This is a genomic window from Paenibacillus sp. FSL H8-0548 (assembly GCF_038630985.1).
Classification (GTDB): Bacteria; Bacillota; Bacilli; order Paenibacillales; family Paenibacillaceae; genus Pristimantibacillus.
The window spans coordinates 2,889,714-2,947,384 of the sequence record NZ_CP152049.1 but is presented as its reverse complement, the minus strand read 5'-3'; the positions used below and the strand labels follow the sequence as shown (position 1 = coordinate 2,947,384).

Here is a 57,671-nt window from a genome sequence, read left to right as displayed (position 1 = left end):
TCTCCTTCGACATCTATCGTACCCTTGAACGTTTTTTTGCCTGTAAGACTCCTCTTTAGCGTCCCATCCATGTGTATAGCAACTGGATTTAACGAAGCTGCGTTGTCAGCTCCCAGCTGATACTTAACACCTTCCAGTGTAACCATATACGACTTGGGTAGAAGCTGTATCATTCCGAAAATAACGATCACAACAACAGCAACCCCAATTGATAATAATAGCGTCCTCTTATTGCTTGGCATAGCCACTATCCTCACCTCCTATCGTATTTCTTTTATTCTAAACGTATGAAAACATGAATAAGTTACCAATTTTGATTAGCAGCTAATATTTTACTATCCGCACAGTGCCCAACATACACAAACAACAGGCGCTCCTCATTCGATTAAAATGAAGGAGCGCCTGCTGTTATGTTTTCAGAGCTATAAAGGATTACATATCATTACGCTTTATGCCAAAGCGGAATGCTGTGTACGAGCGATCAACGTCGCTTCCACCATGTTGCGCAAGGATTCCACCGTCTCATCGTAGCCGCGAGTTTTTAGTCCGCAATCCGGATTAATCCAGAACAGCTTCGGATCAAGCACACGCAGCGCGCGATCGATCATACTCGTCATTTCCTCTACCCGAGGAATACGCGGGCTATGGATATCATAGACACCAAGACCGATACCCAGCTTGTAGGTATTCAGCTCAAAGCTATGAATAAGCTCGCCATGGCTGCGCGATGTTTCGATGGAAATAACATCCGCATCCATATCTTCAATGGAACCGATCATGTCATGGAACTCGCAATAACACATATGCGTATGAATTTGCGTCGTTTCCTGTACCGTGCAGGTAGTCATGCGGAATGCTTTGACAGCCCATGCCAGATACTCCGCTTGATCTTCTTCTTTAAGCGGCAGCCCTTCGCGAACAGCTGGCTCATCCACTTGAATCATACCGATGCCTGCTTGCTCAAGCGCTTCAACCTCTTGTCTAAGCGCATAGGCCAACTGATAAGCAATTTGCTCACGTGTAATGTCATCGCGAACGAACGACCAGTTCATAATCGTAATCGGTCCCGTCAGCATGCCTTTAACAGGCTGCTTGGTTTTCGATTGCGCATACTTCGTTTCCTCGACAGTCATCGCTTCTTCGAATGCTACATCGCCATAAATAATTGGCGGTTTCACGCAGCGAGAGCCATATGATTGCACCCAGCCGAACTGTGTGAATGCAAAGCCCGCAAGCTTTTCACCAAAAAACTCGACCATATCTGTTCTTTCAAACTCGCCGTGAACGAGAACATCCAGTCCAATTTCCTCCTGCAGCTTGATCCAAATATCGATCTGCTCACGAATGAAATTAGCATATTGCTCGTTGCTCCATTCTGCCTTGCGCCAAAGCTGACGCGCCTTGCGCACTTCAGCTGATTGCGGGAAGCTGCCAATGGTGGTTGTCGGGAACAGCGGCAATTGCCATTTGTTCTGTTGTGCGGCATGACGCTCAGCGAAAGGTACGCTGCGTTCCGCCTTCTGCGTGCTGATAGCAGCGACAGCTTGCTTAATGTCTGTACGATTGCGTACGCCTGATTGCTTCAATGCCTCAAGATCACGATCGCATTCTTCAAGCTCTTTTGCTATTTGAGCTCCACCCTCGGATTGAGCCTTCGCCAGAAGAACCAGCTCGCTTAGCTTCTCATCTGCAAAGGCAAGCGCATTCTGAAGCTCAGCTGCAAGCTTTTTCTCATTTCCCACCGTTACGGGAACATGAAGCAGGCTGCATGACGACTGTACAATAAGCTGATCAGCTGTTACAAGTCCAGACAGCTCATCGATCAACGCCAGTTTTTCACGAAGCGATGCCTTCCAGATGCCGCGGCCATCGATGACGCCAGCGCCTAAAAACTTGTCAGCTGGGAAGCCTTGCTCCTTGATAGCTGAGAGATTTCCGGATAAGCCATGTACAAAATCAAGACCAATTCCTTTGACAGGAAGAGAAACGATTTCTTTATAATATTCTACCGATTCAAAATAAGTTTGAAGCATAATGTTAAGGCCTGGTACGGCTGAAGCAAACGCCTCATAGACCGTCTTTAGACGCTGCAAATCATCTGCACTTAGCTTCGTAACGAGAATCGGCTCGTCGATTTGAACCCATTGAACCCCTTCTGCCGCAAGCTCTTGCAAAACCTGAATATAGAGTGGAAGCAAACGCTCCAGCCATACATCAGTCTCTGATTTGTTATAGCCTTTGGAAAGCTTCAGGAACGTCAGTGGTCCTACGATCACCGGTTTCCCTTCAATACCAAGCTTTTCTTTCGCTTCGCGGTAAGCTGTCAGCGGCTTATTCTCTGTAAGCACCGGCAAAGCCCCATCCAGCTCAGGCACGATATAATGATAGTTCGTATTGAACCATTTGGTCATTTCACTTGCTGTAGCATCCTTCGTTCCACGAGCAATTCCGTAATAGAGTGACAACGGTACGATGCCGCCTTCATAAGCGAACCGTTTTGGAATAATACCGAACATTGCAGCCGTATCCAAAATATGATCATAATAACTAAAATCATTTACCGCGATTAAGTCAATACCCTTCTCCTGCTGCTTGCGCAGATGATTCAAGCGTATTTCCTCCAGCTGTCCATGAAACTCCGATTCCTCCAGCTTGCCTGACCAGAAACCTTCCAACGCTTTCTTCCATTCTCTATTTGCACCAATACGGGGATATCCCAAAACACTGCTTATCGTCATCTTGTAAGCTCCTCTACAACTTGTTACAAGAAAGATAACATGGATTCGCGGATATAGTGTAACTGGTTTAAACTATATCTAGTTATAGCCTATAGCTATATCAAATATCATTAAGGGGATGTTGCCGCTATTAGTGCCTGTACATACTCCGCACCTAGCTTCGAAAGCGATGCGTTTTTGTGAGAAATCCAACCGATATTGATCGTTTCCTCACAATCCAGCGGCACAGGTATAATCTCGTTACCGTTTAAATCGGCGCTTAGTACCCCCGTAGAAATCGTATAGCCATTTAAGCCTATCAATAAATTAAAAAGTGTCGCGCGATCATTCACAAGGATGCTTTTTTTATGCGACAGCGTGCTCAAAATTTCCTCTGAAAAATGGAATGAGTTATACTCTCCTTGATCAAAGGACAGGTATGGATAATTTTGCAGCTGGTCGATCGTTACGATCGATTGTTTGGCCAGTGGATTGTTAATGCTGATGAAAATATGCGGCTTCGCTATAAATAAGCTGTTGAACTGTAAATTCGCAGTTTTGAGCAGCTTATTAATCACCTTTCCGTTAAACTCATTGAGATATAAGATCCCAATTTCACTGCGCATGCTTTTGACATCCTCAATAATTTCATAGGTTTTGGTCTCTCGCAAAGACAGCTCATACTCATCATGACCATACTCCCCAATTAAACTTACAAAGGCATTTACCGCAAAAGCATAATGCTGTGTGGAAACCGCAAAATGCTGCGGCGATGGCTTGGCGTTGAGATAGCGATTCTCAAGTAATTCTGCCTGCTCTACCACCTGCCTAGCATAGCTTAAAAATTCAACACCCTCTTTAGAGAGGGAAATTCCTTTATTCGATCTCTCAAATATGGAGAGCTGCATTTCTTCCTCTAAATCTCTAATCGCATTGGATAGGGTAGGCTGAGAAATAAACAATCGCTTGGCTGCCTCATTGATCGAACCACGATTTGCGACCTCAATAATGTACTTTAATTGCTGTAGAGTCAATGAAACGATCCTCCTTGTTCAATGTCAAACACATCTATTACATACGATTATGAATGTTTTTATATTTTATTTCATTATAGTTCATCGCAACTAACAGCTCAATTATTCCGTTTTTATCCCGAAATCTAGGTTTGCTATATAGGATTAACTAAACATTTAAGTTTTGGGCGCTGCGCGAGAAGGTCATTCTGAAGGGTCGCGGTTGCAGCCAGATACTTTGAAAATGCTTACTAAAGTTGAGAAACCATATATAATATAGTAAACTATTCGTATTGATCGAGGAGGTTTTAAAATGGCAGAATTAACGACTAACATGGAAATAGGAATTAGTACATTTTTGGAAACTACACCAGACCCGGTAACCGGGAAAGTGATCAGCCATGCCGAACGAATTCGCAATGCGGTTGAGGAAATCGTTCTCGCCGATCAGGTAGGACTAGATGTCTATGGGATTGGTGAGCATCATCGAGCAGACTATGCAGGCACAGCACCCGCAGTGGTACTGGCAGCCGCTGCTGCTATGACGAAACAAATAAAATTAACGAGTGCCGTTACCGTGCTCTCCTCAGACGATCCGGTTCGTGTATATCAAGCGTACTCCACCTTGGACGCCATCTCGAACGGCCGCGCCGAAATTATGGCGGGTCGGGGTTCATTCATTGAATCATTTCCGCTATTTGGATATAGCCTGGATGATTATGAGCAATTATTCGAAGAGAAGCTCGAGCTGCTGCTTGCTATAAGAGCATCGGAGAAGGTAACTTGGCGCGGCGGTCACCGTCCTGCTATAGATAACCTTGCCGTCTACCCGCGGTCTGTTCAAAGTCCCTTGCCCGTGTGGATTGCAAGCGGCGGTAATGCACAGTCAGCTGTTCGTGCAGGCATGCTTGGACTCCCCATCGCATTTGCTATTATCGGAGGAATGCCTGAGAGCTTTGCTCCACTCGTATCACTCTATAAGGAGGCTGCCGCGCGGGCTGGGCATGATCCAGAGAAGCTGCCTATTGCTACGCACTCGCACGGATTTGTTGGAGACACGTCTGAACAGGCTGCAGATTTATTTTTCCCTCCAACACAGGCTCAAATGAATATTATTGGCCGTGAGCGCGGCTGGAGACAGCATTATGATCGCGCAGCTTTCGATGCAGCTCGCAGTCTTCGGGGCGCACTCTATGTCGGAGATCCCGAATATGTAGCAGAAAAAATCATTTTACTGCGCAAAAATCTAGGAGTTACTCGTTTCTTCCTGCATGTAAATGTCGGCACGATGCCTCACCTCGAGGTTATGCGTGCGATCGAGCTGCTGGGCACCAAGGTAGCACCGATCGTCCGGAAGGAACTTGCTCGGAACTAATTCATTATATAAGTTGAACTAAACATTTACGTTTTGGTCGCTGCGCGAGTAGATCATTCTTACAATCGCTGTTGCAGCCAGATTCTTTGATTTCCTAAGACATTTAAAGGTAAGAATATGGCTGCAAAGGCGAACACTTCGTTTCTCCAGAACGATCTTCTCGCTTCGCTTAATCTTCATTTTTTAAGTCAAGTTATATAGTTTAAGGAGAAACAGCCTCGTCCTATCGTGCTATTTTCTAAACTAACTAACCTAACTATATAAGTTGAACTAATGTAACTTGGAAGGGATTTCAAGTGACTGACGTCGAATAGGTTAAGATCAACTATTGGACGGGTGATGAATGTGAAAACGGTAGAGGAACAGTTAATTGAAGTTGAGCAACGACTGAAACATGAGCAAAGCCGACGGATGTTTGAGCGTTATCAAACGGTAAGGCTGCATCTCCTTGGTCAAGACCATGCCCAAATCGCTGTAAACATTGGAAGAAAAGAAAGCACGGTGGACACGTATATCCGCCACTATCTCCATCGTGGGCTTGACGGACTTCAAATGAAGTTTTCTTCAGGACCGCCCGAAAAGCTGAGTAAAGAGCAGCAAGAAAAGTTAAAGAAAACCATTATGGATGGTGTTCCTCATGAATTAGGGTTCACATCCAAGTTCAACTGGACACTCCAAATCATTAGAGAATACATCAAGAATAGTTTCGGCAAAACCTACTCTATTCGGGGAGTTTCGAAACTCATGCATCGGATGGATCTCAGTTATACCAAGCCGACTTACACTTTAGCGGCTGCTGACGAAGAAAAACAAAAAGTGTTTGTCGAAACCACCTTCCCCGAGTTAAAAAAAGTATGAAAACGGCGAAATTGATCATTTATTGTTTGAAGATGAAAGTATGATTCGGGATTATCAGGCACTTCAGAAGACATGGTTTGCCAAAGGAAAGCAACGAATGATTAAGACCACGGGTAAACATCTCGGTGTAAAGCTTTTGGCGACGTTGGACTATGGAAACGGAAATATCATCTGGAAGGAAGACGAGCAGTATGATGCAGCAGCATTTCTAGCGTTTTTAAGCCAAATTCTCGAGGCATATCCGACTGGCAAAATCGTGATCATATTAGACAATGCTCGTATTCATCATGCCAAGCTATTGTCGGGCTTCCTGAATGAAAACCAACGGTTGAAGTTTGTTTTTCTACCACCGTACAGCCCACAGTTAAACCTAGTCGAAGGGTTATGGAAGTGGCTCAAAGCAGATGTCATCAATAATGTGTTTTATCACAAAACCGCTGAGATACGGAAGAATGTAGGAACATTTATGATTAATATCATGAAAGATCCCATGAATATTATCGACCGTCTTTGCATCAGAATGTAGGAGTGTCTTTAGTTCAACTTATATATATAAGTTAAATCAAAGAAATTTCATCCCTGCCTGTTCGAATAATTTTCTTTCTTATTCGACAAGCAGGTCGTTATTTCTTTACCCATGGTTTCTAAAACTTAAGTTCAACTTATAAAGATACAGCATAAGTTCATATGCTGTATCTTTTTTTTGTGAAATAAATAGCATTCCATTCCCTTAATGTCCAGTTAACGCGTTAGCTTAATGACTTTCTATTTTAAATTTCGATGTACTCCATTTCTAAACCCGTAATATTTGAAGCTACTTTATAGATTCCGCTATTTCAATGAGTAGATCCGCTGTAAGTTGGCTGCCTAATCGACTATCTACTGACAGGCAGTACTGCCATCCGCTCTTTTCAAACACTAAAATGTTAAATCCGCCCCTAGTCTTTGGGGATTTTGTTGTAAAGTAAAGTGCATCACTACCGTCTTTTAGTTTGTATTTCCCCCTTCCTACCCTCGACTTCCCAAAATCCACTTTTTGTTCAATAGGTCTTACATCGATATTATAGTGGTTCTTGCCCTTTGCTTTATGGAGGTATTCGATTTGTAATTGGTCGTTATCATTATCTTTATCGTTTACACATCTGCCTAAGTGATGAGTAAACTCTATAGATGGTAGTTTAATCGGCAATTTTAGTTCTCTTTTATTATGGGTTTCGCATTCCTTTAACGCTTCCACAACCGACTTATACCCGATTTCGATATATGGTTCTTCAAATTCCGGAACATCACTCAGTGGTTCTACACTCGATGCAAATATTTCATTTGTAAATAAGCTGCTGAGTAGTAAACAAATGCTCAAAAAGTGCTTCATGATATGGCACCACCCATTTTATTTTTGGATAGTGTACCCATAATCATATATTTGACTCGAAGCACCTCAAGTTAATACATATTTAGTCAGAAGAGGAGCTGCTACATAGCAAACTCCCCCCGTTCTCGTTACCTATTCGTTAAAATAACCTAGTTGGCTTAGCTTTTTTGATTGCCAGCAAACCAGACGAGCGCGAGATGCTCCATTTCCTTGACAAATGCTTTTTTAGCTGGGCTATACTCACTTGTATTTTCGAAGCGTTTGGCTAGATTTTCTTTAAAAAGGCTGTATCTCGCAACTTCCTCCGGATGGCTTCTCAAATAATCTCTAAATATTAAATGCCGTTCAATATGAGGGTTATCACTTTGATAAAAATGGATATGGTGGGTTCGATGTTCTCCGCCTTTTCGAAATAATCTTCTCGCAGGGATGCCCCACTCTCCAGCAACGTCATAGCCAAGGGATAGCATCTTTTCGTTAAATGAATCAATCATATTAATGTCCTTTACGATACACATCATGTCTATGACAGGTTTAGCCTTCAAGCCCGTGACTGATGTGCTTCCAAAATGCTCAAATCGAACGATTTCATCTTTAAATATTGTTTTTAGAAATTCGGCTTCTGCATGAAAAAGATTAATCCAGTTTTCACTATAGTCACTTAGTCTAACTTCCATAAAAGCCTCCCTCATCCAAATATAAGAATACTTATTCTACAAAATAGGGAGAAATCCTACTGGTTAGTTCAATGAACTGCAGGTCAGCTAATGGATTTACGAAGGTCATAATCAGTTAAATCAATATCTAATTCCAATCCTAGTGCCAGCTTAGCCAGCTGGAGTCCAATATAAGGGCCCATCGTCAATCCGGAGGCCCCGAGACCGTTTACTGCAAGAAGTCCTTCCCATTCTGGGATGGCGCCCATGACCGGAAGAAAGTCAGCTGTAAAGGGGCGAAAGCCCACTCTAACTTCCTGAAATGTGCTATCTGCGAGATTAGGTGCGAATGTAAGCGATTTGCTTAAAATTTCATGCATTCCGCCAGGCGTAATCCTCGTATCGTAGCCTTCAATATTATTTTCATGAGTCGCCCCTATCACGATTTTCTGCTGTTCAAAGGCGAGCAGATATTGATCAGAAGGCGGCATAACGACCGGCCAGCTGCCAGTATTTTGTTTGGCATCTGGAGCCAGCAGGTGCATGATTTGTGCTTTCTGATAACTTATTTTGAAATCAATACCTAAAGGCTGCAGCAACGGCCCCGCCCAAGCTCCGGCACAAACGATTACTAGGTCAGCCTGGTAGCGATTCACTCCTACCATTACACCTGTTGCACGGTTCGAATGAAATTCAATCTTAGCATCTCCATAAATAAGCTCAGCCCCGTTCCTTTGCGCAGATCGAAGCAAAGCATCGCGCAGCGCCCGGCCATCAACACGGGCGGCCCCGCTAATATGTATGGAAGAATATCCTTCTCCGAGCAGCGGGAAGAGCTCACGGGTCCTATGTTCATCAAGCCGGGTAATCTCGCCGATTTCTGGCGCGTCTTCTATGCGCTTGGAAGCCCGCTCTTCCATTTTGCCAATCTTCTCCGAATCCATATGTATACTAAGGGCCCCGACTCTGGCATAGCCGGTTTCGGTTTCTCCTTCGCTTTCAAGCTCATCCATTAGCACAGGGTAATAACGCGCTCCTGCTTTCGCAAGCTGGTACCATGCCTTATTCCGCCGCTGCGATAGCCAAGGACAAATGATGCCAGCAGCAGCATCCGTAGCCTGTCCTTCATCTTTCCGATCGATGATGAGGACGTCTGCTCCCTGCTTAGCCAATTGATAGGCGGTTGATGCACCAGCAATTCCCGCTCCAATGACAATAATCTTCATGATGATTTCACTCCTTACAGTAATCGCTCTTCTTATTATAACGAGTTCGCTATCAAATAGAAAAAGCCGAGTATGTCCACCCTCAAAATAAAGTAAACATTGTTGTCAAAACGATACCTTTAATCTGGATCGCAAACTGCTTAACACAAGCGGGGCATCATTTTTAGGATTTGATTGGGCCAATAAAAACGCAACGATACTAATATGCAAGAGATGCACCCATATTTCTTGGTTCATGGAAACACCATCCTCTGCTAAGTAAGCAAGCTTTGTGGCTGCCTCTCATCTCGGTAGCCTCATTTGGTTAAAAATGCTCTTTACCGCGCTAATCCCCATTCGTTAGTTGAGAAATGGCTCCACAATTCAACAAGATTATACCTACTCGCGCAGCGCCTAAATTGCCAGTTCAACTGATATCGATTGATCGGATAAAAAAATAGCGACTATCTAGGACGTGAAAATAAGCCCTAGGCAGCCGCTACTATATATAATTTTCATAAATTCTTATACGACCGGAAACCATCCCGGTGCATTTATGATTGCCTGCCATAAGGGATCTGGAACGACCAGACGATCCTGATCACCTTTACTCAAAGTGGTGCGAATCTCCGTTTCTCTGCCGTCTTCGATCTTCTCCACCCAGTCCGGCTCGACGATGAGCTCGCGGCCAATAGCAACCAGTTCCACCCCAGACTCCAGAGCCTTCAACGCGTCATTTGCCGAATGAATCGAACCAACGCCGATAATCGGGACCCGGCCGCCGACGTGCTGCTGAATCCAAGTCAACCGTGAATGGCTCTCATCGGCCCCACGTCTTGGCAGAGACCAAAAGTCCATCAGAGACACATGCAGGTAATCCAGCTGTTTCTCCGCCAAGGCATTTACGAGAACCAGAGTATCCTCCATCGTGATTCCAGGCGTTTCAGACTCCTCAGGCGAGAAGCGGTAGCCAACGATGAAAGGCTGTGTCGCATGCTCGGCCACAACTCGCTTCACTTCGTCTACAATAGCTAGCGGAAAACTCAAACGCTCTTCGATAGTCCCGCCCCAGCGGTCTGTACGGCGATTGGAATGCGGAGAGAAAAATTGCTGAATCAGATAACCGTTCGCACCATGAAGTTCAACGCCGTCATAGCCCGCTTCAATGGCTCTTCGCGTCGCTTGACCGAAGTCAAGAATGATGGACTCTATTTCCGTATCCGTCAGCGGTCTTGGCGTTACGTCCGGGTTCTGATCGGACGGTATATCACTTGCACTAACCACGTCTCCACTCAGCACCAGTGCAGGCGGTACCATACGGCCGCCATGAAAAATCTGCAGGATCGCCTTCGCGCCTCGCCCCTTGATCGCATCTGCCAAACGCCGCAAGCTTGGAATCATCTCGTCGCTGTCTGCGGCAAACTCACCTGGAAAACCTTTTCCACCCGGTGTCACATACGTGCACGCCGTAATGACCATACCTGCTCCACCAGACCGGCGAGTGTAATAGCTTATTTCAGCGTCCGAAACCGTCCCATCCTCATGAGAAGAGAAGTTCGTCATCGGTGCCATTACGATCCGGTTCTTCAGCTCCAAACTTCCTCCCAGCACGAGCGGTTGAAACAAAGGCTTATAGGCTGCGTTCATCGTTTTCATGTTGTATTCCTCCAAGTTTTTATTATGTGTCATGTTGTAAGGCCGATAGTTCTGTAATTATAATAATTACAGTTGCACTTTGTCAAGTTACTATATTTTTTAAAGAGAACTCTGCCAACAATCCTTCGATTTGTTTTTCAGGGAGGAAAAAAAAGCTTCATGATGTTGCCGCTTTTCTTGAATATCGTCAAGCACAAAACCACCCTTACGGGTGATTGGAAATCGCAGACACGTCAATTCACACTTCTAACGGAAACCACAGACGCTAAATCGCCTTTATTTTTCATTTCAAGATTCTAACGGAAACACGCGCCTCTATTTGTACCCAACATGCCCGATCTCGCTTCATTTCCGCGTAATAGAGTCTCCCACTTCCGTTAAAATATGACGCTAACCAAAAATGGAACTTTAGCGTCTCTGATTTCCGTTAGCTTTCGTTATCAACAGGTGCGGAGAGTTCATAGCTTCCTGTGCATCGAAAAAGGCTGCCGATTATGCCGGCAGCCTTTAGTCATCTTGCATCTACTTTTTTTCCATCACAGCAAAATAATTTCCTTCATTATCAGCAAAGTTAAATACTCTTCCCGAAGGCATATTTACAAGTTCTCCAACTGTAATATTTTTATCCGAAAAATCTTTATATAGAAGATCAAGATTTTCCGAGAAAAACAATAACGAAGGAGTTTGAAGATTTAATTCAGGCTGCATTTTAGCAATAAATTCCTTATTGTGGAGTACAATACTCGTTGCTGCATCGTTAGTTGGAGCAATTTCAATCCATCTCATATGCTCGTTATTTTCTTCAGAAACTAAGCTAAAGCCTGCTTTTTCTGTCCAAAATTTCAAGCATTCGTCTTGATTGTTCACATATAACATAATTTGACCAATTTTATTAATCATTTATTTTTTCCCCATTTCTAAAAAAATTGGATATTTCATTTATTGTGAAGCATTTCAATATTCTGTATACGTTAAAAATTATAAAACATTTAACCATTATGTTCAACGAAACTGCACAGTAACGCCTCTCTGTAAAAAGTACACTCTACGCTCATTGAAGCCATCTAGACGCATGACGGTATATTTTAATATACTATACCACTTTCAAGTGCTTACTTATAAATAAGGCCAGCCTGAATTATAATGCTAGTAAGATCCATAAAGGAGGAATATTCAACATGGAAGCAACGAATGTAATACGTCGTGATATAAAGAAAGTATGGACAGTGAATGAACAAAAAATTAGTGATATTCATAGTGTAGGGGCGATTCTGGAGCCAGGGCGCTGGGAAGACTATGATCCGTTCTTATTGCTTATGGAAGATAAATTTAAAAAAGGGGCATTTGATGTACATCCGCATCGCGGTATCGAAACGATAACTTTTGTTATCGATGGCAGTATCAATCATTATGATAGCGCATCTGGAGCAGGAGGCAGCCTGCAGAAAGGCGATTTGCAGTTCATGACTGCTGGCAGAGGTGTCGTTCATAACGAATCGCCTGCTGACGGGGAACAGGTGCATCTACTACAGCTTTGGGTGAACCTGCCGCGTGAACACAAAATGACTGCGCCAAGATATCAAAATTTGCCTGCAAAAGATATGCCCGTTCGTCAGGAGGAAGGTGCTTTGATTCGCGTCTATTCCGGTTCGTCCGGGGATGTCGTTTCTGACACACTAAATTATGCGCCAGTCACCTTTGTTGAAATGCTTGTAAACGGCGGCGCTTCAATCGTTCAAGATTTGCCGGGCAGCTATAACGGATTTATCTACGTATTAGAAGGCAGCGGCATATTCGGAGAAAATAAAGTTGAGGCAAAAAAAGGCCAAGCTCTATGGCTAGAATCGGCTGATGAAGCAACAATGAGCAGCATTCATGTGGCAGCGACCGAAAACCTGCGCCTAGTTTTATTTGCTGGTACTCCATTGAAGGAGCCAATAGCAGCGCGTGGACCGTTTGTCATGAACACAGCCGAGGAAATAACACAGGCATACGAGGATTACAGAAACGGTACTTTTATTTCATAAGCAACGAATTATATCGATCTCTTATAAAAAAAACGAGTGAAGAAAACAGTTGTTTTCTTCGCTCGTTCTTTTCCAGAAAGCGAATGCCTCCTATACTTTATTGATTCATTTTATTCAGCTTGTGCAGAGTATGAGCGGTACCCCAATCATGCATCGCTTCCAAAATCGGCTCTAAGCTCTTGCCGTATTCCGTAATCGAGTACTCCACTTTGGGAGGTACCTGTGGATATACTTTGCGCATAACAATATCCTCTTGCTCTAATTCGCGCAGCTGGTTGGTTAACATTTTCTGAGTGATGCCAGGCAGACTTGCTTTGAGCTCACTGAATCTCTTTGTTCCATTATGTAAGAGATGCAATAAAATAATGGGCTTCCACTTTCCGACGATTATGCTCAGCGCATCTTCTACACGGCATAATTCTGGTTGTTTCTTCATCCTGTTCAATCCTTTAAGTATCAATTGCCACTCTTCACTGCTTTTATGGGTGTACTCCGTTTTAGCCTTCTACAGCTCATCATAGCATTAATTCTAAATTGCTGCATTACTGACGAGGGAAGCGCGAATGGTCAGCTTCTTTGTTCGAACACGAAGCTTCTCTGCCGTCTCCTCTAACAGCGCTTCTTCCTGACTTATTTCGATTAAAGCCGATTTGGCCGCCTTAGCCGCAAGTGCCTCGTCCTGCAAAATATAATGAGCAATCTGATAGGCGTACTGCTCAAGGCCTCTTAAGATTACTATTTTTTGATGAAGGGAAATCGCAGCTCTCATAAATTTACCTCATTAAGTTATTATTTCTTGTTCTCATCGATGATTAAGTTTATTAAATGGAGGTTTTCTCTTAGCTCCTCCTCTGTTTGCTTATCCTCGCCTACCTCGGCTGCAAATCCTGTAAACAGCAGCTCTCCAGTCTCAATATCAAGCACAGCCGCTCCAGAATTTCCAGCCTTATTCAATAAAAGATACACACGGTTCGAGTTGATCAGCACTCTTTTGATCTCATCCGCTCCAAGCTGCGCTGCGGATAATGCAGCATAAGCTTGCTTCCGTTCTTTCGTCACCGTGTCATACCTCGATAAAGTAACTTGGTCTGAGCTTGCTTCCGCATAATAAAATAGGTCATTTTGCAAGCTTTCCGATACAAATTCAACTTCTGACGGGTAGCGGAGAGGCTCTGATAATGGTGTAAACAAGCCGCTTCGGTACGAATAGGAATAAAAGCCCCCAATTTCCACCAAAGTACTGGTGGCTCTTTCAACAAAATAGATCGTATCGTTCGCATCGGTGATGCTATCCGTTCTTATTAATGACACATCAGGGGTGACGACTTGTCCATCAGCGCTCACACGGTTTACATCCGAATGACGAAGCTGCTCAGCGGTTTTTATATTAAATACATAGACAACATATTCCGTAATGTTCGTGTTGCTATATTTTCTGAACAGGATATGCACCTCATCATCGACACGCTGCACATCTTCCACATAGAGACTGACATTACCTTGCTGATCAAGGTTTATCTGTTTAAAATCAATCACTTTGCCAGTCTCTTCATACAGAAAGGATAGCTGCAAATACCCGTTTGAAGCATTGGAACGTCCACTTCCTGCATGCATATCCGCGTAAATCACCATTTCTTTATCACGGTAAAATCCATTTGAATTCCCTTTGCTTCGCATAAAGGACTTATGATCATTTAGAAGCTGCTGGATTTCCGGGTTTTTATAAAAATACGAATTAGCTTCCAGTATACCTTTTCGAAAATTCTCATTTCTGAAGCTGTACTTGCTGCCCTCCAAACTTACATCCAAAGCATTAGAACGCATATTTCCATAATGCGAGCCCGATAAAATAACAGCAGCGCCTTCCTTAGCATCTCCTTGAACCGTCTCTAGTTTATATTCAGGCAATTGATTTTGCCTTCCAATGGAATAGTATGTACCAATACCGCATACAGCGATCGCAGCGATCATGATGGAAAACCAATAACGCCTCATAAACATCCTCCTTACACCGTAATCTTTTTGGCAAGCAATCTTATCCCCAGCCACACCGATACAGAGGCTACAAGAATGAACAAGAACATGGCCAGTAAGTAGATTTCATTGGGATACAAATAAATAATTTGACTGTTTAATCCGAAATAGAAGATTGGGGACGTAACCACCAATACGCAGCCAAGCAAATAGAGTAAGCCATACAAGATTCCCCATCGACGATAGCTTCTTTCCAGCAAAATAGCGGTAAAAATTGCTAATACTGCAACCGTTCCTAACCCGTATTTATAAAAAAACTGTTCAAATTGCCGTGGGATAAGCTCCACAAGCGCCTGATTAATCGTTAAAACATCGAGGATATGAGACTCTGCTCGCAGATCTGCAGGAACAACCAGCTTGAGTACAAACTCTTCAACGGGTAACAGTATTAACTGAAAAGCGACAATTGTAAAAACGAACAGCAGAAACGCTGTTATTTTAGCAAAATAGAGATTATGTCTTGCCGTTGGCAGCATTAATAAACGATAAATGAACGTATTTCGTCCCATCCAATCACGGTACCAGACGAAGAAGACGTATACTGAAAGTACACCTATACAAAGCAAAATCGGTAAAATAAACCACATCTGCGTATTAAACATGGCCCACTCGAACGTAATAATGTCAGGAACATCGGCATAATAGGATGAGCGTCCAATGTCCCCCAGCAGCTGTTCTTCCTTTTGTGCCAGTGCTTTTTTGAGCGTCCAAATTAGTGCACTGATCTGACAAACGGCTGTAATGCTGAGTAAACCAATGAGCACCCATCGAAAACGATGAATTTCCATATGAACCAGCTTCAAAAAACGATTCATGCTCGATACACCTCTCTCATGACATCAATCACTGACTTGCCTTCCTCACTGCGCATATCTTCACAATAAAACGCTTGCTGTATTTTACCTTCATGCAAGATTACCGCTTTATCGATGAGATGCTCGATTTCACTAATTTCATGCGTTGTAAGCAGCACTCCCCTGCCCTCTAACAAATCACTTGTAAACACTTCCGTAATGGCTTCTCTGCTGAACAGGTCAATGCCAGAGAATGGCTCGTCCATTAAGAGATAGTCTGAATCCTGACCAAGACCGAGCAGCAGATTAAATTTTGCAGCTGTTCCTTTGGAAAGGCTGCCTATTCTAGCAGAAGACTCCAGTCCAAAAAAACGCATAAGCTCAGTCGCTCGCTTCTCATTCCAGCTTTCATAGAAGTCTGCCATAAATCGCAGCGCCTCGGATAGCTTCATGCTCGCTGGCATCGTTAAATGATCAGGAACGAAAGCAATCTTCTCATATAACTGGGGGGTTAGCGGTTCTCCATCTATCAGAATGGAACCTCCCGCCACTGGGGTCAGTCCCATGATCGCCTTTAGAATCGTTGATTTTCCTGCGCCATTTGCACCGATAAGACAAGTGATTTCACCCTTGCCGGCTGTAAAGGATACACCACTCAGCACATCTGCGCGACGATGCCGCTTGCGAATATTTTTGACCTCAATCATGCTTTACGCTCCCCTTCTTCATATTGACGCTTCACAAGCGCCAGCAGCTCTTCGATCGGAACATCAATATTGCGGACTAGCGCCAGAAAATCATTAATTGCATCGCCAAGCAATTCCGTCCTTATTTGATTAAGCACTTTCGTATCCGTAGTAATTCTACTGGGCGAGTTGCCTTCCGTAATAATCAACTGCTGTTCCTCCATTTCCTTATAGGCTTTCTGCACCGTATTGGGGTTGATTTTCATTAAATTGCCAAGCTCCCTTCGAGAGGGAATGACCTGACCAGCCATCGCGCGGCCCGTTGCTATACGTTCTTTGAAATGCCTGACTACCTGCATATAGACGGGGTCCCTATTATTGAAATTGACTACTGCCCACTCTTCGCTTGTGTTCATCGCAATACCTCTCATTCAGAGCAAGTATGTGTATTACACGCATAATACACCTTGAAGTGTATTATGCGTGTAATACATCAATTTGTCAATAGTTCCCACTTAACCCTAGCACTACAAAAATTTCGCATACAAAGCAGCCGTTCTGGAAATGATAGAACATTCTGAAAAACGATGCCGACAATCCCAGTAAAAAAGAATCGTCGGCATCTCGGCAACAAAGAAGATTAGTTTACAACAAATACGATAACGATGGGTGTCTCAGCATCAAGAGTATCTCCGTCTGGGATCGTGATAGCAGTCGTTGTAACGGTAGAAGTGTCTCCTGTTTGAACCTGTCCATTAATATAAAGACTATAAAAGGCAGGGGCAGTTGGAAAAGCTGTTGCAGCAGTACCGGCATCATTAATGGTATCTGTTGCCAGAATATTATAGGTAGCGCCGACACCTGTTCCGTCTCCTGCTGTAGCGCTAAACGATCTAGACGCCATAAAGGATTTGATAATTGGCATGTTAATCACCTCTCTTCTCTCAATTAATCTATGCTAGTCATAGGAAAAGGGAAGGGCTACTCTATCAATTTTTCGAAAAAAAATTAAGAGATGATCTTAAGCGTGAAAGACACATTTTCTAGAATGATCGGTGTACCAGAAAAAATGGTTTGTTTATTGGTATTAATGCTCAAATCACTTTCATTCAAGTGATACAAGCTGCCTTCTTGTAAAACCCCATTGATATAAAGATTACTATAGCTATTTGGACGAACGCTCGGAAATGCTGTTATGAATGCTCCTTCATCATCCGAGAATTCAGAAGCTGGTATCCTTACGGGGGATACAGTATCTGCATTCATACTATAAAAGTATCTTTGGGCAGTGGGCAAAATAATAAGCTCAGAGATGCTGTCAGGCCCCGATGCGCCTTGAGGTCCTTGTACTCCTGGTGCTCCTGAAGCTCCTTGAGCTCCTTGAGGTCCTTGTACACCTTGTGCTCCTGGTGCCCCTGAAATTCCCTGTTCGCCTCGTTGAGCGCTGGGGGTCAATATTTTCTTATCTGCGATGATCTTTTTATGTTTTTTCTTTCTTTTGAGCGAGCAGGCACAGCAGGCCTTCCTCTTACAAACTTTTTTATGAACGATTTTAGAGGACCTGCAATTCAACCTAGCTGCTGCTTTTAATTTCTTTATAGGTCTGGTTTTCATCAAGATAAATCACCTCCTAGCATCCATATATCGTATGATACGTTCGAATAGAGGTATGGACTAAACATCAATTTCGACTAAAATACGGATTTAATAGGCAAACGAATTGACATATTTAGCCGAATGACATATCATATGAGCATGTATTCATGTATTGTTCTGAAAGAGGGAAATCGAATGAATGAATTCCGAATTAAAGGCCTTTCCTGTGCTGGCTGTGCCCAGCGTATTGAAGATGAAATTAAACAGCTAGAGCATGGAGCAGATGCCAAGCTTAGCTATAATTCTGGCAAACTGACGATCGATCCGCGTATATCCATGCCTAAGGTTAACCATATTTTGAAATCAGATGGTGCCTACATCGCGAGCAGCCTGGTGCAGACTCAGGAACACAGCCATTCCCATGAGGAAGGAGCTGGAACGACCGCTCATAGCGACCACCACGGCCATGATCATGATCATAGTCATGCAGATGGAAACAACAAAATGTTAAAGCTGCTCATTACGTCAGGCATTATTTATGCCGCAGCTTTGCTGCTCGAAGGCGTGCTGGATAAACAATCCCTTATTCTTCTGTATTTAACAGCAACCATTATTAGCGGCTATACTACCTTTTTCCGAGGTTTAAAAAACTTATCCAAGTTTAAATTCAATATGGATACGTTAATGACCATTGCATTAGTTGGTGCGGTAGCCATCGGCGAGTGGAAGGAAGCGACTCTCGTTGCGATTCTATTCGGACTGAATGAGCTGCTTGAAGGCTTTGGAATGGAAAAAGCGCGGAGATCGATGGAAGCATTGCTGAAGGTAGCACCGAAAGAAGCCGTCAAAATCATAAATGGCAAAGAAGTCATTGTGCCAATCTCTTCTTTGCAGGTTAACGATTTAGTGAAAATTAAGCCCGGCGAAAAAATCCCGTCGGATGGTGTGATTACAGATGGCAACAGCTCCGTCAATGAGTCCCCGATTACAGGAGAATCACTGCCCGTAGAAAAGGAGCGCGGTGAACCGGTATACGGCGGCAGCATTAATAATGAGGGACTGCTATGGGTTCGCATCGAAAAAGCGTATAAGGATTCATCCTTAGCCAAAATTCTTCATCTCGTTCAGGAAGCACAAGAAACCAAGACACCAACTGAGCTATACATTAATAAGTTTTCTAAATACTATACGCCGCTCATCATGCTTGTTGCTGTACTCGTTGTCCTTGTCCCTCCCCTTTTCTTTCAAGGCGACTGGCAAGCTTGGCTCTACCAAGGGTTATCTGTATTAATCGTTGGTTGTCCTTGTGCACTAATTCTCTCTTCCCCCATTGCGATTGTCTCAGGCATTACACGCAACGCCCGTAATGGCGTTCTGATCAAAGGCGGCGTTTTTCTTGAACAATTAGGCAAGATCGACACACTCGCATTTGATAAAACAGGAACTTTAACGAAGGGTGAGCCGCATGTTGCGCAAATGGAAATCTATGATGATATGCATTTCTTTAAAATAGCTGGTGCCATTGAAAAATCATCCTTGCATCCGTTAGCCCAAGCAATCATGAAGGAGGTCACTCTCCGGGATACAGAAGTTCCTGAGCCCGATGGATTTCAAACGATTGCCGGTCAAGGCATTAAAGCTCAAATAAATGGCAAGCACTACTCACTTGGGAACGAGAAAAGCATCGAGCATATAACCATTCCTCTGCATGTGCAGCAAAAAATAAATGCATTAAAAGAAGAAGGATTAACGCTCGTTATCGTCGCTGATGAGATACAAGTACTCGGTATGTTTGGGATTGCGGATGAAATTCGAGATGAAAGCCGTGCGGTAATCCAAGCTCTTCACAAGCTGGGCATAAAACAAACCGTCATGCTGACAGGGGATCATCAGAAGACAGCAGAAAAGGTAGCTGCTGCCGTAGGGGTATCATCATTTTATGGAAATTTATTGCCTGAGGATAAAGTAAAGCAAATTAAAAAGCTTACAGCAAGCGGCCACGTGGCTATGATTGGGGATGGAATTAACGATGCTCCTGCACTTGCATCCGCACAGCTTGGTATTGCGATGGGAAAAGGAACGGACAGCGCCATCGAAACCGCAGATATCGTACTCATGCAGGATCATCTCGGCAAGCTGCCTGAAGCCGTATCGATCGCCAAGCGCGTGAACCGCATTATCAAGTTCAACATCAGCATATCGCTTGGTCTCAAGATCATTGCTCTTTTGCTGACGATACCAGGCTGGTTGACGCTATGGATCGCTATCCTCTCTGACATGGGAGCAACCATTTTCGTCACCTTGGTTAGTCTAACCCTGTTGATTGAACCGAGAAAGAAACACTAAGTCGAATAAGGATAAGGGAGTAATCATTACCTACTCCCCTATCCTTATTTTTGTTTGCTTACCGATCCGTTAGCAATGGAAACCTATTCGTTTTTTTTGAAAATGCGAGAGAAAATATATTTTTGTCCGTTATATAAGATGTACATGCTTTTACGAAAAAATAAGGAGATTTGTTCATGAAGTTTAATGATAAAAACGTTATACAGCAATTACAGCGCCGAAACGAAGACGCATTAGAATATATCATCGACACCTATTTGCCATTAATTAAAGGCGTAATTCACAAAGTTCTCTCCCCGCTTGAGAACGAGGGCATGATAGATGAGTGCATAAATGATACCTTCCTCTCCATATGGAGCCATTCGAAGAAATTTCATGGCGAAGCGACTGATTTCAAAAAATGGATATGTGCGATTGCGAAGTACAAAGCGATTGATTATTACAGAAAGGCTGCGAAAAACGTAGAATTCACTTCGAATGATATCGTTTGGAATACCGAAAAATCAGCAGAGGATGAGCTGATCTTGATGGAAGACAAATCAGAGCTCATCAAGATAATCAATCAATTAGAACCAGTGGATCGTAATATTTTTATTATGAAATTTTTTCTCGGCTTTAGAACGGAGGATATTGCTGCAAAGCTTGGTTTATCCAACACCGCGATCGATAATCGCATTTATAGAGGAAAAAAGAAGCTTTATAGCAAAGCTGTACATCTTAATTTCGGAGGTAGTGTACGATGAAGGATATATATGAATTATTAAATGATATGGACATAAATGACCATGAGTTTGAGGAAATGAAGGTAACCGAATTGGACAAGGCTAAAGTTAAAAAGGCATTAAAAGAATCCCTTCGTCCGAAGAAAAAAATGAACAAATGGAAAAAGAGTGCTGCTGCCTCCGTCATTATTGTCGGCTTTACTGCTGCTGCGCTCGGGTTTACGTTCCCTTCCTACGCTAGTGGCATTCCAGTGATCGGTAATATTTTTAAGTTTTTGGATGGTGGACGCACAGCAATTTATGATAATTATAAAACGTATTCCAGCGAGATCAACCAGTCTGCGGAAAGTAATGGCATTAAGCTCACTATACAAGATGCGATTTTTGATGGGGAAGCCGTATCCATTACCTATTCTTTAGAAAGCAATCAAGATTTAGGTGATCAGCCCCGACTAAGAGGACGTCTAGATATCAAGGGAACAGATGGCCAATCAGGAGGCTCTCAAATTTCTAAAGTAGACAAAAATAACTATGTTGGGCTAGTCACTGCTAGCAGCTTTTTAAATCGCAAGGAATCAGACACTGTACATGTACAGTGGAATATAGACAATATATACATTCAAGATAACAAAGAATACATTGAAGGAAATTGGAGCTTTGCATTTGCCTTAAAGGCGACAGAAAATAACATACAATGGATTGATCGCACTGTGGAACATAATGGGGTAAAGGTGAGTATACGAAAAATATCCATTACACCGATGTCCTATATCGTTTATTACGATCAAGAGGTTTCCAAGGAGATACAAAAGAAATGGCATGGGGTCGATATTGATCTAGACATTAGAGATGATCTCGGACATGGCTATTCAGGTAAAGGCAATGGAGGATCAGGTGATCGAGGAGGCTATAACATGAGCTGGAGTAAAACATTCGAAAAATTAGATCCGAATGCAACGAAGCTCATGATAACTCCTCACCTCAGATTATATGAATATACTTCCGATAATCATGGCTCCGTAGAGGAAACGAGAGATGGAAGTGCATCCATTCCCATTCCGGATAAATCCGGTAAAGGTCAAGAAGAGTTTGTATTAGAAGAGATTATTATTGATTTAGTTAAGTAACGATGGCGGCAGCTTATCCCGTTATTGCTATACATGGAATTTCTCCCTCTATTTCAAGAAATTTTAGCTTATTTTTGCATTTAGATGGAATTCCTCCCTCTAATTCCAAGGAATCAGCCGAATTCATGAGAAACCGTAAAATTAACGGGACAAATTCCATCTATTTCATCTGCAAAGCGAAAAACCGTTATTTTAGCGGGAGAAATTCCATCTATATAAGTTGAACTAAACAATTACGTTTTGGTCGCTGCGCGAGTAGATCATTCTTACGATCGCGGTTGCAACCAGATTCTTTGATTTCCTAAGACATTTAAAGGTAAGAATACGGCTGCAAAGGCGAACACTTCGTTTCTCCAGAACGATCTTCTCGCTTCGCTAAATCTTCATTTTTAAAGATCAAGGTATATCGTTTAATGAGAAGCAGCCTAGCCTCATCCTATCGCGCTATTTCCTAAACGAACTAACCCAACTATATCAGTTGAACCAAAGAAATCGGCGATGTCCTTGACTGATTTCCCCTTAAGATATCCATACAACGCTTGATAACGTTCATTCCTGCCTGTTCGAATTATTTACTTTCTTAATAGGTTGAACATAAATATTTTGATAAAAAAAGCCATATGGAGTATAGTCGTATGTGGCTAATTTATTTTACTATCTTGATGGATAAGAAACTGATTTAGTTATTCGAAAAATTTCATCACTTGATAAATCGATCAGATCAATTCTTGAGAGTATTCTTTCTTTGCTAATATGAAATAATACTCTATTAGTTTTCACGATTTCTTCTACATTATCTTGATAAAAACATATCGATAATCCATTTTCGAACAATTCTATTGAAAATTCTTGAAAGAAATCATAATAGTATTCTGAAGTCCAATGACTTAGCTCGAATTTCGGAAAACCTTGTACAGAATAATTAGTTTCGAGAATTTTCTCGCTCATAGAAACCTTATTTGACAGTGGAAGTCCCATATTTTTTATAACTCCAGACAGCGAATCTAACCCTATTTCGAACAAAGAATTCTTAAAATTACCTGTTCTCCAATAATAATTAGAATAACTGCTATTAGTATGATTCCAATTAATATTAAACGGAACATGTTCATCAATTTCAATGCTCTCTTCAATAAAGCCATCTTTAATGTCATTTATTTTTAACATTTATATCTCCTTTCTTTCTATAATAAAGCGTCCCATAGTGAAATATAGAATCATCACATTTATTGCGTCCACTCCATCAGGTACATTCGTTTATTTTCTACATTCAGTACCACGATACCGTAACTACCGTCATCTTTTTTCTTATAGAAATACAAATCACCTTGTCCATACTCCGTAGGGTACAATTGATATAATCTCTCATACTTATCTGCTTCGTCCGGATAAATCTCTATAACAGATTCTTTGAACCGTAACACCTTTTCGTTCAAGTCATTAATGGATGCTTCATTTATTGGCTGCCAAAAATCCTGATTTTTGATTTTCCTTATTTGTTTTTCAGTGTATTTCAAAACATAATACCCTTCTCCATCTCCATTAAAGCTTGGCTGACTTTCAAATGCCACTATTATTTCTGTAGGTTTCGAGATCGTGATTCCCCATCTTTTTCCCCACATCTCATAAAATCTTCCGTACTTTTCATACGTCTGATATCCTATTCCGATGATTAATACAAGAATGACAATACTCCATATAGTTGTTTTTTTCTTATTCATTACTATCTCCCTTCTGCAAAAAAAAAAACAGAAAAATCCTAATTTTCCAAGTGTTCTCTTTCATAGTCAAGACGCTTTATAGGAGGAGATAGTTGCATTTTCCTAACTGTGATACTCAAAATGATGTTATGTTATAATTTAGTTCTACACAAGTGAATCAAGGAATGGGGAGAGCATATGATACAAAAAGCAACGTTTGCCGGAGGCTGCTTCTGGTGCATGGTAAGTCCGTTTGAAGAACAGCCAGGCATTCACGGCATTCTGTCCGGTTATATGGGTGGAACGCTGGAGAATCCCACGTACGAGCAAGTATTGACAGGTGAAACCGGACATTTAGAAGTGGTGCAAATTACTTATGATCCGGACATTTTCCCATATGAAAAGCTGCTAGAGCTGTATTGGCCCCAAATCGATCCTACCGATGCTATAGGACAAGGGAATGATCAGAAAAGTCAGTATCGCGCTGCAATTCTTTATCATAATGAAGAACAACGTCAGCTTGCTATAAAGTCCAAGGAGGAGCTGGGCAAGAGCGGCCGTTTTGACAAGCCCATTGTGACAGCGATTCAAGAGGCGACTGTATTTTATCCAGCCGAGGAATATCACCAGAATTACCACCGCAAAAATCCGGAGTTCTACAAGGAATCAAGGATTTATTCCGGACGCGATGCCATTATCGAAAAGTACTGGAAAGAATAAATTCAAGTTGTAGATGATAATCACCTCTATCGAAAACAAAGAAGCTGCCGAAATCTCGGTAGCTTCTTTAATTTAAGCAACAATCAACCTATTCTTTTGATCCGGAAAATAGTAACGGAATGCTTAGGGAAATCATATTCAAAATGATTCCCGTTCATACGAATCGATTTTTCCTTTGGCATAATTTGATCGGGTTTTTCAAAACTATTTTCAGCTTCAAGCGCGTGGCCAGACAGTTCAAATACGTCAATTGCATAGGAAGCGTTAAGCAAATCCGTAAATTCAACCTTCGTGTCCACATTGCGTTCCTGCACATTAACTACTTTGACAATCATGTCGCCAGTACTGTCTTCGACGCTTGCGGAATAATAGAGCGGCTCAATCACAGGAAGCCTGTCCACTGTTTCATGGATCTGTTCATCGTTAATATAGGCACGAATCTGTCTTCCCGTTACTTCCAGCGCAAGCTCATACTCGGCACCTGCTTCTACGGTAAACAAGCTTTGGGTCAAGCAGGAACTTCTCCCGTTAATCCGTGAGCTAATCATCGAGTCCTGATTTTGCCAGCCGCTAATTTCCCAAAACAGCTGGTTGTTCTCGTCGTCTTTTCCAAAGTAAATGACGAATCCTCTTGGTCCGCTTATTTTTGCTGCCTTAACATATAAAGTGTAGTTCTCCCATTCGGTTTCACACAGTGTCACCGCTTGCTTTGCTGTTCCTCTCAAACGTTCTTCCTCAGAATCCGATAGACTGGCTGTCCATCCTTCAAAGCTTTGGATCTCACCCGTATCATTATTTACAATTCTGGCATCCGAATAACGAACAGAGCTGGCGTCTGTTCCTAATTCAATAGCACCGTTGATCGGTTTTACCGTCGGCTGTTCCCTCTGCGAAAATCCACTTGCTTCGATATGCAGCAGTTGATCACCTTGATGATTCATAAACAGCTTCTGCACGTAGTAGTTCGGCGTCCCAAATACCTCGTGATTGTTAAACCATATGAGATCCGGTTTCCAGTTCGTATAATCAACGTTGCAGAGCATCGGCGCATAACAGGCAAGCCCCACCGCATGAGCATTTTTTTCCAAGCCCGTCATAAAAGCCGCTTCTGCGAGTGCATTATAGTACGTGTTGCCCCATGATGCATATTCACCTAAAAACACTTTCGGCTCATCGGCCTTAAAATGATCGTAGCGATCATAGTTTGCCAAAAACCATTCTGGCGATTGGTAAAAATGCTCGTCTACCAAATCGGAATGATTCTCCTTCGCCGATTGCCAGCCTCGTTCGTATTCCCCGCCGGCAGCAAACGGGCCGCTGGAGTTAATAATTTTGATATCCGGATATTTCGCTTTGATCGCCTTATGGAAATAAGCATACCTCTCGAAAAAGGGTTCACCCACTTCTTCATTGCCAATTCCGATGTACTCCAAACCAAATGGCTCGGTATGACCCAATTCGGCACGTACAGCTCCCCACTTCGTTGTCGCATCACCATTAGCGAATTCAATTAAATCCAGCGCATCGTCGATCCATGGCGATAATTCCTCGATAGGAACGATCCGTTTATGATGAGGATCGTACCCGCCCGGCAGAATCGGAATCGGCTTGGCACCGATATCCTCGCAGAAGAGAAAATATTCATAATAGCCTAAGCCCAGCGTCTGATTGTAGCTCCAATTGTTCCGTCTTGCGGGCCGCTCTTCGATGGGGCCGATCGTATTTTTCCAACGATACATAGAGTCACGATCATCCGGATTCAGCGATCCATCATGCACCAAGCAGCCGCCCGGAAACCGCATGAACTTAGGACTCAAATCTGCAAGCAGCGTTGCTATATCTTCCCGCAAGCCGTTAGGACGCTCTAGATAGGTTTGGGCTGGGAACAGGGAGACCATATCGAGATAAAGCTTCCCAGAGCCATGAGTTACAATCGTTAGGCGACTGCTGTAATCTGTTCTATTCGCGATAAGCACCGCTTCGTACTTGTTCCATTCAGCGGAGCTAACCGTAACAGTAGCATCGCCATATACGTTTCCATCCGAGCTTTCTAACGTAATCCGCACCGGCTCATTAAAACTGCTATCGCGTCTTGCATAGAAGAAGAAATGGTAAGCTTCTCCCTCGCGTACTGGAATACCGGAATTGAAGCCTTTATTTACAATGCCTACGCCATCGCCTTCGGACAATAGTTCGATGACAGCATAGTGCTTGTTTCGCTCATTCATAGGCAGCTTGTCTTCAATCGTTAATTCGCCTTTCGCCTGGCCGCGTTCCACCTTTTCCCAAGCCGTCAAGCCGTGAAAGTCCGGATGGTCGATTGGATCAAACTCGAAGGAACGATTGCGAATGAGCTCCGCATAGAGTCCCCCGTCAGCCGCATGATTTAAATCCTCAAAAAATATGCCAAATAAATCGCCCAATGCCGCTCCGCGCTTCTGCGTATCAATCCTGAGCATTCTATGTAATTCACCCATACTATTTGTCTCCTCCTCCGTATCGCTCTAGCAATCGCTCATATTCAAACTTTGTAACCGGAATGACCGAACCGTGCCTTGGGCTATTGGGCAAGTCATATTGCTCGGGCAACGACCACACGCCAGAGCTCAAATCCGTCGTTTCCAAAGGAATATAACCCCGAAGACCGTATTCATCAACAAATAAGTACCATTTTTCTTCCGTATTTGATTTGAATACGATCGGCCCTTCGCCTCTGACCATAAACGACTCCTCCACGTTGCTATTCATTAAAGTATAGCTCGGATCAGCAAAGGAAGCTCCTGCTTCCTGTATGATGTGATGTCCTTTGCTAATCCGATAAATGCTGTCCCGATCCGCGATCATCGTCGTATCGATAACCGAATAACCGTAATCCATATAGACGACAGGCTCGCTGAACGTAATGAAGTCCTTCGTACTCGCGCACATCATCCGATGGTAACTGCTTGCATCCCCGCTTGCTTTTTCGCCTTCCAGCATAGATGCCCAAAATATATTGTAAACAGCTGCTTCATCATCATAATAAACCTCGGGAGCCCAAGTACAGCCCGCTTCTGCTGGCGCGATCTCAACCATTGTCTGGTCCGACCAATGTACGAGGTCAATCGACTTCCACACCATAACCGAGCGGCTGCCCGCCGTAACGGCTCTATGCCAATCGTTGTCTCCATGTATCTTGAGATCGGTCGCAACTAAATAAAAGGAATCGCCGTTCGGTGAGCGCACGAGATAAGGATCACGCACTCCCTTCTCGCCAAGCCGTGAAGTAAGGACTGGCCGCCCGCCATTAAGCTCCTGCCACGCAAGCGCGTCGTTGCCTCGGCTTAGTCCAAAATACACCTGCTCTCCGTCCTCAAAGCTCTCCCCCTTGAAATAGGCAAATAAGTATCCAGCGTACTGCTCTTGATTGCTCATTGTTTATCCCCCACTATCCTTTTACTGATCCTACTAATACCCCTTTGACAAAAAAACGCTGCGCAAAAGGATACATAATAATCATCGGAAGCGATGCAATGACCATTGCCGCCAGCTCAATCGTTTGAGCCGTTACCGGGCCTTGGCCTTTCGTATTATTCAACAACGCTGAGACCGCTAGGTTAGAGCCCTGCAAGCTCATCATATTTTCCACCGCACGATTGGACTGGATCAGCCTCAGAATCATGTATTGCAGCGTCTGTAAATCATTGGATTGCGTAAAGTAAAGTGTTGTTCCATAATCATTCCAAACATTAACTGCCGTAAATACAGCAAGTGCAGCCAGCACCGGCTTCGAGAGCGGAACGACGATCTGCAAAAAAATTCTGAATTCACTGGCCCCATCGATCTTAGCCGATTCGAACAACGCCTCGGGCAGCGCCTTATAATTCGCATTGAATATGATGACATTCCAGAAGCCCCCGAATAATGAAGGCAGGATATATACAAGATAATTATCATACAAACCCAGCCAATTCATGAGCATAAAGGAAGGAATGATCCCTCCGCTAAAATACATGCTGGCAAAGCCGATCATGATATAGAACTTTTTCCCCTTCAAATAGGACCTGGAAAATGCATAGGCGAACATTGCCGTATACAGAATAGAAACTACCGTTACAATTACCGTACGCGAAGCGGTAACCCACAGCGCTTTGAGCATGCCTGTATCGGAGAGCACCGCGCTCCAGCTTCCCAAAGAAAACTCCCTAGGCCAAAGAAATATCGGACCGCGAGCTAGATCTGCCCCGCTGTTCAAGGAACTAATCAATGAAAACCAAAAAGGATATAATGTCACAATCATCAGGATGATCATAATTATGAAGGTTGATAGATTAAATAAACGTTCTCCTGGGCTTTTCCCTCCAACCATTTCGATCTCTCCTTAAAATAAACCTGTTTTTGTTATTTTTTTGGATAGTGCATTTGCACCGATTAGCAGCATAAGCGCAAATACCGTTTTTAATAATCCAATCGCCGTTGCCGATGCAAATTGAAATTGCAGCAAGCCTGTTTGATAGACGAACGTATCGATGACCTGACTTGTCGGTAAATTTAATGAGTTTTGCAATACAAAAATTTGGGTGAAATTGTTATTCAGCATGCCGCTTACGGCAAATATGATTAATACCATCAGCGTCGGCATGATCCCCGGAATCGTAATATTGATCATCCGTCTGAAACGTCCAGCTCCATCGATCGCAGCTGCTTCATACAGGCTTTGATCTACTCCTGCCATCGCCGCCAAATAGAGAATGGCACCCCAGCCTAAATCCTTTAACAAACCTGTACCGATTGCCACTCCCCAAAAGTATTTTGGATCTGCCAGAAATTGAATCGGTTTGTCGATGAGATGAAATTCCAACAACAGGAAGTTAACAATTCCAGTCGAATTGAGCAGCGTTATAAATAACCCGCCAAAGATTACCCAAGAAAGAAAATGCGGGAGATAAGTCACAGTTTGGACAAGCGATTTAAATTTATGATGCTTGATTTCGTTTAAGAATAAGGCGAACAGCATCGTGATCGGAATGCCAATCAATTGCCCTAAAAGATTAATGCCAAGTGTATTTCTAACCATCGGCCAAAATTGAAAATTTTGAAATACGCGAATAAAGTGTTGAAAATCATTCCATCCGCTTGTGAAGATCCCTTGAACCCCCATAATAGGCTCATAGTTTTTAAAAGCAATCAATAAACCAAATAATGGAGTAAAGTCAAATAAAAAGATGAGAAGCACAGCAGGCCATAACATTACTTTTAGCTCAAACTGTGTTCTGAAATCATACCCAAGCTTGAATCCTTTTTGTTTTCGCGGTGCCATAGCGTTTCCTCCATTCTTACACTTACAGCGCCAAAGCGTGTTCCTAACGCGCTTTGGCGCCATATTCCTTCTAAGATGCGATTATGAATTAATCCCTTTAACACTAATCCCGTATTCCTTGTTCTTCTCTTGAACGTATTTATTTCTTTCCTTGTCAAGCTCCTCAATACCGAGCTTTTTCAATTGTACGATCATATCGTCATACAGCTTGCTAAATTCGCCGTCATTTTTGGCCATGATCATTTTCGCAATTTGTGCTTCTTTGTACGTCTTAATTTGCAGCTCATTGTTCGCTAGGTTGCCGCTGGCAGGAAATAGATCCGCTGGCAGATTAAAAGCTGTACTGTTGAAAATCTCGGTTTCCTCCGATTTTCCGAATGCAGCCTGTACTCGGTTGGCCGTAACCGCTTCACGATCCGTCTCCTCGGTAGGAGCTTGCTGTATACTGTAAGAAAATGATGTATGAGCAAATGGCCAAAATGCGGACAAGCCTGTTGTCATATATTCTGCAGCATCCTTAATGCCCTGCTCGGTTTTAATCAAACGTCCCTCACCATCAAAGTTGTAATGAATGCCTTCAAATCCGTAAGTACTAAGCAGCATGCCTTCTTTACTGGTCATAAAACTAAGCCATTTGGCGAGTTTTTCAGGTTCTTCCGTTTTTTTAGAAATAAACGTCTTCATCCAGCCACCGCCAGCACGTTTATCCTTGCCGAGTACAGGAGTCGTTCCTGTTTCCGATAAGATCGGTCCTGAGGAAGTCCAATAATCGTTCAATTGGAAGGAAGTATCTGCCGTATTGCCAATGAAAGTGAATACTCGGCCCGATGCGATATCCGCTTTAACGGCTGCATTATCGACTGTCATCTGGCCCGGTTCGAAATACCCTCGCTGTTGTGCTTGATAAAGGAACTGCAGCGCAGATTTCGTTTCAGGAGCCAAAAGCCTGTCTCGATAATTTCCATCCTTGTCCACCGGCATTGCACCAAACGTTTCCTGAAGGAATCCCAGCGTAGGTCCTTGGAATCCTTTTCCATCTACAAGCAATGGAATGACCGGAGCTCCATCAACCATTAAATTTAATTCCTTGATTTTCTGGTATGCAGCGAGGAGGCCCGATTCGGTTTTAATGTCATCTAAAGTAAGACCGGCCTCTTGCAGCAGATCTCCGTTCACAAGAATGCCTCCATTAGAGCCGTAGTCGATCAGATCAACATAAAATTGTCCCGATGGTGGATACACGGCTCTTGCATCTTCTGAGTTGATATGACTTGGGAATGCGTAGAAGCCGCCATCCCGGCTAATGATCGTTTCTTTCACATCTGCGGGAAAGTCTGATAGCAAGTGGGATTCGGGATCATATTTCTTCAGAAACTCATCCAACTCCCAAACCTTATCTGCTTCGATTAGCTTCTTGATAAGCACATCATTAGTAACGGTTACAACATCAGGAAAATTATCGCCGGATACGAGCATTAGATTCAGCTTCGTGTCACCATCTTGAGCGGGAATGTTAAATTCAAAGGTTAGCCCCGTTTTTTCCGTTATCGCCCCCGGAACGGTTTTCGGATCTGTGCTCCAAGCAGCCGGTGGATTCCAGAAGTCTACCGTTGAGAACCAAACAGCTTTTGATAGTCCTCCTGTACTCTCTGTACCTTTGTTTCCTCCGCTTGTTTTGTTAGCGTTTTCAGTATTTCCATTGGAACTACAGCCCGCGAGCAGCAACGAGAACATCAATAATACGAGTATTGCGTGTTTACCTTTCATAATCGAAAACAACCTCCCATTTATACATTCTATTTGTCCGAACTCCTACATCATAACGTTCCCTCCCGATCCGGCACATGTCTCCATTTTTTAAAATTGGTGTTTCGTTCGCAACAGCCGCTAAAGCTTGCGGTACTTGCTTGGCGTAATTCCGAAGTGTTTTTTGAATAGCTTATTGAAGTGAAAATAATCTTTATAGCCGACTCGTTGGACAATATCATGAACGGATAACGATTGATCGATTAATAGATCTTTGGCCATCGATAATCTTTTGTTTACGATATAGTCCGAATACGTTGCTCCAGTTTCTTTCTTAATTAGCGTACTCAGATGGCCGATACTCATATTGAAATTTTTAGCGATCGAGCTTAGCAAAATATCCTCCGTATATCGGCTATCAATATAATCAATTATTTTCTCTACTTGCACATTGTGAATGTAGACCTCTTCCTCCGTAAACAGCTCAAAAAAAGATTTAAGTCGGTTAAAAAGAAGCTCAATCGAGCCGTAATACCGAATAATTTGCTCATAGTGAAGATGCTCGATTTCAATGGTCCGATTTGAATTCCCGTAATATTTATAAATAATGGAAACAATCTGGTTATAGATCATTGCGATTTGATCGATATTCAAGCGCTGCTCCTTGCAAAGCTCGCAAATCAAATCCAGCATGCTGTCAATCTGATCGCGAGCCTGTTCTTTAATAGACAGCTCCAGATGAATGATTTTTTTTCGGAACATAGGCGAAAGCTCCTGCAGCTTATAAGGAATCACTTTTTCGCCTTGATGGAAGACTGTGCTGCACATGGCAACGTCAGATTCCTGATACAGCTTCGCAAGAGGGGTCGAAAATATGCCAATGCTGCTAATACCTGTGTACTCGGCATCGGACAAATGCTCCGTAATATAATTCAAAAATTGTAAAGGAGACTTGCTTTCATCATAGCTCAGTAAGACCGATACTTTATGCTGACCGGTACGAAGCCTAATGGCAGCCAAGCCTTCCGTCTGAATCATCCCTTCTTTGAAGAGTGAACCTATCTGTGTGGCATTATAGGAGCTGCATAGAAACCGAAAATGTGGAAAATCAGATACAATACCTTTATTAGACAAGAAATTGCCGATCGTAATGGTATTATCCGGCTCCAGCCATTCGAACAAATCGTCTAGCAGCACATCAAATTCCTTGTCCGCCTGATGTCTGTTTTGTAAATCCTCGGTTAGCCTCAATACCGTATCCGTCAGCTTATTCTTGTCAACCTGCTTTAATAAATAATCGTAAGCGCCTAACCTCAGCGCCTTCTGCGCGTATTCAAACTCAGCATATCCGCTAACGAGAATTACTTTAGTATCTAGCTGCTTTTCTTTGATTTTTTCCAACAATTGAATGCCATCAAGTCCCGGCATCCTAATGTCAGAAATGATAAGCTCCGGTTGTTTGTCGATAATCATATTTAATGCGGTAATGCCGTCATGCACTTCTCCGATTATTTCAAACCCCAAGCTTTCCCAATCAATTAGATTGGCGATTCCATAGGCTACCCACGGCTCGTCATCCACAATCAATACCTTATACATTCGGCCCCCCCATTTCTAACAGCTGCTTATCTGCCGAGAAGGTGATGCTCACTGTTGTCCCCAAATTCAATTGGCTGTCGATCTTCATTTCTGCCTGATCCCCATAAAACAACTTAATTCTGCGGTATATATTGGCGAGTCCAATGCCTTTGTCTCCAATATTGGTCATAAAACCCGGAGCCTCGTATTCGTTCAGGCACTCCTGCAGCTCGGTTAATTGCTGCTCATCCATTCCACAGCCGTTGTCCATAATAGCAAAGCGGATCTGGTTTTTGCCTGCTTTGCTAATTTGCACGGTTACTGTTCCCGGTTCGATTTTCTTCTCTAGGCCGTGAAACACTGCGTTTTCCACGATAGGCTGCAGCAGCATTTTTAGCGTTTTTTCTGACTGCAATGTTTCATCCGCCTGCACAACAATCTGTATTTTTCCTCTAAACCGAAAATCGACAATCGTGGCATATTCCTTGAGATGCACGATTTCATCTTGGATAGACACTACGTTATCTCCCTTGACCGAATAGCGAAACATATTGGATAACGATGCCGATATGTCGGCAATGTCTGCCGCCTTGTAATAGAATGCCATTGCCCGTATGCATTCCAACGTGTTATACAAAAAATGGGGATTAATCTGATTTCGATACGCAGATATCTCCATTTGCTTTTTCACAATTTCAGCCTCATACATTTGCTTTTGAGCGATTTGGACATCATTGCTTAATTTATCGATCTCATCCAGCATTTTGTTCAAATTATCGGCAAGCACTCCGATTTCATTATGGTAGACAACATTAAACCGGCTTTGGCCGCCGCTTTTGGTATACGTTCGGATAAAATCCATTAACGCCTTGATCGGCTTCAATATGCGTCCATAAAAGATTAATAAAAATAAACAAAATATCAGAAAAATGATGAGATAAGTAGCTACATTCAATCGTTTAATAATATCCAATTCCTGAAGAAGCTCGTTTTTAGGAATAACGCTGATCATCTTCCAACCCGTATAGGATAAAGTAATATTTTGAATGATATATCGTTTATCTTCTCGCAAAGCATCTGCGTTAAAATCTGCTAAATCGCTTTCATTTTCAGAGCTTGCAATGACCTTATCATTTTGATCGACTAGCACTAGTTTCGAATGTGGCGTTATCTTTGATTTTTTCAGCATGCTGCTGAAATTTGAGACGTCCATAATAAATAGGCACATGCCCCGGTAATCTCTGAGCAAATAGTTATTTTGCAGATTGTATACCGGTATAGCAATCGTATAATAGGACCCGTTCATCTTATCCGAAAAAATGCCCGAGTACTCTATATCCGAAACCTGGCGATTCACAGGAGGTTCAATCGCTTTCCCTACACTAGCTACAAGCTCTCCTTCCGTATCGTAAATTCGAATGCCTCTCATATTTTCTTTCAAAGCAAGCGTACTCGAAAACTGAGCAGCGATATCTTGATTCATCAGTATTCTCGATAAAATCTCATTTGTGCCCAAATACGATTGAATCGTCGGGCTATAGAGTAAGGAATACGAAATACCGTCCATATCCTTATAAAAGCTTTCCATCGTTTCTTCCACTTGGAGTAATATTTTCGTCATCGATTCTGTTAGATTCTCCTCGATAGTGTTCTTTCCGAACGAGTTCGATACGATAAATGAAATCAAAAGTATAATCAGCATAAGGTAAATCAAATATAAAATTTGCTTCATCAGACTTATTTTTCGAATGCGTGTTAACATCATAATCCCCCTTTTACAAACTATATAAGTTGAACTAAACATTTACGTTTTGGGCGCTACGCGAGTAGATCATTCTTACGATCGCGGTTGCAGCCAAATTCTTTGATTTTCTAAGACATTTAAAGGTAAGAATAAGGCTACAAAGGCGAACACTTCGTTTCTCCAGAACGATCTTCTCGCTTCGCTAAACCTTCATTTTTTTAAGTTCGATTTATATCATGCGTATTTCATTAACGAAAATTGAATTAATAAATATATTAATTAGATGTCAAATATATAAATTCAACTCTAATATTAGAAGCGAATAATAAAAACCACAAGCGTTAATTACGAATGATATCAGAAAAAAGCCTCTCTACAGCAAATGCTTCACTGTAAAGAGGCTGAAATTCACTTTTAATAGGATAATTATATTACCAGTCCCAGTCTAAGAACGTCTCAGGGTACATGACCCAGTGCAGCCTTGCTAATATGGCCGCCGCTTGCTCGCGGATCAGCGTCTGCTTAGGACTGAACTTGCCATCACTTCCAATCATCACCTTATGCTCATTCACTGCTTGGATAGCATGGAGGCTGTCCGCGGACAGACCAGCGATGTCGGAGAACGCCATCCGCTTGGCGCTTCCATATGTCGCCAGACTACCGGCATTAGCTGACATAATCGCAGCCTCCTCGCGTGTTATCGCTCGCTCTGGCTCGAACTGTCCGGACTTCCGGTCAGTAATCCCAAGCTCTGCTGCTCTTCCTATCTCGTCACTATACCATTTGCTCGCTGGAACATCATTGAAGGGAGAGGCTGCCACAGGCAGATCCGTGAACCCATGTACCAAACGAAGCAGCATAGTCACGAATTCGGCACGCGTTAAGGCTTTCTTAGGAGCAAGCACATTGGCTTTCGCACTCACACCCTGAATGTAGCCGTAAGTAAGTGCATTGACCATATTTCCGATTGCCCAGTCGGCAACCTTATCATGATCATCAAAAGAAGCCAGCTCGGGAGCAGAAACAGTTAAATGATAAATATTTTTGGCCACCTCAGGCGCAGCACCATTCCGGTAACCGGTAAGAGTAACAACGTGTACGCCTGGGGATTGCCCGGCAAAGGCAACCTTCCCTTTCGCATCGGTGACCTTCTTCTCACCGTTTAATGTCACCGTTATTCCTGGAGCAGGCAAACCGCCAAGCTTACGGTTGGACTTTGTGACATACATGATAAACGGAGTATTTGCAAAAGGGCGTCCGCTGATGGTCTGGCCGTTCTCGTAAGTCCATTCGACCTCAACCGAGTCGATAAGGTTGGTGTTTTCTGATCCGTAATACAAAAGGAGCCGGCTGCCATCACTAAGATGCAGCCCTACTTCAGCGTTTTCCTGGAGCATCCAACTGCCTCTGTACATTGCTAATCTCCATCTGTTCTCTCCTCCGTAGAGTTTAGCGTCAATGCCGGCAAGCGAAGAAATCATTTGCATCCCGGCAGAATCGGTTTCCGTCTTAAAATCAATTCCTTCTTGCTTCAAATAGGACAGAGCAGCATCAATCGCCTTGCCGCCGCTCGGAATACTTCCTTGTGCGATTGTGCCTGTAGGCCCCTCGATTTGAATGTCCGCGATGCCTTTAGATGAGTTCAAGCCGTCGATCAGCCGTTTCTCTCCGTTCAAGTACAGCTTGTACGCGGTTAGCGCCAGATAAGCGTTGAGCGTCGCTGACATGTTCAGTACGCCGTCGCCTCTCTCTGAGAATCCACCTGCCGTCAGTCGGCGAGACATCAAATATTCCAGCGGCTGACCGCCCCCCGGCAGCGCAAAGGTTGCCGCGTCGATGCGATTCGATGATAGCGCGATAATGACTTCAGCTGTCGCTGCCGTGCTGCCCTCGAAGCCGCCGTCGACCGTCTGCTGTGCATGTAGCCAAGCCAAAGCCTGCCGCACCTCCTCTGACTCTTCTGGTTCTACTATCCACGGCGAGGGTGAAAGAGTAATTAGTGCCAAAGCTGTCGCCTCTACAGTGCCTTCCCCTGCATCGATCGATGGCCAACTGCCATTTTCCTGCTGCAGCTCCCTAATAAAATGAAGGAGAGCATCTGGATACCAGTTGGGCCGTGCATAAGGGGCGTAAGAACCGGAATCCTTTGAGGCAATATAAGTAGTAACGAGCTCAACTACCCCTTTCGTCTCCAAGCCGGGACGATTCATCATTATCGTTACAAGATCAATGCCCGCGATAAAATTAATATTTCCGCCGCCAGCGGCAGCATAAGCGATTGCGGTACGCGTCAGATCCGTAAGGTGCTCAAAATTTCCACCATTGCTTAATATGACATCCGCTTTTTCCTCCAAAAAACCTTTTGGAACAGATCGGCCGTTCTTTGCAAAACCAATTACCGCCCAATCTGAAAATGGCTTCTGATCAAATAGCAACTGCTCCGCTTCCTCCAGTGCTGCCTGCATGTCCGCACTAAAGTTCGCAGGAAGAGCTGCCTTACTATTAGTCTTAACAGTTCCGTCAACTTGTGACTCTCCAGTCGAATTGGCTGACGCAGCGCCAACTAGCAGCTGCATCATCAGACAAACGCCGAGCAAAAGACTAATCACCATCTTTGTTATCCTTTTTGCTCTATTCTGTTTCATTTGTTCTGCTACTCCTCCTTCTGTGAGTCTACCTAAATCCATTTAAAACTGAAAATAATTCCCACTATTTGTTAGACGATATAAACCGAGATTTGTTTCAACAGACAATAGATCATTTTCAACTTCTAGCTTTTACTCTAAACTGCACAGGAGATGTCTCAGAACATTTTTCATCCGTTTTCTCAAGCGTATTGAAGTACCCATTTTTTTATTTGAGCTGCTACATCGGCCACGTTCGCAGTTGTAGTATCAACAATCGGCATTGGCGGATTGTATTCCTTATCCGCATTTTCACACAACCATTTTGCGAATGTTTTGTATTCTTGTATCATTTCTTCTGGCCAATTTCTTTCACGCAGACGTTTCTCACGCGTCTCATCATCACAATGCAAATTCAAGTAATATACATGCCTAAAAAAAGAATAGTCGATACATTTTTCAATATCCCATGTCATTGCAGTTCCACAAATAATCGTCATCCGTCCACTTTCAGCGATATTTCGTGCAACCCGAAGCCAAACATTCCGTATTTGCTGCTCATCAGTAATTCCTAACTCACGGAGATTATCAATATCAAATATATCAAAACCAGGCAATATTTTGCGCAGCTCGCTGATAACATAAGTTTTCCCCGATCCACTTGAGCCTGTTACAATAAATAAAGGTATCTGTTGCACCATCATAGATTTATTTTCATTATTCATTAATTATTCCACCTTTGAATAAGATACATAGCTCAGGAGGCGTTCCAGAGGAAGGTGATTTTGTACTTTTAAAGCCGAATGAACCAGTTAGAAATGGTACAGCGATTAGTTATAAGAACATCCCTCTATGAATTTTCAGCGCCTATATCCCGTAATCTACGACTCCAAAATCCGTTTTTGGGGTTATTTTTTGGAATCGAATTATTTACTTATTGAATGTCTGATCATTTCATCGGCTACTTGCTGTGGTGAATACGAAAGCATCGTATAGCCCGTCACGTTTAGAAACAATATTATGAAACTATAACTGACTCGAATCAATGGTACGAAGCTGCTGTGCAGCCTTCTCCATCCCCTGGAAACCCTAGCGCGCTGCATATGGGATCTCCAAGCAATGATTACACCCGGAATTCGTGGTCAAGCCCATCATCGAGGCGCCCGTCAGATTAATAAGAAATCTACTTGATATACTCTATAATGGGTTTGAATGCCCGATACTCGCAGAAAAATTTATTATAATCACCATCTGAAAAAATAGCGGAAACTGCTAAGCGAAAAACAATTGCCCGTATAATCATTTCTTTATATCGTTCATCGCCTGGAAGCAGCTCTATCTCAGATACATCACTTCCTTGCCATGCTATACAATCACAAACTAATATGGCTTCCGCATATTCTACTGGGGCAAGTACTGGAGAAAAATCAATGATTAAAGGCTTCAAAAATTGGTCAAAAAGAATATTTCCCGATAAGTCACTATGAACAATCTGTACCTTATAGTGTTCTTTTAGACTTATCCTTCCTAGTAAATTATTTATAATTTCTTGTATCTCATTAGGCAGTTCTCTTGACAACTCATCTATTTGCCATGCTATGCGATGCCCCTTAGACCAAGGATTGTCAGTATGAGGGAATTCCCCAAAATTAATAGTAGATAAATCTCGATGAAATAACCTCGATACCAGAAGTTTTTCTTCTATACGCCCCTTTATATCCTGTCCCCTGTCATAATGAGTGCAAGCCCATCCTTTGCTTACAAAAGTACCGTGTTTACTCCTAATAGGCTTTGATAACCTATAACCTTGAGGATTTATTTTATGAATAATATTCAGTAACCATTCACTATGTTGTATATCATCTACAGGTTTTAATACAGCATGACCAACTAGTAATGAAGTATTTTGCCCACCGCTGAGTGGCACAATATTTCCGCTAAGATTAAATGAATGTAATACATCTTCGGATAGCCCCATGGTTTCGCCTTCCTTACATATCGATTTCACAGATAATTCTTACTAATATTTCATTATATCTCTCAAAGAATCTTGCTCGTCAGCTTCACTGGACATAATCCAAGCGTTAAGCTCGCCGATTTCCTTTTGTTCCTGCCGTATTAGTGATCCATCCTCCATATGCACTTCATGATAATGTGATTGTCGAGTAATTCTGCGGTCAGCTCTCCGTTCATTTTGACCATTAGACTTTTGGCAATTGATAATCCGAGCCCTGTTCCTTTGCCCGATCGGGAGTGGTCGGCTGTATAAAATCGATCGAACAGATTGTTCAAATCACTTAGCTTCAAGTGATTTGCAGCGTTTCGGATAGACAATACAACCGTAGATTGATGCTTCTCCATATTGATCCAGATCGGCCCATCGGAATGATTGATTGCATTTGTGATCAAATTCTCGATTACGCGCTTTATGGCAGATTCATCTGCAGTCAAGAGAAGTCTTTCTTCGGTAAGTAGAATAACGGCTTCCCCTTTGCGTTCGTTAAACCTATCATAGAATCCCAGTAAGATTTCAGGGACCAGAATAGTCATGTTTACTTTCTCCGTTTTCAACTCGTAATCCATAGATTCAATGACGGATAATTCGAAAAATTCGTTCAATAATACCTGCAGCCGTTTCGTTCGACTTTTGGCGATCGATATGTATTCTTGCCTCTCTTCATCGGTTACCTGATCCGATTCCAAGAGCTGAATATATCCGAGAATGGATGTTAATGGCGTTCGCAGATCGTGAGAGATATGAGATATACTCTGTTTCAGTTCATGCTCCGTCCGTCTTCGAAGCGCTTTTGCCTCCGCAACCAAATCCATAAGATTGTTTGTTTCGATTGCCAGTTGTTCAATATCGCGTTCAAAAAAACGAAGATCGACTTTCTTTTCGGTTAATCCTTGATTGAAAGCATACAGCTGACGATGAATTCGTTTCATTTCTTTCTTCAACAAATTCAAACGGATGAGTGCAGCAACAGCTATACCAGCTATACTACTTACAGCCGCAACGATATAGATCACTCCGCCCTCACCCACTTCTCAAATTACTTTATTTCTTTGCGTCGATATACCCATGTGTTCAACATGCCAAAACAGACAAATGTAATAATTGGGATGACAATCATACGAAATAACAAGCTGCCATCCAGAGAAACGGTTCCTATATCATAAAGCAGTTTAAACACCGTATAGCTATATATCGTTTCAACAAATGGAATATATTGTCCCGCTACAGCAAAGAACATGTCTATGAACAGGAAGAACACCATCGTAAAAGCAATCGTTTTACCACTTTCCGCCATGAGAGTTGCAATCAAAGTGGTGATCGATGCGAATGCTGCCGCGTAAAGAATAAGCATTCCAAACGATCTAATGAAATATAGAGAAGTCGCTTCACCAGGCAGCTCGCCGAAACTGGACAGCAACGTTGCAACGACACAATTGATTAGGGGGAACAGTAGGCCAAGAATGACGGAACCCAGTGCGAACACGAGTTGTTTTGCAGCGATAATCCTTCCTCTACTATTGCCGCTGGAGGCGATACTTTTCATCACGCCAGTCGTATATTCGCTAGAAATAAAGAAGCCGGCAAGCACGCACATCCCAATAATCATAATATAATTACCCAGAAGCGCGCTTGTCCACATTTCTATCCCGGTAATCGGAGATTCCCCATCCATTCTGCGGTCGATATATTGAAAGATGGACCAGAATAAACCGGATGCCGTGATGATCAAGATGAGCGCTCGAAACGACCGATCCTTACACAGTTTATACCATTCCGATTGGATGAGATTATTCATTCCGCCCACCTCCGATTCGGTTCGTAAAGTAAGCTTCCAAATCTTCGCCAACGGGCATAAATTGTTCGATAACCAGTCCAGCCTTCGTTAACGCTACGGATACTTTACCAGGTGTATCTACGTATCCGAACAGTCTGATCGTCCCGTCCGGCATTACTTCAAATTCGGAGGTAGCCAGCCCCCCTTCAATAACGGCCGCCGCCTTCCCAGCATCATCCACCTTAATATGTAGGTAGTGCTGGCATTTCTCATGAAGTTCAGCAGCAGACAATTGCTCCAATAACTCCCCCTTGTGAATAATGCCAAAATGAGAGGCCAGCAGATGAAGCTCGCTTAAGATATGACTTGAGATTAGAATGGTAATTCCGTTTTCCCGGTTAAGCTTCTTGAGGAGTTCCCTCATCTCAACGACTCCCATTGGGTCCAAGCCATTGGTCGGCTCGTCCAGAATCAGAAACTCTGGATCTCCAAGAAGAGCGATAGCGAGTACTAGGCGCTGTTTCATTCCTAATGAGAAGTTCTTCGCTTTCTTTCTGCCCGTATTTTGCAGGCTGACCAAAGTCAGTGTCTTCTCGATGCAGGATTTTCCCGGGATTCCCCGTAGAAGCCGATGCGTCTCCAGATTTTCTCTAGCCGTCATATCCGGATATAAAGCCGGACTTTCAATGATTGAACCTATCCGTTTTCTCGCCTCGCTCAGATCCTGTGCATCCCTCTTGCCGAACAATTCGATGGAACCGTTTGTCGGGGAAGCCAACCCACTAACGATACGGATCAACGTTGATTTACCTGCACCGTTCTGTCCGATAAAGCCGTATATCGCACCCTTTTTGATAGACATATTCACTCGGTTAAGTGCATAGTCCGTTTTGTAGACCTTAGATAAATGATGGGACCTCAGAACATATTCACTCATCTTCTCACTGCCTCTCTCTGGGATAGCTTCATTATCAGAGGCAAGACATAAGCGACCATAAAGGGATTATTAAGAAAACCTTAAGTTGTTATTTAAGCCGGTATCCCATACCCCATAGAGTTTCGATATAATCTTCTTCTGGATTTGCTTTGGTTAGTTTATTTCGTAAATTGCTCATATGGACGTTAATCGTATTGTCATCCCCCACAAAGGTATCCTGCCATACACTCTCGAATAAGTTTGCCTTAGAGAACACCTTCTTTGGATAAGACATGAAAAGCTCGAGAATAGCAAATTCTCTTGCCGTCAGCATCACTTCCGATTGATGAATCGTCACGATCTTTGTATCCTTGTCTAAACGAATGTCCTTATACTCCATTCGATCGCTGGGAGCCATGCTGGCCAAACGGCTGTACCTTCTTAAATGGGAGTCGATTCTAGCCGATACTTCTTCGATATCGAAAGGCTTCGTTATATAATCATCCGCGCCAATGCGCAGAGTGGCTACTTTCGTCTGCTGCTCTTCTTTAGCTGAAATGACGATAACAGGTGTCGAACTCTTTTCGTTTATTTTTACAAGAAGCTCTTCTCCCGGCAGACCGGGAAGCATCAAATCAAGCAGCACCATATCCCATTCCTGTCTTTCGAGGTAGATCATTGCTTCCGTTCCGGAATAGGCGGGCTGAGGAGAATAACCGCTTTTCTTTAAGACTTTGCACAGCAGTTGGTTGATGTCATTATCGTCTTCAACCACTAAGATGTGTGTGATTCTATCCAACATTCCCACCTACTATCTGTAATAATATAAGCACAAACTGATCATAAATTTAATTTCCTATATAATCAAGTCAGTGACTCGCTAGCATATCAGGGAATAATGAAATGAGCAGGCTGCCGCAGCACCTGCTCATCAATGTCTATCATTCAACTATAGTTCTCCGTTACTTCAACAAACACTGCTTATTTCTTTATAATGGGTATCCATATTTCGCTTTTAAATTGTGGCGATGCTACATCTTTGTGCTCATTCCAGAGCATTTCCGGCCCTTCGCTTAGCTCATATTCCGCGGACGGAAACCATTCGGAATAAATGCGTCCCCAGATCTCTTGAAGCGCATATGGAAAAGGGCCGACGGCTGTAAATACCGCCCATGTAGAGGCCTGCACCTCCAGTTGGGCGAAGCCATCTCCATCTTTCGTTGTGGCCGCCCCGATGTAATGATCAAGCTCCCCTTTCTCCTCCATCCGCCCTTCACTGAAATTCGTGGAAGCACTGATTAGTCCGGAAGGTTGAACATTCGAAAAGTCCTTAATCTTATCAATCATTTCTGGGGTTAGTCCTTCAAACATCGACGCAATCTCTGGATTCACCCCTTGAAATACGATTGGCACTCTTTTTTTGATCCCCACGATGCGAAAAGCTTCTTTGTCTTCAATTCGGTAGTTCATTTCACTTCCTCCTTTGATCGTCAGTTGAAACGTCATCCGCGGGAAGGCTTTGAGAGACTGTCCATGGATCCGAGCTTCCGAGGGCGTAATCCCATGCATGCTTTGGAAAGCCCTAGTAAAGGAATCCGGCGAGGTATATCCGTACTTCATCGCAACATCGATGATCCTGATGTCACTGTGGCTTAGCTCGAGTGCTGCCAAAGTTAGGCGTCTTCGGCGGATGTATTCCGACAGAGTAATGCCTGCAAGGAATGAGAACATCCGAGTAAAATGATATTCTGAACAGCAGGCAATTTTCGCTGCCTCCTGATAGTCCACCCGATCAGTAAGATTCTCCTCCATATAGCTTAAAGCTTTGTTCAGCTGCGCCAGCATATATAATATCGCCTCCCCTCGTTACTCAAAGCATAGCAGTGAAAGTAATTCCCTTCCCGACATTTAGTGCACAATCCTGTAGGGTCTTTCTCCGCTAGCTAATGATTATCTGATATAAACTTGGAAATCGCTTGTTTTTCAAGTTCGTCCCAATTGGGTGTCGCAATGTTTACTTGTTGTTTCAACTTATCGAACGAATCAAACAAAGCTGCAATTTCACTGAATGTTCCATCTATCAATTTCATAAACGGTAGCTTATGAATTATTTTCAGGCCATAGTATACACCCTGTCTATGTTTTCGAATAAAGTTAACTTGATTTGCAGGAGTGATCGTATAACCTAATTCTTCCAAAACCTGAAATCCCTCATCCATTACGGAAATAGCTTTCTTTAATAGCTTCTTATCCTTAGATGCTCTTTTCAAATCACCGTCGTACAGATAGCTAATAGAATTCAAAGCGACTATAGTGACAATATGACTTTTAAGCCAAGCCTCCATATCCTCATGATACGATAATTTATACTTAACATGCTTAAAAGCATTTTCTAATAAGAGTTTGAATGGGATCTCACCGTCTAGACTGCCCAGTAACATTTGTCCACCTCCGCGTATGCAGATCATGCGACCACTTTCTTCTCGTAGTCCTCCACTGAGCTGAAATCCGAAGATCACATTTTTTTTCACAACGCTTGTTTCCTGTAGAACATTTTGCATCCCACGGGCATCAGCATTATTACCGACAAGAACAATATTATGACTCTTATTCTCAGCTAGAATGGGCAGTACGGCTGGGAAATCATTGTATTTCATCACAACAAAAACGAGATCATAGAAATCATCAGATTGAAGCTCTTGAATGACTTTCACTTCATCTACAGTGTTTTTAAGCTGAAAATAATGACGAATAACAAGTCCGTCTTTCTTCAATTGCTCAGCTCGCTTCCCTCTGGCAAGTACTGTGACGTCATTACCGCCGCGCACTAGGGCATGAGCAAGATAACTGCCTAAAACTCCCGCACCGAAAACTAATACTCTCATAGTCATCCCCCCTCAGTCTTTTTTGAACGATTGTTGCATTTTCATCATTTGATCAATAAAATTAGATTATCAGTATCTCTAACAGGTATCAATCGTTAGATTGATCGGTTATGTTGGTTTTTCAACAGAATGAACTATATTGTTTAATAAATGGGGGGGTATCTCAATGGATAGAAGAATAAAAAAAAACCAAGCAGCCATTATGAATGCATTAATTTATCTGATGGGGGAAAAAGATTTTGAAAAAATAACGATTAACGAAATCGCAGAGCGTGCTGATGTAAATCGAGGCACCATTTATTCGCATTACTCGGACAAATACGATCTATTGGATAAATGCCTAGAGGCTCAACTGAAAGAATTAGTCGAAAATTGCTCCCCAGTGGATGGAACAAAACCTTACCCCTCTAAGGTCTCATTGCTCCGTACGTTTGAAGAAATGGAGAAGAATGCTCTCTTTTATAGGACTTTATTAATGAACAAAAGTGTTCCTTCCTTCAGAAACCACTTACAAGAAATGATGAATAAACAAATAAGGGTACTCATCGTTGAAAACAATTTAAGCCTAGATGAGTTGAGTAAAGATATATTAGTGCAATTTTTGAGCTCGGCGACTGTCGGAGTGATTGAATGGTGGTTTACCCATGCAATGCCCCGTTCTGCAAAGGAGATAACTGAACAGTTATGGTCACTGCTCGAACTTAATCAGGTGATACTCCGCTCTCATTCTTGATTATGGTAGACGTCATAATGCCTCTCACACACTAGATACTTGCTCATTAATTACCTTTGCCTGTTCATACGTTTCCTTAAGACGCTTCATGTCAGCTTTAGGAGGAAAACCAAACATGCGAGAATATTCACGGCTAAACTGAGATGCACTTTCGTAGCCTATTTGGAAGGCAACCTCTGAAGCATCCGCCGATTCCGTTAATAATAGGCGCCGTGCTTCTTGCAACCGAAGCTGTTTTTGGAATTGAAGAGGGCTCATAGCAGTGAGTTCTTTAAAGTGTCTATGTAATGAAGAGATACTCATATTCGCTATTTCGGCAAGTTCTTCAACCCGTAAGGGACTATGATAGTTATTCATGATTTGTTCAATAACATCTTTGATTTGCTTTGTAGGGTTTCCTTCCATTACAATATGCTTCAAAATGCTCCCGTTCTGGCCTTGCATCACCCGATAAATAATTTCCTTTGTAATTAGTGGAGCAAGCACCGAAATATCTTTTGGATTATCAAGCAAACGAGCTAGTCTAATGACCGCATCTAACAAAGATGATTCTATCTGGCTGACATACATAGCTCGCTTTGGATTTTCTTTCGGATCTCCTCGAAGTTCAGAATCCTGTAAAACCTCTAAGATTTGACTCGGTGTAAATTCAAGTTTGAGACCCAAATATGGAACATCGGGAGTGGCTTCCGTGACTTGGGCGCTAACTGGCAAGTGAACGGATGCAACAAGGTAATCGGCAGGACTGTATTTAAAGCGCTCCTGCGCGAGCCATACCTCCTTCGCCCCTTGAACAACCATACAAAATGAAGGCTTGTACACGCCGTGGCTTTGTCCGTCCGCATTCGAGACACGCATGAAAAATAAGGACGGAATAGCAGTAGGATGAACACCGTCCTTCTCTGAGAAGCGTTCAATGATTTTAGTGAGCTCATTTTGCTGCTGTTTAACGATAATTTCAGACATAAGATTCTCCTTGTTCTTATTCTTATTCTTATTCTTATTCTTATTAGTCCGATTATAGTTCATATTCATCTGTTACATAAGTGATAGTGAGAGGATTAGGCAAGCATTTGGCACGATTGGGATAACGGTCACTTTGTCATCAGGTGCATAATAGGGATGTGAAAAGGAGGGATACTAGGTATTTTAGATGAAGTCATAAGATCAAATCGTTTTACAAATTTCAAATAATCCGGAGGATTTTATATGCAAAAAGTAATGTTGAACAATGGTGTTGAGATGCCTATACTCGGTTTTGGTGTTTTTCAGATTACAGATCAAAATGAATGTGAACAAAGTGTTTATGATGCTATTATGGCAGGCTATCGGCTGATTGATACCGCTGCATCTTATCTAAATGAAGAAGCAGTTGGCAGAGCAATTAAGCGCAGCGGCGTGCCAAGAGAGGAATTATTTATCACAACGAAACTTTGGGTTCAAGATGCTGGTTATGAGAGCACAAAAAATGCATTTGAAAAATCATTGGAAAGATTGCAATTGGATTATTTAGATTTGTATCTAATTCATCAGCCATTTGGCGATGTACATGGCTCTTGGCGCGCTATGGAAGAATTATATCGTGAAGGAAAGGTCCGTGCAATTGGCGTTAGTAACTTCCATGAGGATCGTCTGATTGACCTGATTATTCATAATGAAGTAATTCCCGCTGTAAATCAGGTTGAAACGCACCCTTTCCATCAGCAGATCGAAAGTTCAACATTCATGAAAGAGAATAATGTTCAGATTGAGTCCTGGGCCCCTTTCGCTGAAGGAAAAAATAACTTGTTTCAGAATGAAGCATTAGTATCTATAGCTGGAAAATATAATAAATCCGTTGCTCAGGTGGTTTTACGTTGGCTGACACAAAGAGATGTTGTTGTCATTCCAAAGTCTGTTCGTAAAGAGAGAATGATCGAAAACTTTAATATCTTTGATTTTGAATTAACCCAAGAGGATATCGAGTCTATTGCTACGTTAGATACGAAACAGAGCCTCTTCTTCTCTCATCGCGATCCTGAAATGGTAAAATGGATCGGCACCCGTAAACTCGATATCTAACACTATTCGTTAATCCCAAAAAAAGACTGCCGCTCCATTACAGCGGCAGTCCTGCTATTTCGTAAACTTAGATTATTTCTTTCCTTTAATAGCTTCTTTTCTCTTTCAAAGCCTCTCTTCTCAAGAAAACATTCAATTTCTCCGAAAACAAGAGCATAGCTGCTGCTGATATGACGAGAACAATCGGAAAAATGCCAATTGTTGTATAAGCAGCAAGAAAACCAAGCAACGGAGGCATCAGTGTGCTGCCGGAATAAGCAACCGCCATTTGATAGCCCATAATCGTCTGAGAATGCTTCTTCCCGAAGCGTACCGGAGTTTCGTGCAGCATGCACGGGTATATCGGAGCGAGGCCAAAGCCCACCAATATAAAGCCGGCTAGCGAGAAAGCGGGCGGCAATGGAAGCAGCATGAGCGCCGCACCGATTAATGATATGATTTGCCCTGCGCGTATAAGCGTGCGGTTGCTCATTTTGAAAGTAATAAACCCGCTAATAAATCTGCCAATAGTAATACCCGCATAAAATAATGATACCCACTGTGCGGCTACTGCTGCAGGCAAATCCTTCACGTTTACAAGAAAGCTGCTTCCCCATAATCCCATCGTTGCTTCGACGCCGCAATAGAATAAGAAGGATACGAGAGCCAGCTTAACCCCCTTAATTTGCAGAGGCTTAATCTTCCCCGTGCCCCCTTCCTGCTCTTCCGACCTTGCTGCTTCCTGTTCCCCATACGTCTCATCCTGTTTTTTTGTTGGAGCCTTCTTCCATAATGGCAGCGTAATAAATAGGATAATGACTAGTCCAAACTGAATGCCGGCAACGGTAAGATAACCATCTCGCCAAGCACTTTGCCCTGTGATGTACTGAGCCATGACCATGGGGCCAAGCGTAGCTCCTACCCCCCAGAAGCAATGCAGCCAGCTCATGTGATGTGCTTTGTAATGTGCGGCGACGTAATTGTTAAGCCCTGCATCCACCGAACCTCCGCCTAACCCAAGCGGAATCGCACAAATCATTAGCCAAATTAGTGACGGTGACATAGCGAAGCCTAACAGCGCAGCGGCAGTCATGATACAGCTGACAAGCGTTACTTTGCCTGTTCCAAAACGTTGCAGCACAGCACCGCTTGCCAAGCTGGACACGATCGTGCCTGCAGCTATGATCATATAAAGCAACCCCGCCGTTTCCAGCGGAGCATTAAAGTCCGATTGCATGACCGGCCACGCCGTTCCGAGCAATGAATCCGGCAAGCCCAAGCTAATGAACGCCAAATAAATAATGATTAAAAAGAAAGTAGCCATATCGTATGCCTATACCTCTGCTTCTATTTAAATTTCCGCTCCTGCGAGCATAAGATCGAGTCCGAGCTTCTGCAGCCCAAATAAATAATCCTGTTTCCAATCGCTTAACGCTAGCTCCGGGAGATGTTCTTCCGGAATATAAACGGCACTTCTTAAGGCGACCTGATTAATCATGGCTTCATTCATTTCAGCTTTGGAAAAAACAATCGAATGCGGGTTAATGATGGCTGTGAAGGAAGCAATTAACCGGCTAATCGCATCAATCCTCTCAGGTGTGTGAAAGCTGGATGTCTCAGGTCCCTGCCCGCTATTCATGGCTTGCACAAAATTTTTATTATCATATTGAGGCACGTAGGAAACCTCGCCAGAGAAAAACGTGCTTCCCCGAAGCACCTGCCCATTGATCATAATGCCGGCTCCAGGACCATTTTGCCCAAAATACAAATACACGGAAGACAGATCGTCCTTATTCCTACGATTAACGTTATATCCGAGAACAGCCGCATTCATATCGTTCTCTACGACGACAGGAATGGAAAGCCTCGCTTCAAAGTACCCTTTCAAATCAAAGTTTTGGAAATGCTCATAACTGGGAATATGAATAATTCGTCCATTGTTGACCGAGCCTGGCACACCGATAGCCATCGATTTGATTTTCGGATACTGCGCAACGATTGCCTCGATTTTCCGAGTTAGGCTTTGTATATCGTCCATGATGGCATCAGCGGAGCTGCCCTGCTCCTTCAATTCTCCTAAACAATTATAAATCGAGTAGTTCATTTCCGTTTTCTCTAAAAAGATAGCCAAGCCCAGCATATGCTCCGGATTATAGGCGTAGCGGATGGCTCTTCGTCCGCCGTTGGAATCGTCAAGCCCTATGATTAGAAGCTCACCGCCCCGTTCCATCTGACTAAGGAATTTGCTTACGGTTGGGAAGCTGATTCTGAGTTTACTGCTAAGCTCGGCCTTCGTTGCGCTCCCACATGTCAGAAGTGCTTCACGAATGCCTTGTAGAATGGCCTTTTTCATCTCTTTGGTCGTAACGATCAACTCTTTCGTAGTACTCACCGCCTCACTATCCTGCACTTATTAAACACGTTTAATAAGTCAAGAGTATGATACCAAATCCTATAGCATATGAAAAGACATTTTTCTATTTCCTTCAACTCAGCTGCGTCCGCTCACCAAGATGCAGAACATTACTCACAACAGAAAGCGGAGACAACTTCGCCCCCGCTTCTCCCTCTATCTCTTGACCATTTTAAAATCAACGATTAGAACATTAAAGTCTTGATCTTATTTCTGTTAAAAGCAATTCTTTTTCTGCTTCACTAATACCGTCAGCGCATAATTTACGAGCGGCAATAGGAAGAACCCACTCTTCTACTTCTTTGCAAGTTATCTCGGACGACCGGTTATATTCTTCCCAGAACACTTGTAGAATTCGCTCTCTAATGGAATCAAAGAAAAGAACGGCATCGTTTGGCACACGAGGAGGAAGGATGGCATGTCTAATCATGATTACATATTCAGCTAGGTCTGCTTCTGGATTTCCAATTGAAGCATTCATCCAATCGATTAAAACAACCTCATCGCCCTGAATCATCATGTTCCCTGGATTTGGATCACCATGGCAGAGCTGTTGTTTCATTGGTAAACGATCCAAATGCTCAATAATCTGATCCTTCTCAGCTAATGTTAGATAAAGAGGAGCTTGAATAGAATACTTCATCATTTCTCTTTGGGGAGGCAAAGATAGATTGGATCTGCTATGAATATCGCTCAATACTTGAGCGGTCATTCGAACAATTTCATCAATTTTCTTTTCTTTATTAGCTTCTTCTGAAGAAGGCTGCATAAACACTTTGAAGTATCTTTCCATTAATGACACTCCATAGATCCGTTCAAATACAATTGCAGGGCGACCATCAATATCCAAAAACTCATAGGGACGAGGTGAAGGCAATCCATTTCCCCATACAATCTGGTTATTGTGGAACTCCTTTTTCATGGCATCAAAACTAGTGTTGTTCTTGCCAATTTTAATAATCGTTTGATTGTTATCCCACTCGTATACTTCTGAACAGCCACCTTCTCCAATTTTCAGCCCAATCATTCGATCGATCACCCTGCCCTTCATTCTTGAATAATCCATTGTCGTACCGCTGCCTAAACATCAATCGTATGTTTAAAAGTGTTGCTTAGCTATCGTATATGACGTTAACCCCAGCAGGCGCAATAAGTTTGGCATGCCCATTCGTGTATTCAAAGCAGAACTCCCCTGCTGGCATTATGAAGTTGAGCTTGATCTCACTAAGTGAAAACGGTATTCGTGGGGAAAACCGGACTTCGGTCCAGCCCGGAGCAGCAGGCTTAATTCCAAATATATCTTCAATTAAAAGCGGTATAGGTCCACTCGCCCATGGATGGCACAAGCTAGTGTTCCATTTTAAATCCTTGGACCACGCTTCGAAACAAGTTGTAGCACCCTCTTTAACCATATTGCCCCAAGAATGTAGATCTTCTGAGACGATCAAGTCGTATAGCAGCTCATGTTCACCTGCTTCCGCAAGTGCCTTGAGCACAAAGTAAGCCATATATACTCCGCAGCTCAGCCGCTTCTCGCGAATGAGCTGAACGATCGGCTTGATCGACTCTTCCGGTGCTAACCCGAACAGAAGCGGCAATACGTTCGCATGCAAGGATGAGTGCCCTGAGCTTTCTGCATCTACAAACAGCTTTCTTTCTGAGTCATAAAATGCTTGAATAAATGCGGTTCGGAAACGCTCCAATCCTTCATCGCTGCTTTGAGCCATATTCAGCGCTTTGTCTATTTCCGACATAGCTTTCAGAGCACCATAATAAAAAGCGTTAATGACATTATGACAGCCTTGGATGCTCCCCTTTGTCAGTTTAAAATCATAGCCGTCTCGTGCGTTTTCCGGCCAATCCACCAAATTCCATTTGTCATTAACGGAATCCAGCAGACCATCCTCCCGAATATAAATTTCAAAATGCTTCATCAGCTGCTGAGCAATCGGATACATAGATTCAAGAAACGCGCGATCTCCGCTTAACTTATAATATTGCAGCAGCTGCAAAGGCCATTGCAGAGAGAAATCGGCGATTTCCTGCATAAAACTTCCAGGTGCGACAGCCATAAAACCAGGGCAGACTCGTGCCGACAGTAGCGCAAAATCATTCAGAGACTTACGATACATGCTCAAATCACCCGACACATAAGCATGGGAATGGGTAATAATCGTATTGTCTCCAAGGTACTGACCTTTCTCACGAGAGGGGCAATCCACATAGTTTTCCTGCGTGCCGTATTTCACCCCGTTTTTGCAAATGGCCCAGATCGAATTCAGCAGAGTGTTCGACGACTCAAACCTGCATGCGTCTTCGTCCAAAGGATAGTGGCGTACGATCGCTGCAAAGCAAGCTGGATAGAGCATAATATTCGAGCTGGCAATCACCTCGACATAACGAAATGCTTTGTAATCGTACAACTCTAGCTCGTCTTCTTCTCCCGATAGTGTCCAGGTCTCCGTATAAGTGCAATTGCATCTCATCTTAAAACGCACTCTGCCGCTCGGCAGCAATTCTTCGCCGCAACGAATTTCTACCGTTTGGCCTGGCAAGCCCTTCGCTCGCATTGTGAATTGGCCGGTTAGCTCACTCCCAAAATCGAGCAAAAATCCATTTTCAATGGACTCGATTTTTTGAGGCTTCACTTCGTATACGGATAGGGGCATGGTCGGCTGCAGGAAGAGAACATGATCATCTGCTAGATTTTCCCACGAGGGGAGCCAGTCCGAATCGTCATAGCCGGCTGATCTCCAGCCCTTCTCCTTCAATCGACTGTCGATATTCTCCTGAAACTGCGTATTGTAGCCAATCACTTCCGCAGGTCCATATTCCTCAGCAATCCGATAGTTCCATGTTTTATCCGTCTGTACCAATCTCGTTCCGTCCGCAACAAGCTCTGCAATTAGCCCCTGCCGATAATCACCGCTGTTATACGAACGGCTTATAAGCCCGTGGTAATAGACCTGAACCGCGATAACATTCTCTCCCTGGCGAAGATAGGAGGCTATGTCAAAACGATTATAGAAATAGTGGAAGTGGTTCCCTTGAGCAGGTCCTTGTCCGACAAAATGTCCGTTCACATACAGCTTATAATAATCGTCGGCTGTTATATCCAGATGCGCTTCCTCTATGTGATCATTTAAATCAAAAGATTTCCTTACGAGCAAATGTAGATTGAAAAGCTCCTCCTTATGCTCTGGCAAGACTGCTTGTACAGCTTCTTTATGGTAGACATCAATAGGCTTTAAACCGTAAAATCGTTGATCCATAATCCATTTCGCACACCACGCCTTGTCCACTCGGATACCATTCCTTTCACAGTCAATATAAACTGCTCCTATCGTATCCCAGATCTATCTTCAAGACTTGGTTTTTTCACCGTACTTTATAGGCAATTTGACGGCATGGTAACGCTCTTCTAAAATAGTAATATAATCGATTGAAGGGAGATTTTGAGATGGTCCAGTATTCAAAAGAGCAGTTTTTGGAGAGCTCCACATTTCCTTTCTCGGTTCTGCCGTTCCTGACATTGCCTTCTCGGCCGCTAATGCCGCATTCTCATGATTTTATTGAATTAGTATTTGTGGCAGACGGTCATGGAGAGCATTTGTATAAGGGGCATTCCTATCCCATTTCCAAAGGTGATGTCTTCGTTATCCCGCCCGGCGCCATGCACGACTATCGTGTTATTGAGAGCGCTCCCTTAGAAGTTTACAATGTCATGTTTTTACCTTCGTTGCTGATTTCGGAGTTGAAAGCTCTCTCTTCGGTTACTTCTTTTCTCAATTTCTTCTATTTAGAGCCATTTCTCCGTCAAGATGTTGATTTCGATTCGCATCTGAAGCTATCGCTGCTAGAAGGTCAAGAAGTCAAGCAAAGAATTAAACGTCTTACAACAGAATTTAATGCCAAGGCGCTCGGATATCAGATTTCTATTAAAGCTCTGTTGATCGAGCTGCTAGTCTATCTCAGCCGCAGTTACGACAAAAGATTGATCAGTCCAGCCTTCCACAGCAATGAATCCAAAGCGATTCGTCAGCTGTGCGAATTTCTTGAGCAGCATTACGCCCATCCGATTAATTTGGAGAAGGTATGCCATATGTGCGGCATGAGCCAAACGACCTTTACAGGCAAGTTTAAACAAATCGTTGGAAAAACGTTCATCGAATACCGGAACGAGGTTCGCATTCAGGCTTCTCTGAAACAGCTTCGTGAGACTGATGACAAAATCATCCACATCGCTGAGAGCGTTGGCATTAACGATTTGAGCCATTTTAATAAGCTGTTTAAGCATCACTTGAAAATGACACCAAGGCAATACCGAATCACATACCGCCGAAGCTAGCAGAACAATGGAAATTCATCAATTCATTCACTCGCACTCCCCCACAGTAAAAGGATATCACGCGACTTATGTCGAATCCCTCCATATGATGCCAATAATAAATAAAACCACAACTAAATATTTAGTCATTATTGTCTTATTTCTTAGTGTGCTCCTCGGCTTGCGTTGGACGTGGTCCCATCTATTTTATACTTTGGATATCCCTGTTCCAGGCAACGGCGTAATCGATATGCGCGGTATGGATTTAACGAAGGTACGCACCATTCAAATGCCTGATGATCGAAACTATCCTGATTCTTCTAACATGGACGAGACGTACCGCCTTCGTGTACTAATTGATCCGTTAAAGCAGCCTGTCGCTTTCTGGTTTCAGAACATTCAAGCCTCCAAAGATATCAAAATCAATGGGGTATCCTCGGGAGAAAGCTGTACTTCTCCCGGAAATGAATGCATGATGAAGAAGGTTTACAAGGTCGCATCCTACTCGGTCGAAGGGACAACGGAGTTAGAATTGCTTGTTCATTCAGCAAGCCTCAAAGAGGCTTCTAACAACGAGATTATTCGCTTTGGCTCTCACGAAGCGATTGATAAACTTCGTTGGTATTCCATTAGCTTTCAACTGGTGACTTTTACGCTATTGCTGCTGCATGGTTTGTATGCATGTATTCTGTACTTTATTAATCCTCAAGAACGCACTTTATTGATGATTTGTCTATTAACGTTGATGGTTGGCATTTTGGTTTTGAGCAGTCTTGATAATGTTTTATCAATCTGGCTGGCCCTGTCCTATATATGGATCATAAAAATCATGCTCATTTCATTCTTGTGGCAAAATCAGATGATTCTTCTGATATTCAGAAAATTCACCGAGGCTCCAAGAAATGTATGGCTGCAAGCCTTCACTATGGCCTTTATAATCTTGACCGGAATTCTGGTGGCCGCGCCTGCTGCATTTGTATATGGAATGATGAAATACATACTTGTCATTGGATTGTTTCCATATATCGGGCTTATTTTTATCGTGAGAACCATGATTTTCAAGAGGCAGACGGATAACGATGTTATCTTCCTGCAACTAACTATAGCAAGCATCCTATCCAATCTAATATGGAAAATTACAGGATCTGTTACGGTTTACTATCCCATCGATATCTTTGCTACGATGATCGGATTTTCCACCTATTGGTTCAAGAAATATTTCCAAAATGCTAAAGAAAATGCTGTACTTAACGAACAATTAAGAAAATCGGACAAGCTGAAGGATCAGTTTTTGGCCAATACTTCACATGAGCTGCGTACGCCGCTTCACGGCATTATGAATATTGCCCATACTATTGTGACCCAGGAGAAAGAGCAGCTATCTGGCAAAAACGTTAAGGATATGGAGCTGCTTATTAAGATAAGCAGCCACATGTCTCACCTGCTCGGTGACCTTCTTGATTTCTCGCGTCTCCAAGAGCAGCGTATCATGCTGAAACAAGAGCTCCTAAAGGTTCAATCGGTCATACCTGGCGTCATCGGTATGCTGGGGCATATGATTGAAGATAAACCGATTAAACTGTCTGTGAATATTCCGGAATCGATGCCGCCGGTCATGGCTGACGAGAAGAGACTTATTCAAGTTTTTTATAATTTATTATACAACGCTATTAAGTACACGGAAGAAGGAACGATTGCGGTTACTGCTGACCTCCAAAGCTCACATATGATTATCCATGTGTCTGATACAGGAATCGGTATGGACGAGGAGACGCAGTCACGGGTATTTCTTCCCTATGAGCAAGGCGCATACGGAATAAGTGATGGAAGAGGAATCGGATTAGGCTTAAGCATATGCAAGCAGCTAATAGAATTGCACGGCGGGAGTTTGAGCGTACAATCCGAGTTAAGCAAGGGGTCTACCTTTAGCTTCACACTGCCCTTAGCCGATGCTTCGCAACTTAATAAGTCGAAATGGATTCCATCCAGTTCTAGAGAAACGCTCGACGGTTTCATTGTTCAGGACCTCTCGATTGCTGCAGAAGCAAAGGCTGCTGCTTCGCTCACCACGTCATTATTCAATGAGAAAATCGGTAATATACTTGTGGTGGATGACGACTCTGTTAATCTTAAAGTGCTTGAGGGCATCCTTTCAACAGAATCGTACCGCATTACAACTTCTAGTTCTGCTCGCGAGGCGGCTGCCTTGCTGGAATCGGAGCAATGGGATCTGTTGATTGCTGATGTTATGATGCCAGGCATGTCAGGTTATGAATTAACACAGCGCATACGTGAGCGATACTCTCTTACGGAGCTACCGATTCTGCTGCTAACGGCGCGCAGTCAGCCTGCCGATATCTATACCGGTTTTTTGTCAGGCGCCAATGATTATGTAACTAAACCTGTAAACGCACTGGAGCTGAAATACCGCATTAAAGCGTTAATATCGATGAAGCACTCCTTAAATGAACGGTTACGGCTGGAGGCCGCCTATCTGCAGGCGCAAATTCACCCGCATTTTCTATTTAATACGCTGAACTCCATTATGGCACTTAGCGAAATCGATACAAAAAAAATGCGAAGCATAGGCGAGGCGTTTACCTCCTTCTTGAGGATCAGCTTTGATTTTTTAAATACAGGGCAGTTGGTAGAGCTCGCTCATGAGCTTCAGCTTACGAAAGCCTACTTGTATATTGAGCAAGAACGATTTGAGAACAGGTTGAAGGTGGTCTGGGAGCTTGAACCAGACATGTACTTACTTATTCCCCCGCTATCGATTCAGCCGCTGGTTGAAAATGCCGTAAAACACGGTATTCTTAGTCAAATAAAAGGCGGAACTGTTCATATTCGGATTATTCGCCAAGACAACGCCACATTAATTGAAGTAAAAGATGATGGAAAAGGTATGGAGCCAGAAAAGATTGTTCAATTACTGAATCCAAACCTGAATGCACAGGGAGGGATTGGGATT

The 57,671-nt window shown here is 43.0% G+C and carries 50 protein-coding genes (2 of these 50 cut by a window edge); 11 read left to right on the top strand and 39 right to left on the bottom strand.

Features of this window, described 5'->3' with window-relative positions:
- From MHI37_RS12090 to MHI37_RS12080, 3 genes are all read right to left on the bottom strand, one after another.
- On the bottom strand, window positions 1–248 hold the start of the coding sequence (locus MHI37_RS12090) for a hypothetical protein (protein WP_076338804.1). It extends 307 nt beyond the left edge of the window; the window shows 248 of its 555 coding nt (coding positions 1–248); the start codon lies at window positions 246–248; its stop codon lies beyond the left edge, outside the window.
- A 201-nt stretch (window positions 249–449) separates the two neighbouring features.
- Entirely contained in the window at window positions 450–2,738 is a 2,289-nt protein-coding gene (gene metE, locus MHI37_RS12085; RefSeq protein ID WP_076338803.1) for a 5-methyltetrahydropteroyltriglutamate--homocysteine S-methyltransferase, read from the bottom strand.
- A 110-nt stretch (window positions 2,739–2,848) separates the two neighbouring features.
- Window positions 2,849–3,751, bottom strand: coding sequence for a LysR family transcriptional regulator (locus tag MHI37_RS12080; protein WP_076338802.1), 903 nt, complete (start codon window positions 3,749–3,751; stop codon window positions 2,849–2,851).
- 292 nt (window positions 3,752–4,043) lie between these two features.
- On the opposite strand from MHI37_RS12080, the gene MHI37_RS12075 reads away from it, so the two are divergent.
- Window positions 4,044–5,105: an LLM class flavin-dependent oxidoreductase gene (locus tag MHI37_RS12075; protein ID WP_076338801.1), complete on the top strand. Its 1,062-nt coding sequence runs from the start codon at window positions 4,044–4,046 to the stop codon at window positions 5,103–5,105.
- A 339-nt stretch (window positions 5,106–5,444) separates the two neighbouring features.
- Window positions 5,445–6,489, top strand: a protein-coding gene (locus tag MHI37_RS12070; protein WP_342556551.1) for an IS630 family transposase whose coding sequence is annotated in 2 segments (ribosomal slippage) — window positions 5,445–5,960 and window positions 5,962–6,489 — 1,044 coding nt in all. Because the reading frame shifts where the segments join, the coding sequence is not laid out codon by codon here.
- Window positions 6,490–6,777: 288 nt separating this feature from the next.
- On the opposite strand, the gene MHI37_RS12065 is transcribed toward MHI37_RS12070, so the two are convergent.
- The 5 genes from MHI37_RS12065 to MHI37_RS12045 all read right to left on the bottom strand — a co-directional run bounded on the left by MHI37_RS12065 (window position 6,778) and on the right by MHI37_RS12045 (window position 11,752).
- Entirely contained in the window at window positions 6,778–7,335 is a 558-nt protein-coding gene (locus MHI37_RS12065; RefSeq protein ID WP_076338800.1) for a hypothetical protein, read from the bottom strand.
- 158 nt (window positions 7,336–7,493) lie between these two features.
- Window positions 7,494–8,012, bottom strand: coding sequence for a GrpB family protein (locus MHI37_RS12060; RefSeq protein WP_076338799.1), 519 nt, complete (start codon window positions 8,010–8,012; stop codon window positions 7,494–7,496).
- Between the two features lie 83 nt (window positions 8,013–8,095).
- Window positions 8,096–9,220 (bottom strand): FAD-binding oxidoreductase, encoded by a 1,125-nt coding sequence (locus MHI37_RS12055; protein WP_076338798.1) that lies wholly within the window; start codon window positions 9,218–9,220, stop codon window positions 8,096–8,098.
- 501 nt (window positions 9,221–9,721) lie between these two features.
- Complete coding sequence (locus MHI37_RS12050; protein ID WP_076338820.1) at window positions 9,722–10,843, bottom strand: NADH-dependent flavin oxidoreductase; 1,122 nt, start codon at window positions 10,841–10,843, stop codon at window positions 9,722–9,724.
- Window positions 10,844–11,374: 531 nt separating this feature from the next.
- Window positions 11,375–11,752, bottom strand: a complete 378-nt coding sequence (locus tag MHI37_RS12045) for a VOC family protein (protein WP_076338797.1) — start codon at window positions 11,750–11,752, stop codon at window positions 11,375–11,377.
- A gap of 278 nt (window positions 11,753–12,030) precedes the next feature.
- Here MHI37_RS12045 and MHI37_RS12040 point away from each other — a divergent pair, with 278 nt between their 5' ends.
- Complete coding sequence (locus MHI37_RS12040; RefSeq protein ID WP_076338796.1) at window positions 12,031–12,879, top strand: pirin-like C-terminal cupin domain-containing protein; 849 nt, start codon at window positions 12,031–12,033, stop codon at window positions 12,877–12,879.
- A gap of 97 nt (window positions 12,880–12,976) precedes the next feature.
- On the opposite strand, the gene MHI37_RS12035 is transcribed toward MHI37_RS12040, so the two are convergent.
- From MHI37_RS12035 to MHI37_RS12000, 8 genes are all read right to left on the bottom strand, one after another.
- The gene (locus tag MHI37_RS12035; protein ID WP_076338795.1) at window positions 12,977–13,315 is read right to left on the bottom strand and encodes a helix-turn-helix domain-containing protein; all 339 of its coding nucleotides are present in this window, start codon (window positions 13,313–13,315) and stop codon (window positions 12,977–12,979) included.
- 93 nt (window positions 13,316–13,408) lie between these two features.
- Window positions 13,409–13,648 carry a hypothetical protein gene (locus MHI37_RS12030; RefSeq protein ID WP_076338794.1) on the bottom strand — a complete coding sequence of 80 codons (240 nt, stop codon included), beginning with the start codon at window positions 13,646–13,648 and terminating at the stop codon, window positions 13,409–13,411.
- Between the two features lie 20 nt (window positions 13,649–13,668).
- Entirely contained in the window at window positions 13,669–14,874 is a 1,206-nt protein-coding gene (locus MHI37_RS12025; protein WP_076338793.1) for a hypothetical protein, read from the bottom strand.
- A gap of 11 nt (window positions 14,875–14,885) precedes the next feature.
- Complete coding sequence (locus tag MHI37_RS12020; protein WP_076338792.1) at window positions 14,886–15,728, bottom strand: hypothetical protein; 843 nt, start codon at window positions 15,726–15,728, stop codon at window positions 14,886–14,888.
- A complete protein-coding gene (locus MHI37_RS12015) occupies window positions 15,725–16,414 on the bottom strand; it encodes an ABC transporter ATP-binding protein (RefSeq protein ID WP_076338791.1) in 690 nt (229 codons plus the stop codon). The genes MHI37_RS12020 and MHI37_RS12015 overlap by 4 nt, the downstream gene beginning before the upstream one ends.
- Window positions 16,411–16,809, bottom strand: coding sequence for a GntR family transcriptional regulator (locus MHI37_RS12010; RefSeq protein WP_076338790.1), 399 nt, complete (start codon window positions 16,807–16,809; stop codon window positions 16,411–16,413). Before MHI37_RS12010 ends, MHI37_RS12015 begins: the two co-directional genes overlap by 4 nt.
- A gap of 224 nt (window positions 16,810–17,033) precedes the next feature.
- Window positions 17,034–17,318, bottom strand: coding sequence for a DUF4183 domain-containing protein (locus MHI37_RS12005; RefSeq protein ID WP_076338789.1), 285 nt, complete (start codon window positions 17,316–17,318; stop codon window positions 17,034–17,036).
- A gap of 83 nt (window positions 17,319–17,401) precedes the next feature.
- Window positions 17,402–18,007, bottom strand: a complete 606-nt coding sequence (locus tag MHI37_RS12000) for a DUF4183 domain-containing protein (RefSeq protein ID WP_076338788.1) — start codon at window positions 18,005–18,007, stop codon at window positions 17,402–17,404.
- A 177-nt stretch (window positions 18,008–18,184) separates the two neighbouring features.
- Here MHI37_RS12000 and MHI37_RS11995 point away from each other — a divergent pair, with 177 nt between their 5' ends.
- From MHI37_RS11995 to MHI37_RS11985, 3 genes are all read left to right on the top strand, one after another.
- Window positions 18,185–20,335 (top strand): heavy metal translocating P-type ATPase, encoded by a 2,151-nt coding sequence (locus MHI37_RS11995; protein WP_076338787.1) that lies wholly within the window; start codon window positions 18,185–18,187, stop codon window positions 20,333–20,335.
- Window positions 20,336–20,511: 176 nt separating this feature from the next.
- A complete protein-coding gene (locus MHI37_RS11990; protein WP_076338786.1) occupies window positions 20,512–21,078 on the top strand; it encodes a sigma-70 family RNA polymerase sigma factor in 567 nt (188 codons plus the stop codon).
- The gene (locus MHI37_RS11985; protein ID WP_076338785.1) at window positions 21,075–22,184 is read left to right on the top strand and encodes a DUF4179 domain-containing protein; all 1,110 of its coding nucleotides are present in this window, start codon (window positions 21,075–21,077) and stop codon (window positions 22,182–22,184) included. The genes MHI37_RS11990 and MHI37_RS11985 overlap by 4 nt, the downstream gene beginning before the upstream one ends.
- Window positions 22,185–22,838: 654 nt before the next feature.
- Here MHI37_RS11985 and MHI37_RS11980 read toward each other — a convergent pair.
- Both MHI37_RS11980 and MHI37_RS11975 read right to left on the bottom strand, forming a co-directional pair.
- Window positions 22,839–23,351, bottom strand: coding sequence for a hypothetical protein (locus MHI37_RS11980; RefSeq protein ID WP_076338784.1), 513 nt, complete (start codon window positions 23,349–23,351; stop codon window positions 22,839–22,841).
- Between the two features lie 59 nt (window positions 23,352–23,410).
- Window positions 23,411–23,905: a hypothetical protein gene (locus MHI37_RS11975; protein ID WP_076338783.1), complete on the bottom strand. Its 495-nt coding sequence runs from the start codon at window positions 23,903–23,905 to the stop codon at window positions 23,411–23,413.
- A 177-nt stretch (window positions 23,906–24,082) separates the two neighbouring features.
- Here MHI37_RS11975 and msrA point away from each other — a divergent pair, with 177 nt between their 5' ends.
- Window positions 24,083–24,604, top strand: a complete 522-nt coding sequence (msrA, locus tag MHI37_RS11970) for a peptide-methionine (S)-S-oxide reductase MsrA (protein ID WP_306010684.1) — start codon at window positions 24,083–24,085, stop codon at window positions 24,602–24,604.
- Window positions 24,605–24,687: 83 nt separating this feature from the next.
- On the opposite strand, the gene MHI37_RS11965 is transcribed toward msrA, so the two are convergent.
- The 16 genes from MHI37_RS11965 to MHI37_RS11890 form a co-directional block, all read right to left on the bottom strand.
- Window positions 24,688–27,081 carry an alpha-L-arabinofuranosidase C-terminal domain-containing protein gene (locus tag MHI37_RS11965; RefSeq protein WP_083676461.1) on the bottom strand — a complete coding sequence of 798 codons (2,394 nt, stop codon included), beginning with the start codon at window positions 27,079–27,081 and terminating at the stop codon, window positions 24,688–24,690.
- A 1-nt stretch (window position 27,082) separates the two neighbouring features.
- Window positions 27,083–28,018: a glycoside hydrolase family 43 protein gene (locus tag MHI37_RS11960; protein WP_076338782.1), complete on the bottom strand. Its 936-nt coding sequence runs from the start codon at window positions 28,016–28,018 to the stop codon at window positions 27,083–27,085.
- Window positions 28,019–28,031: 13 nt separating this feature from the next.
- Window positions 28,032–28,952: a carbohydrate ABC transporter permease gene (locus MHI37_RS11955; RefSeq protein ID WP_083676460.1), complete on the bottom strand. Its 921-nt coding sequence runs from the start codon at window positions 28,950–28,952 to the stop codon at window positions 28,032–28,034.
- A gap of 12 nt (window positions 28,953–28,964) precedes the next feature.
- Entirely contained in the window at window positions 28,965–29,903 is a 939-nt protein-coding gene (locus tag MHI37_RS11950; RefSeq protein WP_076338780.1) for an ABC transporter permease subunit, read from the bottom strand.
- 81 nt (window positions 29,904–29,984) lie between these two features.
- Entirely contained in the window at window positions 29,985–31,670 is a 1,686-nt protein-coding gene (locus MHI37_RS11945) for an extracellular solute-binding protein (protein ID WP_076338779.1), read from the bottom strand.
- Window positions 31,671–31,790: 120 nt separating this feature from the next.
- Window positions 31,791–33,248, bottom strand: a complete 1,458-nt coding sequence (locus MHI37_RS11940) for a response regulator (protein ID WP_076338778.1) — start codon at window positions 33,246–33,248, stop codon at window positions 31,791–31,793.
- Window positions 33,241–34,929 carry a sensor histidine kinase gene (locus MHI37_RS11935; RefSeq protein ID WP_256710647.1) on the bottom strand — a complete coding sequence of 563 codons (1,689 nt, stop codon included), beginning with the start codon at window positions 34,927–34,929 and terminating at the stop codon, window positions 33,241–33,243. Before MHI37_RS11935 ends, MHI37_RS11940 begins: the two co-directional genes overlap by 8 nt.
- 473 nt (window positions 34,930–35,402) lie before the next feature.
- Window positions 35,403–37,616 (bottom strand): S-layer homology domain-containing protein, encoded by a 2,214-nt coding sequence (locus MHI37_RS11930; RefSeq protein ID WP_076338776.1) that lies wholly within the window; start codon window positions 37,614–37,616, stop codon window positions 35,403–35,405.
- A 182-nt stretch (window positions 37,617–37,798) separates the two neighbouring features.
- The gene (locus MHI37_RS11925; protein ID WP_076338775.1) at window positions 37,799–38,320 is read right to left on the bottom strand and encodes an AAA family ATPase; all 522 of its coding nucleotides are present in this window, start codon (window positions 38,318–38,320) and stop codon (window positions 37,799–37,801) included.
- Between the two features lie 458 nt (window positions 38,321–38,778).
- Entirely contained in the window at window positions 38,779–39,573 is a 795-nt protein-coding gene (locus MHI37_RS11920) for a hypothetical protein (RefSeq protein WP_076338774.1), read from the bottom strand.
- Window positions 39,574–39,713: 140 nt separating this feature from the next.
- Window positions 39,714–40,625: a HAMP domain-containing sensor histidine kinase gene (locus MHI37_RS11915; RefSeq protein ID WP_076338773.1), complete on the bottom strand. Its 912-nt coding sequence runs from the start codon at window positions 40,623–40,625 to the stop codon at window positions 39,714–39,716.
- 23 nt (window positions 40,626–40,648) lie between these two features.
- A complete protein-coding gene (locus MHI37_RS11910) occupies window positions 40,649–41,407 on the bottom strand; it encodes an ABC transporter permease (RefSeq protein ID WP_076338772.1) in 759 nt (252 codons plus the stop codon).
- Entirely contained in the window at window positions 41,400–42,323 is a 924-nt protein-coding gene (locus MHI37_RS11905; RefSeq protein ID WP_076338771.1) for an ABC transporter ATP-binding protein, read from the bottom strand. The genes MHI37_RS11910 and MHI37_RS11905 overlap by 8 nt, the downstream gene beginning before the upstream one ends.
- Before the next feature lie 88 nt (window positions 42,324–42,411).
- A complete protein-coding gene (locus MHI37_RS11900) occupies window positions 42,412–43,104 on the bottom strand; it encodes a response regulator transcription factor (protein WP_076338770.1) in 693 nt (230 codons plus the stop codon).
- A gap of 179 nt (window positions 43,105–43,283) precedes the next feature.
- A complete protein-coding gene (locus MHI37_RS11895; RefSeq protein WP_076338769.1) occupies window positions 43,284–44,147 on the bottom strand; it encodes a GyrI-like domain-containing protein in 864 nt (287 codons plus the stop codon).
- 98 nt (window positions 44,148–44,245) lie between these two features.
- On the bottom strand, window positions 44,246–45,187 hold the full coding sequence (locus tag MHI37_RS11890; protein ID WP_076338768.1) for a 2-dehydropantoate 2-reductase N-terminal domain-containing protein: 942 nt from the start codon (window positions 45,185–45,187) through the stop codon (window positions 44,246–44,248).
- Window positions 45,188–45,353: 166 nt separating this feature from the next.
- On the opposite strand from MHI37_RS11890, the gene MHI37_RS11885 reads away from it, so the two are divergent.
- Entirely contained in the window at window positions 45,354–45,920 is a 567-nt protein-coding gene (locus MHI37_RS11885) for a TetR/AcrR family transcriptional regulator (RefSeq protein WP_076338767.1), read from the top strand.
- 24 nt (window positions 45,921–45,944) lie between these two features.
- On the opposite strand, the gene MHI37_RS11880 is transcribed toward MHI37_RS11885, so the two are convergent.
- Entirely contained in the window at window positions 45,945–46,886 is a 942-nt protein-coding gene (locus tag MHI37_RS11880) for an AraC family transcriptional regulator (RefSeq protein WP_076338766.1), read from the bottom strand.
- A gap of 243 nt (window positions 46,887–47,129) precedes the next feature.
- Between MHI37_RS11880 and MHI37_RS11875 the strand changes: the two genes are divergently transcribed.
- Entirely contained in the window at window positions 47,130–47,981 is an 852-nt protein-coding gene (locus MHI37_RS11875) for an aldo/keto reductase (protein ID WP_076338765.1), read from the top strand.
- Between the two features lie 85 nt (window positions 47,982–48,066).
- On the opposite strand, the gene MHI37_RS11870 is transcribed toward MHI37_RS11875, so the two are convergent.
- The 4 genes from MHI37_RS11870 to MHI37_RS11855 form a co-directional block, all read right to left on the bottom strand.
- A complete protein-coding gene (locus tag MHI37_RS11870) occupies window positions 48,067–49,284 on the bottom strand; it encodes an MFS transporter (protein WP_076338764.1) in 1,218 nt (405 codons plus the stop codon).
- Window positions 49,285–49,311: 27 nt separating this feature from the next.
- Entirely contained in the window at window positions 49,312–50,313 is a 1,002-nt protein-coding gene (locus MHI37_RS11865) for an ROK family protein (protein WP_076338817.1), read from the bottom strand.
- A 253-nt stretch (window positions 50,314–50,566) separates the two neighbouring features.
- Window positions 50,567–51,400, bottom strand: coding sequence for an aminoglycoside phosphotransferase family protein (locus tag MHI37_RS11860; protein ID WP_256710646.1), 834 nt, complete (start codon window positions 51,398–51,400; stop codon window positions 50,567–50,569).
- 85 nt (window positions 51,401–51,485) lie between these two features.
- Complete coding sequence (locus MHI37_RS11855; RefSeq protein WP_076338763.1) at window positions 51,486–53,675, bottom strand: family 78 glycoside hydrolase catalytic domain; 2,190 nt, start codon at window positions 53,673–53,675, stop codon at window positions 51,486–51,488.
- A gap of 158 nt (window positions 53,676–53,833) precedes the next feature.
- On the opposite strand from MHI37_RS11855, the gene MHI37_RS11850 reads away from it, so the two are divergent.
- The gene (locus MHI37_RS11850) at window positions 53,834–54,721 is read left to right on the top strand and encodes an AraC family transcriptional regulator (protein WP_076338762.1); all 888 of its coding nucleotides are present in this window, start codon (window positions 53,834–53,836) and stop codon (window positions 54,719–54,721) included.
- Between the two features lie 85 nt (window positions 54,722–54,806).
- Window positions 54,807–57,671 carry the 5' portion of an ATP-binding protein gene (locus MHI37_RS11845; protein WP_256710645.1) on the top strand. 126 nt of this gene lie beyond the right edge of the window, so the window shows 2,865 of its 2,991 coding nt (coding positions 1–2,865); it begins with the start codon at window positions 54,807–54,809; the stop codon falls past the right edge of the window.

What these genes read in the sequence shown, in the direction of transcription:
- MHI37_RS11965 (WP_083676461.1), bottom strand. Translation starts at nt 27,081, where the DNA reads ATGGGTGAATTACATAGAATGCTCAGGATTGATACGCAGAAGCGCGGA.
- MHI37_RS11950 (WP_076338780.1), bottom strand. Translation starts at nt 29,903, where the DNA reads ATGGCACCGCGAAAACAAAAAGGATTCAAGCTTGGGTATGATTTCAGA.
- MHI37_RS11880 (WP_076338766.1), bottom strand. Translation starts at nt 46,886, where the DNA reads ATGTCTGAAATTATCGTTAAACAGCAGCAAAATGAGCTCACTAAAATC.
- MHI37_RS11995 (WP_076338787.1), top strand. Translation starts at nt 18,185, where the DNA reads ATGAATGAATTCCGAATTAAAGGCCTTTCCTGTGCTGGCTGTGCCCAG.
- MHI37_RS12005 (WP_076338789.1), bottom strand. Translation starts at nt 17,318, where the DNA reads ATGCCAATTATCAAATCCTTTATGGCGTCTAGATCGTTTAGCGCTACA.
- MHI37_RS11975 (WP_076338783.1), bottom strand. Translation starts at nt 23,905, where the DNA reads ATGAATAAGAAAAAAACAACTATATGGAGTATTGTCATTCTTGTATTA.
- MHI37_RS11860 (WP_256710646.1), bottom strand. Translation starts at nt 51,400, where the DNA reads ATGATTGGGCTGAAAATTGGAGAAGGTGGCTGTTCAGAAGTATACGAG.
- MHI37_RS11900 (WP_076338770.1), bottom strand. Translation starts at nt 43,104, where the DNA reads ATGTTGGATAGAATCACACACATCTTAGTGGTTGAAGACGATAATGAC.
- MHI37_RS11905 (WP_076338771.1), bottom strand. Translation starts at nt 42,323, where the DNA reads ATGAGTGAATATGTTCTGAGGTCCCATCATTTATCTAAGGTCTACAAA.
- MHI37_RS11990 (WP_076338786.1), top strand. Translation starts at nt 20,512, where the DNA reads ATGAAGTTTAATGATAAAAACGTTATACAGCAATTACAGCGCCGAAAC.
- MHI37_RS12030 (WP_076338794.1), bottom strand. Translation starts at nt 13,648, where the DNA reads ATGAGAGCTGCGATTTCCCTTCATCAAAAAATAGTAATCTTAAGAGGC.
- MHI37_RS11865 (WP_076338817.1), bottom strand. Translation starts at nt 50,313, where the DNA reads ATGAAAAAGGCCATTCTACAAGGCATTCGTGAAGCACTTCTGACATGT.
- MHI37_RS12075 (WP_076338801.1), top strand. Translation starts at nt 4,044, where the DNA reads ATGGCAGAATTAACGACTAACATGGAAATAGGAATTAGTACATTTTTG.
- MHI37_RS12000 (WP_076338788.1), bottom strand. Translation starts at nt 18,007, where the DNA reads ATGAAAACCAGACCTATAAAGAAATTAAAAGCAGCAGCTAGGTTGAAT.
- MHI37_RS11980 (WP_076338784.1), bottom strand. Translation starts at nt 23,351, where the DNA reads ATGTTAAAAATAAATGACATTAAAGATGGCTTTATTGAAGAGAGCATT.
- MHI37_RS12060 (WP_076338799.1), bottom strand. Translation starts at nt 8,012, where the DNA reads ATGGAAGTTAGACTAAGTGACTATAGTGAAAACTGGATTAATCTTTTT.
- msrA (WP_306010684.1), top strand. Translation starts at nt 24,083, where the DNA reads ATGATACAAAAAGCAACGTTTGCCGGAGGCTGCTTCTGGTGCATGGTA.
- MHI37_RS12020 (WP_076338792.1), bottom strand. Translation starts at nt 15,728, where the DNA reads ATGAATCGTTTTTTGAAGCTGGTTCATATGGAAATTCATCGTTTTCGA.
- MHI37_RS12040 (WP_076338796.1), top strand. Translation starts at nt 12,031, where the DNA reads ATGGAAGCAACGAATGTAATACGTCGTGATATAAAGAAAGTATGGACA.
- MHI37_RS11930 (WP_076338776.1), bottom strand. Translation starts at nt 37,616, where the DNA reads ATGAAACAGAATAGAGCAAAAAGGATAACAAAGATGGTGATTAGTCTT.
- MHI37_RS12065 (WP_076338800.1), bottom strand. Translation starts at nt 7,335, where the DNA reads ATGAAGCACTTTTTGAGCATTTGTTTACTACTCAGCAGCTTATTTACA.
- MHI37_RS11910 (WP_076338772.1), bottom strand. Translation starts at nt 41,407, where the DNA reads ATGAATAATCTCATCCAATCGGAATGGTATAAACTGTGTAAGGATCGG.
- MHI37_RS12010 (WP_076338790.1), bottom strand. Translation starts at nt 16,809, where the DNA reads ATGAACACAAGCGAAGAGTGGGCAGTAGTCAATTTCAATAATAGGGAC.
- MHI37_RS11940 (WP_076338778.1), bottom strand. Translation starts at nt 33,248, where the DNA reads ATGTATAAGGTATTGATTGTGGATGACGAGCCGTGGGTAGCCTATGGA.
- MHI37_RS12035 (WP_076338795.1), bottom strand. Translation starts at nt 13,315, where the DNA reads ATGAAGAAACAACCAGAATTATGCCGTGTAGAAGATGCGCTGAGCATA.
- MHI37_RS11985 (WP_076338785.1), top strand. Translation starts at nt 21,075, where the DNA reads ATGAAGGATATATATGAATTATTAAATGATATGGACATAAATGACCAT.
- MHI37_RS11945 (WP_076338779.1), bottom strand. Translation starts at nt 31,670, where the DNA reads ATGAAAGGTAAACACGCAATACTCGTATTATTGATGTTCTCGTTGCTG.
- MHI37_RS12015 (WP_076338791.1), bottom strand. Translation starts at nt 16,414, where the DNA reads ATGATTGAGGTCAAAAATATTCGCAAGCGGCATCGTCGCGCAGATGTG.
- MHI37_RS11955 (WP_083676460.1), bottom strand. Translation starts at nt 28,952, where the DNA reads ATGGTTGGAGGGAAAAGCCCAGGAGAACGTTTATTTAATCTATCAACC.
- MHI37_RS12050 (WP_076338820.1), bottom strand. Translation starts at nt 10,843, where the DNA reads ATGAACGCAGCCTATAAGCCTTTGTTTCAACCGCTCGTGCTGGGAGGA.
- MHI37_RS11920 (WP_076338774.1), bottom strand. Translation starts at nt 39,573, where the DNA reads ATGGGGCTATCCGAAGATGTATTACATTCATTTAATCTTAGCGGAAAT.
- MHI37_RS11870 (WP_076338764.1), bottom strand. Translation starts at nt 49,284, where the DNA reads ATGGCTACTTTCTTTTTAATCATTATTTATTTGGCGTTCATTAGCTTG.
- MHI37_RS11895 (WP_076338769.1), bottom strand. Translation starts at nt 44,147, where the DNA reads ATGCTGGCGCAGCTGAACAAAGCTTTAAGCTATATGGAGGAGAATCTT.
- MHI37_RS12025 (WP_076338793.1), bottom strand. Translation starts at nt 14,874, where the DNA reads ATGAGGCGTTATTGGTTTTCCATCATGATCGCTGCGATCGCTGTATGC.
- MHI37_RS11935 (WP_256710647.1), bottom strand. Translation starts at nt 34,929, where the DNA reads ATGCTGATTATACTTTTGATTTCATTTATCGTATCGAACTCGTTCGGA.
- MHI37_RS11960 (WP_076338782.1), bottom strand. Translation starts at nt 28,018, where the DNA reads ATGAGCAATCAAGAGCAGTACGCTGGATACTTATTTGCCTATTTCAAG.
- metE (WP_076338803.1), bottom strand. Translation starts at nt 2,738, where the DNA reads ATGACGATAAGCAGTGTTTTGGGATATCCCCGTATTGGTGCAAATAGA.
- MHI37_RS11925 (WP_076338775.1), bottom strand. Translation starts at nt 38,320, where the DNA reads ATGAATAATGAAAATAAATCTATGATGGTGCAACAGATACCTTTATTT.
- MHI37_RS11875 (WP_076338765.1), top strand. Translation starts at nt 47,130, where the DNA reads ATGCAAAAAGTAATGTTGAACAATGGTGTTGAGATGCCTATACTCGGT.
- MHI37_RS11890 (WP_076338768.1), bottom strand. Translation starts at nt 45,187, where the DNA reads ATGAGAGTATTAGTTTTCGGTGCGGGAGTTTTAGGCAGTTATCTTGCT.
- MHI37_RS11885 (WP_076338767.1), top strand. Translation starts at nt 45,354, where the DNA reads ATGGATAGAAGAATAAAAAAAAACCAAGCAGCCATTATGAATGCATTA.
- MHI37_RS12045 (WP_076338797.1), bottom strand. Translation starts at nt 11,752, where the DNA reads ATGATTAATAAAATTGGTCAAATTATGTTATATGTGAACAATCAAGAC.
- MHI37_RS11850 (WP_076338762.1), top strand. Translation starts at nt 53,834, where the DNA reads ATGGTCCAGTATTCAAAAGAGCAGTTTTTGGAGAGCTCCACATTTCCT.